This is a genomic window from Luteolibacter sp. SL250 (genome assembly GCF_026625605.1).
Lineage (GTDB): Bacteria > Verrucomicrobiota > Verrucomicrobiia > Verrucomicrobiales > Akkermansiaceae > Luteolibacter.
This window is the reverse complement of the sequence record NZ_CP113054.1, coordinates 452,543-509,267: the sequence shown is the minus strand read 5'-3', so window position 1 is coordinate 509,267 and position 56,725 is coordinate 452,543. Positions and strand designations below refer to the sequence as shown.

Genomic DNA, 56,725 nt, shown 5'->3' with positions numbered 1-56,725 from the left:
CCGCCCTCCTCTTCACAAAGATCTCCAGCACGCGCTCTTCCTTGAACGCCCGGAGAAAGACCTGCTCCCCCAGACGCATGTCCTTTTCCCACAGGTCCCTTTCGAGCGTGGGGCGCACCCGCGCAGCCGCAGCGGCGGCCCTGGGGTGGCTGGAGAGACGGACATCCGCCGGCACGAAGTCAGGGCGTTGGCGCGGCTTGTCCTCGCACTGCCCGAAGCAGGGGATGAGGAGTACGGGGAGAAGCCACGGAGTTTTCAAAATTCACCAGCGTTCCTGGATCCACTGGACGGGGTAGCTGCCTTCCGGGGAGCTGTCCTGGCCGGTCAGCTTCGTCCCCTTCGACATGACGACGATCATGTGGTCCGCCGCCCCCGCGACGGCGGTGATGGCAAAGCCTTTCTCCGTGTTCTCCGCGATCCATGCGGCGGGCCACGGGCCGGGCTCCGAGTAGGCCTGCTCCTGGATGCCGGAGTTCTTCGTGAGGACGAAGAACCAACCGTCATCCGGATGCTTCGGATCATCGTCGCCGCCGACGGATGTGATCCGGAACCCTTCATCCCAGCGTTCCTTGATCCACTGCTTGCGGCTGTCATTGAGCGGGGACGGGAGGGTGTAGCGTTGCTGGCCAAGCCCGGTCTCCGTACTCATCACGACGACCCACTCGTTCTTCCACCCGGCCACACCGGTGATGCGGTAACCTTCCTCCATGGCGGTGGAGATCTTCGTTTGGTCGAGGTCGAAACCGAACACGGACTGGATGCCCGGGACGCCGGTGCTCATGACGACGTTCCACGCCCCCTGTTCACCTGCGACGGAGGTGATGCGGAGGCCTTCCTTCCAGCCTTTGTCCACCTCCGCGTTGGGCCATGGCCCGACGCCAAGCTGCCGCTGGCTGTTGAACGGGGTGCCGCGGGACATGACCGCCCTCCAGTTCTTGCCGAAGCCCGCCACGGCGGTGATGCGGCGCGGGGCGCCCTTTTCCGGACTCTTGCCGGACTTGCCGCTGGCCAGGAACGGGACATTGAGCTGCGGGCCGTCCCGGCCTTCCACTTTCGCGCGGCGGGTTTCCTCCACCAGCATGGCGAGGTTGTCCTGGCTCCAGGAGGAAGCCATCTGGCGGGCGGCCGTCGGGTTCAGGATCCCGGAGGTGGACACGAGCGTGGCCAGCGCGTCCGACTTGGTGACGGAGGCTTCCAGCAGACGCCGGACGTCGGTCGCGGAGAGGTTCGGGAAATCCGCGCGGATCCCGGCGGCGGTGCCGGCCACCACCGGAGAAGCCATCGAGGTGCCGTCCATCGGGCACTCCAGACCGGCGAGCATGGTGGAAACCACCCGCTCACCCAGCGCGGCGATCTGCACGGAACGGACACCGTGGTTCGTGAATGCGGACGGGGTTCCCTTGTCATTGACCGAGGCGACGGTCATCACGTGCGGAAAGAAACGGGACAGATATTGCGGGGATGGCAGCAGCTCGTCGTTGTTCTCCTTCGAGTTGCCCGCCGCCATCACGATGAGGACATCCGGGTTTTCATGGAACGCCAGAGCGAACGCGGCGGCATGGGCGATGGTCAGCTCCAGCGGCAGGTTCGCGATGACCAGGGCATCCTGGGCGTTGGCGGGCTTGTCGATGGTATCCGGGTTCTGGCCATGCTCTTTGTAGGCGGCGGCGATGGCGTTCGCGATGTTCTCGTGGATCGTGCGCGGCCAACCCCAGCTCATGTTCACCACACCGGCACCACAGGCGCGGAGATAGTCGGAGGAGCGGCGTCCCTGCGCGATGGCCTGGCCACGGTAGCTGTCCAGCACCAGGGAGACGAACTCCGCATAGCTCGGTGTTTTTTCCGCAAGCTTCACGATGGCCCCGAAGTCATCGAACACCCGGTTGGTCGTCGGCGCTGACGAACCGATGGCCGCGCCGATGAGGCGGGCCTTCCGGTCGCTGTAGTTCGCCACGATGCCGGCCACGTGGGTGCCGTGGGAGGCGGAGTGGAGCATCGCCGCGTAGGCGAAGTCGTTGAGGTCGATGCTGACGTTGGCGAAGGTGTCGAAGCCGATCTGGCGGATGAGCGGGTTCTTGTAACTGCCGCGGAGAATGGCGGCGGTCTTCTGGTCACCGCCGGAGGAAGCCGCGTCGAAATCCCTCAGCAGCCCGCCCAGGTAGTTGCGCGTGTCTTCGGAGGAATCAATGGAGAGCTGGGGCGCGCGGAGCGGCTCGTCATGGCGCAGGTTCCAGCCATAGACATCATCGATGAAGCCATTCTTGTCGTCATCCACGCCGGGTTTCCCCTTCAATTCCGCCTCGTTGACGGCATAAAGCGGTTTGAGCTTCGGGTGGGAGGGATCGACCCACAGGTCGTTGACCAGCGTGAGGTTCGGGTGCTTCGCCTTGCCGCCGGGGCGGCCGTATTCCTGGCAGAAGGCATGGCAGCGCAGGATGAGTGCCAGCGGGGCGAAGGCCTCTCCCTTCATGTCCAGATAGTCGCGGGCGATCTTGCCCTGGTTGTCTTTCAGACGCGCGTCCGCCTTCCCCCAGAGGAGGCGGCGGACGGATTCGAAGTCACCCGACTGGGCGGCAAGCATCAGCGGGGTGCGCCCTTGGGCATCCCGGATATCCGGCCCTGCCTCCGACAGCGCGAGGACGATGCGGGGGGCATCCCCCTTCGCCGCAGCGTCCAGGAGTGAATCTTCAGCCTCTCCGGCGAACCCCGCCAAGGGCAGGAAAGCCAACGCGGAACCCAGTAAAAAATTCGGCAATCTCATCATCATCTTTTGGGGAAGAACGCATCCGACCTAACGAATATTAGAAACCATGGCAATCATTGCCGGTCTTCAGGTCGATTTCGTGGCATTCCCCCGGCCGGCGGCCTCAGAAAGTGGCCCGGATTTCCGTGCCGATCATCCGCGGAGCACCCGCACTGGAAGCGGGCTGACCGAAAAAGACATAACTGTGGGTGAAATATTCCTCATCCGTCAGGTTCCGGCCGAAGACATAGATGCCGAAGTTCCCTTTCTCGAAGCCGAGCCGGGCGTCGAGCAGGGAATAGGATCCCTGCGTGACGTTGTTTGCGTCATCAAATGAGGTCCTGCCGACCAGACGCCAGTTGATGGCCGCCACACCACCCCATGCCGCACGGTAACTGGCACCGGCGTTCAGGGTGCAGACCGGGATCTTTGCGACGCGCTTCCCGGAAAAGTCACCGATGAAGGACTCATAGTCATCATAACGGGCGTGCGTGTATCCGGCTCCGGCAAAGAGTTCGAGCCCCTCCGTGAGGCGGATACGGATCTCCGCTTCCAGCCCCCAGGCATGGGCATCCTCCGCATTGAAGATGGTCTGCCCGGCCGGGTGGAACTGGAAGGCCTGGTAGTCCCGGTAGTCCGTGTAATAGGCGGCGGCGTGGAGATCCACAGTGTCATCCCGGAAGGAGCTGTCGTGCCCCAGCTCATAGTGGACGGAATGCTGTGCGTCATACTCATTGGACGAGCCCGCCGCGATGGCGAGACCACCGGGCTGCATGGCCGTGCTGAAACGGAGGTAGGAACGCTGCGTCTCCGTCCATTTCCAGGCCACCGCGGCCATCGGCAGGGCGGCGGAATAGTCCTCCCGGTCATCCGTGGTGAATGCGACGGCACCGAGCCCCGCAGCGGCAGCCGACGGATTGAAGGACGACCTGGTGTGGTCCCGCGAAAACTGCAGCCGCAGGCCTCCGCTCAGCTCCAGATGGCTGCCGATGGAGCGGGTGATCTCTCCAAAGGCGGCCCACTCCTGATGGTCGTACTGCACTTCATTACGCCCCTCCCACGGACCCAGGCCACGGATGAAATGGTCGAGATCGGAGTTCCGGTTGGAGAAAAACAGGCCGGTGCGCCAGCGCAACAGCGCGGAGGGATCCGTGGATTCCGCGCGGATCTCCTGGGTCCATGCGGACACATCCTGGTCCCGGTCACGGAAAAGGGAACCCGGCTTGAAAATTTCGAACAACAGGGCGGCGTCCCGGTCTTCGGAATGCGAGTCACGGTGGGAAGTGATGGATTTGATCTGCCAGTCATCTTCCTTCCACACGGCGCGCAACGCCTGGAAAGCCCCCCAACCGGTCGCGGTCGCATCCGGGTCCGCGCTCACATGCCGGAAATCCGAAGTGGCGAAAGGCAGATACACGGCGGGGTCGTCGTCATGGTGCTGCAGTCCGGCGGTGAGGGTGAACTCCAGCCGGTCGGTGGCCTGCCAGATGAGTTTCGCCAGCATCGCGGCGCTTTCCGATTTTCCGTAGGGATCTCCGGTCAGGCGGTCTTCGAACCACCCTTCGCTCTCCGAATACAGGAAATCGACCCCGAAAAGCAGGCCCCGGCGCACTTCCCCACTGGCATGCGCGGTACCGCGGTGGAATGCGTGGCTGCCGTAGGTGTAGGAGGCCTCCCCCGCCAGCCCGGCCTCCGGACGGCGGGTTGTGACATCGAAAACGCCCGCAGGTCCCGGCGCGCCGAACAGGGTGCCGTGCGGCCCCTTGTGGATCGTGATGCCGTCCGCCGCGAACATGCCGAACTCCCGGCCGTAGGCGTCCTGGAACGGCACGTCATCGATGTAGTAGGCGGCGCTGGTCCTGCCTCCGCCCAGCTCATGGAAGGTGAGCTCCTGGCTGCCACGGATGCCGAAGCTGGGGGCACGGCTCACTTCGGACTGGCTCACCGACACGTTCGGTGTGAGCCGTGACATATCGGAAAGATCCGTCAGATCCAGGTCCTTGATGATCCGCTCCGGAATCACCTGGGCGGTCGAAGGGGAGATGGGGGCCGGAACCGCGGGCGCATCCCCGCGCGTCCCGGTGACCTCCAGGGTCGCCAGCTCCTGGGGTTTCCCCTCCTGTCCTTCCGCAGGAAGCACTCCCGGCAAGCAAAGCCCCGCCACCAATGGAACAATCTCCCATCTCCCCCACTTCGGTACTTTGCTCATCTAACACCGACCATACCGGCATCCCGCAACCGGTTTCTAGCCCAACTTGCGGAGCGGTTAAATTTTACCCCCTATTTTGGGGGGTAGCCGGATTCTCCGCCCCGTGGCATTTTTGAACCTCAAGAGGCCTGCTCACCGGCTCAACAGCTCATCGTCCCCGGATGTGGAGTCCGGGGGCTGACCGGCGGGCAGGCCTACATTTTCTCCAACTGCCGGGGAAATCAAGACCCCGGAAAGGTCCGGAGAAGAAGGTGCGTAGTCCCATGAGCACGTTCATCATGGAAAACACCACCCCTTCCTCCCCAAGCGCGGTTCCGGCCCTCATTGTCACCACGGTCGTGGCCCTGGGCATCACCGGCGCGGCCATCTGGCAGGCGGGCGGTGGCGGCACGGGACAGATCCCCCGGTTCGGCAAACAGAGCGCGGATTCCCCGCTGGTGATGCCGGAAAAAGGCGCGCCGGACCTGGCTTTCCGCCCGCTCTCCCCCTGGCAGACCCTGACGGTCCCGACGGCCGTGCGGCTGGACCCTCCCGCTGGTACCGAAAACGGAGCCTTCACCCACAACGCGCAGCCATTCTGGGCGAAAAATGAGAAGCGTGGCGCCAACCACACCGGCGACGACCTCCACGGCATCGGCGGCAACAACACCAACCTCGGGGATCCGGTTTTCGCCATCGGGGACGGCCTGGTGGTATTCGCCGGAGCCTCCACAGCCGGCTGGGGGAACGTCGTGATCATCGCCCACAAGGATGCGGAAGGAAAGCCACTGCAGTCGGTGTACGGACATCTGGACAAGGTCGAAGTGAAAACGGACGCCTTGGTCGCCCGCGGCACGAAGCTCGGCACCATCGGCACGGCGGACGGCCAATACCCCGCCCATCTCCACCTGGAACTGCGCGCGGGCGACGTGGTGGACGCCGGCAGCGGCTATGCCAAAAAGCAGGGCGACCTGCTGAATCCCGCGGAAACCATCGGCAAACGCCGGAAGGCATTGAACGAAGCCATCTCCGCATCCCCCCTGGCGAAAGCCTTGGTTCCCTAGGCGGGAACAACTTGCCTTCAATCCTGCTTGGACGTTCCGGCGGTCTGCCCCATCTTCGGGCCGCCCGATGTCCGATTCCTTCGTCCACCTCCACCTGCATACCGAATACTCCCTGCTCGACGGCATGATCCGCACCAAGGATCTGGTCAAGCGGGCGGCGGAGCTGGGCATGCCGGCGGTGGCGATGACGGACCACGGCAACCTCTATGGCGCGATCGAGTTCTACCAAGCGTGCAAGAAAGGCGGCGTGAAGCCGATCTTCGGCTGCGAGATCTACCTCGCCCCGCAGTCGCTGGAAGACAAGAAGGAGCTGGTGGGCCGCAAGCGTGCCACCCACATGACCCTGCTCGCGGAGACGGACGAAGGCTGGAACAACCTCAGCAAGCTGACCTCCGTCGGCCACCTCGAGGGACTTTATTACGGAAAGCCGCGGGTGGACCGGAACGTCCTGCGGAAATACTCGGCGGGCATCATCTGCCTGACCGGCTGCATTTCCGGGCCGGTGAACGAATGGCTGCGCGCCGGGGACATGGACAAGGCCCGCGAGACGATGGCGGAGCTGGTCGATATCTACGGAAAGAACAACGTCTATGTGGAGATCCACAACCATGGGCTGGAACAGCAGGAACTGGTCCGGCCCGGACTGTTGAAGCTGGCGGAGGAATTCGGACTCAAGCCGGTGGCCGCCAACGACGTCCATTTCCTCAACCGGGACGACCATGAGGCGCACGACGTGATGATCTGCATCGGCACCGGCAACCTCCTCATCGACGAGAACCGGATGCGCTACACGCCGGAGGTCTATTTCAAGACGGCGGAGCAGATGCGCGGGCTTTTCGCCGACATCCCCGGTGCGTGCGACGCGACGCTGGAGATCGCGGAACGGTGCAACGTCAGCATCAAGCTGGACTCCACCTCCTCCGAGAAATACCCGCAGTTCGGCACACCGGACGGCAGCCCGCGCGAAGAATATCTGATGAAGATCTGCCAGGACGGACTGGTGCGCCGTTACGGCGATGCCCGCGCCTCGGAGGCGGAAGTGCAGGAGCGGCTGAAGTACGAGGTGGACATCATCAACAAGCTGGGCTTCGCCTCCTACTTCCTCATCACCGCCGACTTCATCCAGTGGGCGCGGGACCACAACATCCCCGTCGGCCCCGGCCGGGGGTCCGCCGCCGGATCGCTCGCGTCCTATGCGATGGGCATCACCGACATCTGCCCGCTGCGTTTCGGGCTGCTGTTCGAGCGGTTCCTCAACCCGGAACGGGTCAGCCCGCCCGACGTTGACATCGACTTCTGCCAGTCACGCCGCCCGGAGGTCATCGAATACGTGCGGCAGAAGTACGGCGAACGCAGTGTTTCCCACATCATCACCTACGGCACCCTGGGCGCGAAGAGCGTGCTGCGGGACGTGGCCCGCGTCATGGGCGTGTCCTACGGCGAGGCGGACCGGATCGCCAAGATGATCGAGGCGAAGCCCGGGGTCTCCCTCAAGGGCGAGTATGACTCGAAGCCGGAGCTGAAGGAACTCATCGCCAGTTCCTCCACCTATCAGGAACTTTGGGACTACGCTCTGAAGCTGGAAGGTCTGACCCGGAACGTGGGCATCCACGCGGCGGGCGTCGTGATCGGAGACAGGCCGCTGGACGAGCACGTGCCGCTGACACGCGGCAATGAAGGCGAAGTCGTGACCCAGTATGACATGGGCGCGATCACCGAGGTGGGCCTGCTGAAGATGGACTTCCTGGGCCTGAAGAACCTTACCGTCATCCAGGATGCGGTGGAGCACATCAAAAAGCACACCCCGGACTTCGAGATCGAAAAAGTGCCGCTCGACAACCAGCCGACTTTCGACGTCCTGAACCGCGGCGAGACGATGGGCGTGTTCCAGCTTGAATCCGGCGGCATGGTCGAAACCTGCCGGAAGTACGACATCTCCAGTATCGATGACATCATCGACTTGATCGCCGTCTATCGTCCCGGCGCGATGCAGTTCATCGACCAGATGCTCGACGTCAAGAAGGGCCGGACGAAGCCGATGTACGAGCACCCGCTGCTGGAGAAGGTCTGCGGATCGACCAACGGCGTCATGATCTACCAGGAGCAGGTGCAGAACGCGGCGAAGCTGCTGGCGGGCTACACGCTCGGCGGCGCCGACCTTCTCCGCCGCGCGATGGGCAAGAAGGACCCGAAGAAGATGGCGGAGGAGCGCTCGAAGTTCGTGGAGGGCGCGGCGCGCACCAACGGCATCGAGGCGAAGCTGGCGAACCAGATCTTCGAGAAGATCGAGATGTTCGCGGGCTACGGCTTCAACAAGTCCCACTCCGCCTGCTACGGCCACATTTCCTACTGGACCGCCTACCTGAAGGCGAACCACCCGGTCGAGTTCCTGGCCGGCCTGCTTTCCAACGAAATCAACAACACCGACAAGATCGCCGTCTTCGTGGCCGAGTGCCACCGCATGAAGATCGAGATCCTGCCGCCGGACATCAACCAGTCGCAGCTCCGCTTCTCCCCGGAAAAGACGAAGGGCGGCACCGATGGCGTCCGCTACGGGCTGGCCGCGATCAAGAACTGCGGCGAGGGCGCGATGGCGCAGGCCATCGAGGAACGCGAGAAGAAGGGACCGTTCTCCTCGCTGGAGGACTTCGCCTCGCGGCTCGACTCGAAGGTCATCAACAAGCGGATTCTCGAGAACCTCATCAAGGCCGGGGCGCTCGACTGGACCGGCGAAACCCGCGCCGGGATGTTCAACCGCCTGGAGCAGGTGGTCGCCTCCGCCTCGTCCGCGCAGAAGGACCGCGCCTCCGGCCAGGTGTCCCTCTTCGACGCGATGGACATGGCTCCCTCCGCCCCGGCAGTGAAGTCACGCCGCAGCGAGAACGCCGTCGAGGAATGGCCGAAGGACGACCGTCTGGCCCATGAGAAGGAGTTGCTCGGCTTCTACGTGACCGGCCATCCGCTCGACAAGTTCCGCAAGGTGATCGACTCGGAGAAGTACCGCCGCATCGGCCTCATCGATGACCTCGACCTATCCAACGCCCGCGAGCGTTTCCCCTTCGCCGGCATGGTGCGGACGCTGGAGTCGAAGGTCACGAAGACGGGCAAGCCGTTCGGCGTTCTGAAGCTGGAGGACTTCACCGGCATCGCGGAGATCATGTTGTGGGGCGAAACCTTCGTCCCCGCCCGTGACGCCGGACTGGTGGACCCCGGAAAGATCATCCGTCTGAAGTGCGCGGTGCAGGTGGACGACCGCACCGGCGGCCGCCGCCTCACCGGCTACGAGCTTTCCGAACTGAAAGCCCGCCGCACCGCCGCCTCCAATGGCAAGGGCCCCATCGAGCTGATGCTGTGGACCACCCGCCATGGCGAACGGGATCTCATCGAGATCAAGGAAGCCCTCGCCGCCCACCCCGGCCCGACGCCGGTCCATCTCCATTTCCAGAACAGCGCCGGCAAGCGCGTGACCGTGGAGGTCGGTGAATCCTTCACCGTGAAACGCGGCCTGGACCTGGAGGAAAAGCTGGACCGCTGGCTGGAGGATTGAGCGTGGCTGGGCCCATCTTGGCCCGGACCGTTGCCGGGGCTTCCAGCCCTGTCTTCCGCCCGGCATCCCCATCCGACAGTATGAGGTCGGCTCGGCGGCTCATTTGGCGTCATCCAGAGCGAGGAGGAACACCCTCCTGTTGGCGGTCTCCGTCGGCTTCAGTTCCACGCCCAGAATCTGGCCCAAGTAGCCCGTGACCGCGAACTTTCCTTGTTCTCCGGGCAAGTTCATCCGGATCTGACACTCGGCTTCGTTCCAAAGTTCAGCTCGGAACGTGGAACGGTGGTCTTTCCCCAGTTTCACTTCTTCGCTGTCCTTCGCGATCACGTCCCCGATGTCCTGCCACGCTGATTCTCCCCCCGCGGCAACCGCTTCTTTCCTGATGTCCGCGAGGTGGCGAGTAGGATAGAGGAGTGCGGTCCGTGGAGCCCCCACCACTTCCGATTCTTCCGCGGGGAACGCAGGAATCTGGAGCCAATATGAAGGAAGCCTGCCTTCGCGGGGAAGCGTCACGATATGCGAACGAATCCTCATTTTCCCATCCCGCCGCAATCGCAATACGGGCGGAGAATACCGGGTTCCATCCGCGTTGACCGGTCTCCCCGTTGCATCAATGGTGGTCGCGGAGAACATCATGACCAGATGCTTGCCGGGATCGACCTTGTTGAAGGGAAGCACAAAGGTTTCTCCGGGTTCCAACCCGATCTCCCCTTTCGCGTGTGACGAACGGATCCGCGACCAGTCGAAATCTTCCGGAAATTCTTCGGTGAAGTTTCCGAAAATGAGATCCGGCTTCCCTGACTGATGGTTGTACAAGGCGTCGTAAGACACCTTGATCTTATCCCCGGCGAATGTCCCCGTTGATTCAACCGAAAGCCCTGCGAACGGAACCTTCCTGTTGTCCACTTCGCTTTCATCAGCCCCGCGCGCATCCGGAGAGGTCTTGATGATCTCCACCCGGCTGCGATGCCCGCTGCGGAACATGACGCTCGGAGCAGTTCTCAACTTGGTGGAATCGTCCTTCGAGAGCTTTCCCAGCAGAGCCATGACGTCGGCATCTTTCAGCACCTTGCCAGCCTCCGGAATCGCCTCATTGGACAGAATGAGTTTCGAGGTCAGCTTGATCCGCTTCCCATCGTCCACGCCTCCGCTTTCCTCCCCTATCCCGCCAGATGGAGGTAACTGCGGGGCTTTCACCTTGGCAGTGCCATGGTCAAAGCTGTCCACCTCCCGGCCGGTGGCATCGACCGGCACCACGGTGAAAATCCCGGTGAGATGCACGCCCTCCTGCATGCCTTTGAATGCGACAACCATGCTTTCACCCGCGGACAGCTCCTTGGTGTCCAGCGCGGTGGCGGAACGAATCGTGGACCAGTCAAAGTCTTTCGGTGGAACCCGCAGCCTTCCATGCGGGTATTCCGATGACCAGCTCCATTCCAACGGCAATCTGCCCGGCTGATGGTTCACCAGACAGTCCACCGACAAAGAAACCTTCGTGCCCTTGATCACCGGAGTCATCCTATGGGAAAGGCCCTCAAAGGGTATGGCCCTTTCGTCTTCCACCTCCGCATCAACGGGGCGGGTATTGATGATGAATCCCCCCTTCGTAATGCCATTCCTCGCCACAATGGAAGGAGGTGAAAACAGATCCGATCCCTTCGCTTGGGCGATGCGGCGCAGCATCAGTTGCTTTTCTCCATTGCTGAGAACCTTGCCTGACTCCGGAATCGCAAAGCCTGTCCGGAAGTACGAGGCGTTGATTCTGGTTTGGATGATGCGGATCGGGACGTCCTGATCCACGGCCTTTCCCGCGTCCACGCTTGGTTTGGCCGGCGTGTCCGGCACACGGAGTGGCTCTTTCTCCTCCACGCCGAAGCAGCAGGCCAGAAACGCACCGGCGGCGAGCAGTCCCATGATGCCGAATCGGGAAGCATTTGAACGGGGAGCCACCTTCGGCCCGCACAGCAGCGCGTGGATGCGCTTTCTGAGCCGCCGCTCCCCTCCGCCCGCCATCGGCAGGCCACCCGCGGCTATTCCGGTTTCGGTCAATTCGAGCAGGAAGGCACCATAGTTCCTTCCCTCCTCCGGGTGGTCGAGCGCCCTTGCGTCGCATACGCGCTCCCTCTCCTCCATCCATATCCGCCCCAATATATGGACCAGCGGGTTCCACCATAGAATGGCCTTCACCAGCGAAAGCAAGACGGCCACACGCGGGTCGGACGACCGCAGGTGTTCTTCCTCATGGCGCACCGCCCAACGCAGCTTTCCGCCTCCTTCCGCAACAAGGTCCGCCGGCAGCACGATGTGCGGTGTCAGGAAACCCGCCGCGCAAGGCCCCACCTCATCGCCGGCAATGAGGAACGCTTGGCGGGACCGGGTGGCGTGCGGCGAAAGGCCGTTCCATTCCCGCTCATCCGGATTCCGCAGCGACCGCAGACGGCGTGACAGAACCGCATGCCTCACCACCACCACAAACAGTCCGATGACTGCTCCCGAGATCCACAGGACCGCCAGAACCATCCTCAAATCCCTGGGAGCGGAACGCGCTGGTCCCTGAGCCGTCGTGATCTCCGCCGGACGCAGTTCCGGCACTCTCGCCGGCTTGTCGATCCGGACGACCCACCCGGAGAAATCGTCTTCCCGCATGGGAGCGGATACTTCCGTTGGTGTCACTGGCGCACCCCTTTGCGGCAGCAAGCCTTTCGCGGTGATCCATGGAAGCAGGGCGATGAAAAACAAACCCGCCGCAGCGGCAAAGGCCTTCCTACCCGGATCCCGCAGGACCAGACACAGGCACCACACGAACGCCGACAGCAGCGCGGTGTGCAGCAGGAAGTTCAGCCAATACGCCGGAAGTCCCGAAAGCACGTTCATGGCTTTCCTCCCTTTCCGTGTTCATCCAGCAGCTTCCGCAGTTCGGCGATCTCCGCTTTGGAAATCCCTCCTTCCTCCACCAGGCAGCGCATCATCGACAAGGCGGAGCCACCGAACATCCGGCCCTTCAGATCCTTCAGCAGTCCGACACGGCCTTTCTTCTCCTTCACCACCGCGGAGTATTCCAGCGACTTCTCCCCTTCCGCCCGGCGGATCCATCCCTTCGCCTCCAGCCGGGAAAGCTGGGTCTGGAGCGTGTTTCGGGTGATCGGCTCCGGGCGGGAGGCATTCACCAGTTCCAGCAGACGGGCGACCGTGGCCGGTTGGTGCTTCCAGACCAGATCCATCAACGCCTGTTCCGCCGCGGACAACGCGGGAAGGGGATTTCCACTCATGGAAGATCGAATGACGACATCTGTCGTTAATGTCAACCGAAAAACGACGACATCTGTCGTCACCAGAATCTCCGATGTCCCCATGACTCGACATTTCCACCGCGCCTGCAATCCTGCCGCCATGCAACCGCCACCCACTCCTGCTGCGGCACCGCTCCCTCCGAAATCCGGACTGGCCACGGCGAGCATGGTCTGCGGCATCCTCAGCCCGATCACCTGCGGCACCACCTTTCTTCCTGCGGTCATCCTCGGCCACATCGCCCTGTCACAGATCGGCAAGACAGGCGGTGCGCTGGAAGGCAGAGGGCAGGCGAAGGCCGGCCTCTGGCTGGGCTACGGCAGCTTCGTGCTGATCTTTGTAGGCGCGTTCCTGGCAGGGCTTCTCACCCCCCTGTTCATCCGCTCGCAACAGAAGGCGCACGAAGTGGCGTATCTCAACAACGTCCGTCAGATCGGCACGGCGCTGGTCGCCTTCCACCAGGCACAGGGCACGGACACCGCCCCCTATCCGTCTGACATCCGGCAGCTCGACCCGATGGGCTACACGACCAACGTGAGCGAGCTGCTCACCGTCCGGAAACAGCATGCGGGCGACTGGCTCTACTTCTGGTCGGCGGATTCCGAAGATCCCTCCGCCGCGCTGCTCATCTCCCCACCGCTGAAAAGCCATGCGGGGGATATGGATGCCAGCTCGGTCCTGCTCACCACCTCCGGCGCGGTCCGCATCGTGGAACCCTATGTGGTGGACGCCGCGCTGAAGGCATCTCCGGAGCCGCCGGTGAAAGTTCCCGCGCCGGTCCGCTGATCCCTTCCCGCCTCATCCTCCGAGTTCCAGCCGGATCCCCTTCATCGCGCTCCGGCGGATTTCCTTCGGCGTCAAACCGGACCTCCCCTTCACCTCCCCGGCGTATCCGCGGAAAAACGCGCTCCCTTCACCCGCGGAAAAGCGGTGGCCATCCCTCATGGTCCGGCGCAGGGTTCTTGACAGGCAAACCACCGCCTGCGGCCATGAAAATTTCCGCGGCCAGGGTTTTGCCGCCTCCCGGTCGATCAGGACCAGCTCCCCGCCCTCCGTTTCGATCAGATCCTTCAGCCGCACGTGCTGGAAAAACCCCGCAATGTGCAACCGGCCCGTGAGACGCCCCAGGCGGAAAAGCAGGTCGCGGCGGCATGCCGCATCCCCATCCGTGTGAACTTTCTCCACCGGTGTTCCAACGATCTCCCGGGTGAGCAGGAACCCCTTTGCCGGGAGACCTCTCCGGCGCCACTCGCCCCATGCCACCGGCTCCATCACGGCAAATCCAGCTTCCTTCAGGCGTGTGGCCAGCATGATCTCCCGGATCGGGGAGGAAACCGGCTTCTTTCCGTAACAGAGCATCCTCAACAGGGAGCCGGGAGACTCCTCCCACCTCCGTTTGAGATAGTATCCTTTTCCCCCCAGGGTCACCCTCCAGACATCATGGGTTTCATCCAGGGAGAGGGCGATCCTGACCATTTCCAAAGCCTCCACGGAGGCCCCCGGAGGATCGCCCAGCCAGACGCCCCCGTGATCGATCCCATGAGCGCGGAACAGCTCCGCCACCTCCGGCACCATGTTGAAAACTTCTCGCATACCTCCTCTACGCCAAGCGGCCCACAAGCTCCGCGAAACGGCTGCGGAAGGCAACCGAGTTTTCCTCAAACCACAGGCGCGCCCGGTCTCCCATGGTCCTCTTCTCGTCCGGCGGGGCATCCACCAGATATTGGATCGCACCCTCCAACGCCTCCCGTGCGGCATGGAAATTCCACCCCAGGTGGCGCGGCTCACTCCGATCCACACGAACCGTCATGCCCCGCCCGGGAGCGACCAGCTCGTTCATCGGCGGTGCATCGGTGACCACGGCCACCGCCCGGCATGACATGGCCTCCACGATGTAGTGCCCCCACCCTTCCGACAACGATGGGCAGAGATGCACCCCGTGGCTGTTCTGCAACTCCCGCAGATGCTCATCCGGCAGATACTGGTCGAACAGCCTCACGTTCCGTGGCACGGAGGACGGCGCGTTGTCCGGATGCTGGACCAACGTGAGCTCCGGCCACTCCGGATGATCCCGCCACAACTCCAGGATCAGCTCCGTGTTCTTCAGCGTGCTGCGTCCCGCCAGATGGAAGAACCTGCCATAGTCCCGCTCCACATGCGGCAGCATGCGGTCTTCCGATGTGAAGCCCATGTAGTGGACGGAAGAATGGTGCTTTGAAAAAACCTCCGCCGCGTGCCGTGACTTGCAGAGTACATGGTCGATCATGCCCAGGGTTCCCAACAAGCGCCTGGGAAACCGCTCCTGGTTCGGGATCAGGAAATGACACCGGGCCTTCCACTTCCACCATGGAGCCACCCGTTCCAGATGGATCGCGACATCTCCCCGGCAACGGGGGGAAAGCCATGCCCCCACGCCCCTCAACGGCGGCACCACCGCCTCCATACCCGTTCCGGTGAGCGCATCCGCCACGAGCGAGGCATCCCGGTCCAGGCCCACTCCATTGCTGCGTCCCAGAATCAATGCCTTTTTCATCCGGCGGCCAGTGTCCCGCATTTCCCCGCTCTTGCAAGACCCCTTGTCGCTTCACAGGATGCAGGGCCACACGATGAACGTCATCTTCATCCAGCAGTCCGCAGGCCGGGGCGGCTCCAAGAACAGCCTCGCCGAAAGCCTCGCCGCCATCTCGGCGGAGGGCTCCATCCGCCCGCGCGTCATCTGCTCGGAAACCGGTCCGTTCACGGAGCGTTGCGCCCGCATCGGCGTTCCCCTGACGATTGCCCCACTCCCCGCGTGGCGGAAGCTCTTCGAACGGATCCGCTTCCCGTCCGCCATGCGTTCCATTTCGCGCGACCTCGCGCCATGGCGTCCGGACTGGATCATCAGCAACGAAATGTGGTGGGCGCCCCATGCATCCGCCATCGCCCGGCACCTGGGCTGCCGCTCCGCCGTCATCCTCAGGGATGGCATCGCGACCGTCCGCAAATCCCTCCAGTACCGCCTGCAGGAACATGATCTGATCCTCCCGGTTTCCTCCACCATCGCCTCCGCGCTCACCTCCCATCCGGAGTTCACCTCCAAGGTCCAGGTCCTCTTCAATTCCGTGAGCGTCCCTGCGGTGGATGCCGGGGACACCCGGAAACTGGACCAGCTCCTCCTACCCTATCCGGAGGTCCGCCGCTGGCTGCTCGTTGTCGGAAAGCTCAGCCCGCGGAAGAACCAGGCGGCCGCGGTGCAGGTGCTCCGCTCCCTCATCGATGCCGGGGAGACGGATGCCGGGCTGCTCCTTGCGGGTGACATTGATCCCGCCTACCTACCTGTCATGGAACAGGCCATCACCGGAGCGCGCCTCGGAGACCGGGTCGCGATGATCGGAAATTTCGATGGTGTCGCCTCCCTCCTCGAACGCGCCGGCACCTTGTTGCTGCCCAGCTTCCGTGAAGGCCTCCCACGCTCGCTGGTCGAGGCCGTAACCGCCGGCAAACCTGCCTTCTCCTACCCCTGCGAAGGGGTGGACGATATCTACGGCCCCCACCGCGACACCTTCGTCAGCGCGGACCCGACCCCGGCCGCCCTTGTCTCAACGATCCAGCGGGCATGGAGCCAGCCGGAGGCGTCCGCCAAGGCATTCGCGGAGGTCAGGGAGAGCGTCCTTTCCCGCTTCTCGCCCCAGGCTCATCTCGCACGGCTTTCCAGCCTGCTCAACGAACCATCCCAAAAACCGTCCCGCTGATCCCCGCGATCCGGAACCCTTCGTTCACGAGCGCCTGGACACAGCCGCCGGATTTTTCCTCCCCGATCAGATGGGGGTGGATCTCCACGATCACGGTGCGGACGGACGGCGGAAGGCCCGGCGCGTGTTCCGTCCAGACCTGCTCCCCGCCCTCCACATCGACGATGATGGCGGTGGGCTCCGGCAGACCGGCCTGTTCCGCGACTTCCCGGAGGGTGAGCCAGGGAACGACATCGCCCTCCGCGCCGGCGGCACGCCCGGACAGGGAATTCTCCACCGCGGTGAAACGCTGGCCACGGATTTCCTCCGGCACGGGACCGTCCCAAATGGGACAACCCAGTGCCTGAACCAAGGTCGCCTCCACCCCGTTGAGGGACAACTGCCGCTCGAAATGAGGGTGCAACCGGCGGTTGGGCTCCATCGCAGCGACCTTCCCGCCAGGCGCCACCTTCTTCGCAAGCAAAGACGTCACGATGCCCAGTGATGCCCCCAGTTCGATCACCCGGTCTCCCGGCCGGATCAACCGGCCGAGCAACTTCCGTTCCGCCCGCTCGTAACCGCCGCGCATCAGGTGGCGGCGCATGCGTGGCGAAAGGGCAGAGCCGCGGATCGGCACCTTCACCCCATCAAGGAACGCGATTTCCGGCCAGATCCCGATTCTCGTTGGCAGGTCACGCAAGCTCATCGCGGAGATCCAATCCGAGCCCCGTGCGAACGGGAAGCCGTTTCTCCGCGCCAGGGCATTTATATGGATCCATAACCGCCGCGGACCATCCTGCCGCCTCACCCATCCATCTTCCGGCATATATCCCGATGAGAGGGCATCCATCGCCAACCCAATGGGGTGGTTTCACTTGCGTCCTGGAAACCTCCCGATCTAACATATTCCCATGGCAGCCCCCGAGAGCAAGTTTGGTGACACATATGACGGCTACCGCGAGTGGCTTCTGTCCCTGAAGCACTACCCGGAGAAGTCCCTCAACTCACGGCTGCGTTGCCTCGTGGATGCGATTCCCGCAGGCAGCAAGGTGCTGGATGTGGCTTGCGGCACCGGACGGGTGCTCAAGGCGGCGATTGCGAAGGGCTGCCAGGGGCGCGGCATCGAGATTTCCGCTCCAGCCGTGGAAACGGCCTGCCAGAAGGGGCTTGATGTCATCGAAGGGGATGTGGATTCGTGGCCAGACAACCAACAGGTGGCCGACCTTCTGTTCGACGAATACGATGTGGTGGTGTTCTCGAAATGCCTCATGTATCTGGGTACGAAGAACGAGATCCTCGACCGGCTGAAAACCAAGTCGGTCCTCATCTTCCAGAGCAACCCCAACTCCATCCGCAACCGCTTCAACGGAGAGACGGCCAACCTCATCAAGTGGAACAAGCAGCTCCCCTACCGCCTGAAAGACGGGAAGGAGATCGAGCAGAAAAGCGCCGCATCCCTTGCGACCTGGGCGGCGTCCTACGGCTTCCGCCAGAGCAAGATCGTCTACGGCGGGTTCTGGGCGCGGTCCCTGATCATGCAGGTCAGCCGGTGAGCTGACGCCACCGGCAAAGCCGGCCCGGATCAGAATCCTTTGGCGGCGAGAACGCCACGCAGTTCCTCATACGGCACCTTGCGGCCACCCTTCAGGCGGTAATAGAGCGGCCCCACCAGGCGGAAAAACCGGATCGCGAACTTCTCGCGCGCGGTCAGATCCTTCGTCCAGTCGGACTCCTGGCGGAAGACCTTGGTCGTCTGGCGGGAGGATGTGACGACCACCACCGCCCGTCCGAGCGTGGTCGGACCGGAGTGGACGGGATCGGCCGGAAGGCCCACCTCACTGCAGATTTTGTCAGTGATGGCCGGAGTGTCCCCGGTGAGAGCCTCGTACGACACCACCAGACCTCCGTCGAGGGCATGCCTCAGCCCGAAGTTCACGACCTCCTGGGCATCCCTGCACTCGTGGACCAGACGGCGGAAACTCATCCGCTTGCCCTTCCGGCGCCGGTCCATGATGATGCTGCGCGAAATGAATTCCGGCTGCCTGACCAGATAGACGACCCTGCCTTCCGGGAAGCATTTCCTGAAAAGCGAGGTCACATGCCCCGGATCTCCACCCACTTCCTTCGAACCCCAGCAGACCGCCTGCCCCGGCCCCTCCTTGAGGGCTCCGACAAAGGCGCACACCTCCCCTTCGATGAGCTCCCTCACGCCGGCCGTGCCGTCACGCATGAGCCCCTCCAGTCCGGAAGCGTAGGCCCGGAGATCCAGGATCTCCTCCAACTCCGCCCGGCTCAACCCGGCCACACCGGTGTCCGGCTTGACCTCCACCGTCCGGTCATCCGCCGCGACTTTGAACAGGTCAGGGAAACAGGAGCGCCCCTTCTCCACATACCACCGTGCGGCTGACTTTCCATCCGGCCAACCCGGGCGGGACATGTATTTCAGCTTGAGCTCGTCCGGCAACATCACCATCGCCCGACCGCCGTCCAGAAGGCTCTGCAGCAGCGTGGTACCGGCCTTCCGCGGACCATAGACCAGCACGGGGCGCGACAGGAATTCATTGGTACAACCGCCGTTGGGAAGGGAATCGGACTTCGGAGTCATTGTTGAACCCCGCTTTCTACCGGTCACCCCAACCACCGGCAATTCCAAATATTTTAGTTCCCTCCGATTGCCCCCGGCTGTTTAATCCGCAGCCCGTCTGCCATGGCCGGGCTGAGGCGAACGCAGGCCAGCCCCGGCTCCGTCCCACCCGCATCCACGGACGGAACCAGAGCATTTCCCGCCCACCTCATCCCCATCCTGACCGCCCGAGAATGTCTCTGATCCGCCGCAAACATGTCGTTTTCTTCCCGGTGGAAGTCAAAGTGCGTGAATTTGACTTCCGGCTCATCCTCGCGGTCTTCTGTGCCAGACCGGATTGGCAGATCATTCTCGGGGATCATGAGCAACTGTTCCCGATCACCCTCAGGCTGAAGAACGCCATCCTCGTCCTGAAGAACGTCATCGGCGGCAAACGGCCGTGGAAGTACCGGAAATACAAGGACCTGGGCCACCGGATCGTCCAACTGGACGAAGAAGCCGGCATTTTCGAAGGCGACAAGGACTTCTGGAAAGAGGAGCTGCACCGCCGGCTGGACATCGCGAAGATGGATGCGGACGACTATGTGTGCACTTGGGGGACATTCCAGGCGGACTACTACAAATCCCTCAATCCCGCCTGTGCGGACCACATCATCGCAACCGGCCACCCGCGGATGGAACTGGGGTCGCCCCGTTTCAGCGAACTCTACCGGGCGGAAGCGGACCGGCTCCACGCCCGTTTCGGGGATTTCATCCTCATCAACACCAATCTGGTTGCGAACAACGCGCGCGGCATCGACGTGCTGCTGGTGTCCCACAAAGTGGATCCGGCGAACACCGCCTTCCGCACCCGCATCATCGAACAGGAGGGCTTTGAAATCCGGCGGGCGGGCCATTTCATCGACCTGATCAACCACCTGAGCAACGAGTTCCCGGACCGGCAGATCGTTGTCCGCCCCCATCCTTCCGAAGACATCCGGAGGCACGAGGCGCTGCTTCGTTTCATCCCGCGCGTGACAGTGACCCGCGAAGGCTCCCTCTATGCCTGGCTGATGGCCTCCTCCATACTGGTCCACGGCGGCTGCACCACGGCGATCGAAGCCCAGGTGGTCGGCAAACCCATCATCAATTTCCACCCGGAGGTGGACGAGCGGTTCGACGTCTGCCTCCCGAACCTGCTAGGGGTGACCTGCCGGACCCTCCCGGAAGTTTCGTCCACCATCCGGGAGATCCAGGCCTCCGGTGTGGTGCCGGAGCTGGACGAAACCCGTGCCGCCCAGTTGGAGGAAATCCTCTGCAACCTGAACAAAAACCACAGCGGATTCGACCTGATCACCGGCATCATCACCAAATGCCAGGACGAGAGCCAGCCCACCACCCCGGTCGGCCTTCCCCCCACTCTATTTCTGCAGAGCCTGCGGGACACGCTGGGCCGCTTCACCCGCTCGTCCCGGCTGCTCCTTTCCATCTTCCACCGGCGTGATACCGGCGAGCACAAGTTCCCCCCGCTGGACCGCAGGGAAATCCTCCGCAAAGTGGAAATCATCAGCCGGATTACCGGCAAACAGGTCAAAGTCCACTTCCATTCCGCCAAGATCTTCTCCATCACAACGGATTGATTTGAGCATTTGGCTTCCCTTCGGTCCTTTTCCGCCCAAACCTTCCCACCGCACGCAATCTCCATGTTGAACGGCAAATGCATCCTAATCACCGGCGGCACAGGCTCGCTCGGCAAGCGTCTCGTCTCCCGCCTGTTGTCGGACTACCCCGGCATCAAACGTCTCGCGGTTTTCTCCCGGGACGAACTCAAGCAGTTCGAAATGGCGCAGGAGTTTCCGCCGACCAAGTTCCCGCAGATCCGCTACTTCATCGGCGACATCCGTGACGCGGACCGTGTCGCCCGGTCCCTGGAGGGCATAGATGTCGTCATCCACGCCGCGGCCCTCAAGCAGGTGCCGACGGCGGAATACAACCCGTTCGAGTGCATCAAGACGAACGTCCTCGGCGCCCAGAACCTGATCGAGGCGTGCATCAACGCCGGGGTGAAGAACGTGGTGGCGCTCTCCACCGACAAGGCCGCCGCTCCGGTGAACCTCTACGGAGCCACCAAACTGTGCTCCGACAAGCTTTTCGTCGCCGCGAACAACATCCGCGGCCACCACGACATCCGCTTTTCCGTGGTCCGCTACGGGAATGTGATGGGATCCCGTGGTTCCGTGATCCCGTTCTTCATGGAACAGCGGAGGAAGGGTGTGATCCCGATCACCGATCCTGCGATGACCCGCTTCAACATCTCCCTGGATGGCGGCGTGGATCTGGTGCTGCACGCGCTGGAACATTCCATGGGCGGGGAGATCTACATTCCGAAGATCCCTTCCTACCGCATCACCGATGTGGCGGAAGCCATCGCACCCGGCGTCCCGCAGACGGTCGTCGGGATCCGGCCCGGCGAGAAGCTGCACGAGGAGATGATCACCGCCAGCGACGCGCCCAACACCCTGGAGACGGAAAAAAACTACGTCATCGTGCCGATGCTCTACCAAGAGACGCGTGACGACCTCATGGCCCGCTACGCGGCACATCATGGCGGCGAGGCCGTCCCTTCCGACTTCAGCTACAATTCCGGAGAGAACACCGAGTGGCTTTCCGTGGATGAAATGCGCGCCCTGATCCGCAAACATGTCTGCGCCGACTTCCAGCCCTGATTTCCTGCCCTACGGAAGGCAGGCCATCGACGAGGAGGACATCGCCGCGGTCAGCCGGGCGCTGCGTTCGGATTTCCTGACCTCCGGACCGGAAATCACGGCGTTCGAGAGCGAGTTCGCGGCGATGACCGGCGCGAAGCACGCGATCGCCGTGAACAACGCGACCGCCGCGCTCCACCTCTGCCTGCTGGCCGCGGAGATCCAGCCGGGCGACCGGGTGATCACCTCCCCGAACACATTCCTTTCCTCCGCGAACTGTGCCGCATTCATCGGCGCGGTCCCGGATTTCGCCGACATTGATCCGGTGACCCGGAACCTGGATGCAGGAGCCCTGGAAGCCGCCTGGACCGATGACGTCAAAGCCGTCATCCCGGTGGCGTATGCCGGGCAACCGGCGGACATGCCGCGGATCGCGGCGCTCGCACGGGCCCGTGGCGCGGTGGTCATCGAGGATGCGAGCCACGCGACCGGCGGCGGCTTCGTCCACGAAGGAAAGGAATGGAAGACCGGCGGCCACCCGTGGGCGGACATGACCGTGTTCTCCTTCCATCCGGTGAAGACCATGACCACCGGTGAAGGAGGCATGATCACCACCGGCGATGACCGGCTTGCCGCCGCCATCCGTCTGCTGCGCTCCCATGGAGTGGAGCGTGATGCATCACTTTTCCAGGGACTGGGCGTCTCCGGCGGCCCGCTGGCCGAGACAGGTCCGTGGACCTACGAGATGCACGCCCTGGGCTACAACTACCGGATCACCGACATCCAGTGCGCGCTGGGCCGCAGCCAGCTCGCGAAGCTGCCGCGTTTCACGGAGGAGCGCCGCCGCATCACCGCCCGTTACAATGAGGCTTTCTCCGACCTGCCATGGCTGGCTACTCCCGGCGTGCGGCAGGAAGAGGACCGGGAGCATCTTTCCTGGCACCTTTATACGGTCGAGATCGACTTCCCGGTCATCGGACTGTCACGGACGGAGGCCATGGCCCGCCTGCGGGAACAGGGCATCGGCACCCAGGTGCTCTACATCCCGGTCCATCTGCAGCCATGGTACCGCCAGACCTACGGTTACGGCCCGGGCAAATGTCCGATCGCGGAGGCATTCTACGTCCGTGCGTTGAGCCTGCCGATGCATCCATCCCTGGGTGATGACGATGTTTCCCGCGTCATCACGGCCGTCCGCAACCTGTCCCCCGGACAGCCATGAACATCGCGATCATTCCGGCACGTGGCGGCAGCAAGCGCATCCCGCGGAAGAACATCAAAGCGTTTCTCGGCCGGCCGATGATCGGCTGGTCCATCGACGCCGCCCTCCGGGCAGGGATTTTCGACCGTATCGTGGTTTCGACCGATGATCCCGGGATCCGGGAAACCGCCCTCGCGGCTGGAGCGGAAGTGCCATTCATACGGCCACCGGAACTCTCCGGCGACCACACCCCCACCGTGCCGGTGATCCGCCACGCGATCCAGTGGCTGGAGGCGGAAGGAACGACGGTCGGAAAGGTCTGCTGCATCTATGCCACCGCCCCGTTGCTGGATCCGCGCTTCCTCGTGGAAGGCCTCGCGAAACTCGACCAGGATCCGGAGCTGGAGTTCGCCCTCTCCCTCACCTCCTTCGGCTTTCCGATCCAGCGCGCGCTGAAGCTTGATGCCGCCGGAAGGACAAGCATGTTCCAACCGGAACATGAGCTGACCCGGTCCCAGGACCTGGAACACGCCTACCACGACGCCGGACAGTTCTACTGGGGAACCCGGAATGCCTGGCTGGAGAACGACCGCATTTTCTCCGCCCGCTGCCAGGGAGTCCTGCTCCCCCTCCACCTCGTCCAGGACATCGACACGCCCGAAGACTGGACCCGTGCCGAATGGATGGCAAAGGCGCTGCTGCATGAAAGGAACCCCTGAAACCGCCGTCCTGATCCGTGCGGATGCCGGGGGCCGCCTCGGCATCGGCCACGTCACCCGCATGATCGCGCTGGCGCAGGGGATCATCGACCTGGGCGGCAGGCCCACCATCGTGTGCGCCGCCTGTCCCGAGGCACTGGAGCAACGCATCGCGGCGGAGGGCATCGGCTTCCGCCGGGTGGTAGGCGAACCTGGCGGCAGGGAGGACCTGGCCGCCACGCTGGAATTGGCCCGCACCCTCCACGCCTCCTGGGTGGTGGCGGACGGCTACCATTTTCTGGAGGACTACCAACAGGCGGTCCGGGATGCCGGGCACAAGCTGATGTGCGTGGATGACTACGGACATTGCCCGGTATGGCATGCGGATGCGGTCCTCAACCACAACCTGTACGCTCCGGACCGCACGTTCATCTCCTCCGTCAGCGGCGCGGACACCCTGGCGGGCCCCCGGTTCGCCCTGCTGCGCCGGGAATTCCTCAACCCACCCGCGAGGCCCGCGCCCGCATCCCCGCTGCGGAAAATCCTCCTCACGCTCGGCGGAGTGGACCAGGACAATGCCACCGGGAGGGTCCTGGACCTGCTGGAGGCAGCGACCACGCCCGCCCTGGAGATCCGCGTGCTCATCGGAGCGGGCAACCCCCACCGGGAAGACCTCCGGAAGCGGGAAAGCAGACACCGTCTCGACATCGCCGGGCCGAGCGATGACATGCCCGCCGAACTGGCATGGGCGGACGGCGTGATCTCCGCCGGGGGCGGCACCTGCTTCGAGTGGCTGCGTTACCAACTTCCCGCCGCGGTCGTCACCATCGCCACGAACCAGGAACCGGTGGCGGAGGCGCTCGGCCGCCGTGGCCTCGCCATCTGCCTGGGCTGGCCGGATGACTGGTCCACGTCCGGAACCGCGGTCACCTCCCTGGAGCGCTTCATCGCCCATGCGGATGCCGGAATGGAAAAACCCGTGACCGTGGATGGCCAGGGTGCGAGGCGAGCGGCGGCGGTCGTGCTGGACCAGCCGTTTTTCCTCCGGCGGGCGATGCCGGAAGACGCGATGCTCTATTTCAACTGGGCGAACGATCCGGAAACACGCGCAAGCTCCCTTTCTTCCGCGGAGATCCCGCTGGAAAGCCATCTCCGCTGGTTCGCCTCCCGGGTGGGGTCCGAGAACACGCTGCTTTTCGTCTGCGAGGATCCCTTGCGCGGCCCGATCGGCCAAGTGAGGTTCGAAAAGATGGAGGATGGCCGCCACCTGCTGTCCTACTCCCTGGACCGCGGGTTCCGTGGCCAGCGCCTGTCGCTGCCAATGCTCTCCGCCGCGTTGACTGAACTGGCTGGAGCCACGATGGGTGTTCTCGCCAAGGCGAGAACCGGCAACCCGGCTTCCCTGAAAACGCTCCGCCAAGCCGGTTTCCGCGATCTGTCCTCCTCCACGCCGGAGGTGGCCGAGTTGCTGCTGCCCGCGGATCTCCTTTCCCAGCGAACCTTCTGAATCCAACCGCCATGTCCTCCAAGCGCCTCGATTTCCGGAACCTGCCGCAGACCTACATCATCGCCGAGATCTCCGCCAACCACAACGGCTCGATCCAGTCGGCGCTCGATCTGATCCGCATCGCCAAGGAATGCGGGGCGGATGCGGTGAAGCTCCAGACCTACACCGCGGACACCCTCACCCTGGACTGCGACAACGAGCACTTCCGCATCGGCGGCGGCACGCTGTGGGATGGGAAGACCCTCCACCAGCTCTACCAGGAAGCCCACACCCCCTGGGAATGGCACAAAACCCTCTTCGACGCGGCGGCGGCGCTGGAGATCGACTGTTTTTCGACACCGTTTGACTCCACCGCGGTGGATTTCCTCGAACAGTTCAACCCGCCCTGCCAGAAAGTGGCGTCATTCGAGCTGGTGGACCACGGCCTGCTCGCCTGCGTGGCGCGCACCGGCCGGCCGGTGATCCTTTCCACCGGCATGGCCACGTTTGAGGAAATCCGGGAAGCGGTCCAGGTGCTGCGGGACAACGGCTGCCAGGATCTGGCACTGCTGAAGTGCACCAGCGCCTACCCGGCCCCGGCGGAGGAGGCTAACCTCGCGCGCCTCCCGCACATGGCGGAAACCTTCGGCTGCACGGTGGGCTTGTCCGACCATACCATGGGCATCGTCACGCCGGTGGTGGCCGTATCCCTGGGTGCGAAGATAATCGAAAAGCACATCTGCCACTCCCGCTCCGAGCCAGGTCCCGACAGCGCCTTCTCGCTGGAACCGGCCGAATTCTCGGCGATGGTGGAAGCCGTCCGCATCGCGGAAAAGGCTGTCGGGACGCCGACCTACGAGCGCACCGCGAAGGAGGCCGCCGGACTTGCCTTCCGCCGCTCGCTCTTCATTTCCAAGCCGGTCAGCGCGGGTGAGATCTTCACCGATGGGAACATCCGCTCCGTACGCCCCGGGAATGGCCTGCCGCCCAAGCACCTGCCGCAGATCCTGGGGAGAAGAGCCGCCTCGGACCTTCCGGCCGGCACGCCGTTGGAATGGGCGCATGTCTCGGAATCCTGACCCGTCCCTCACTTCCCGCCTGCGGGCTTCGTCAGGAAAAATACTTTCCTCTCCCCTGATATCCCCTAGTCTGCGCCGCGGGGTGAAGGCCCCCTCGGAAGAACTGAATGAGCTCGATCTGCATCATTGACTATGGCAAGGGCAACCTGAGATCCGTTTTCAATGCGGTGGAGTCTCTGGGCGCCACGGCGGCCATCATCAGCCGCCCGGCGGACCTCGTCCGCTTCAGCCATGCCATCCTGCCCGGTGTCGGCGCCTTCGGCGAGGCGATGGCGGCACTCCGCAAGGACGGCTGGACCGACGCCCTGGACCAGCACGCGATGGCCGGAAAAAAGCCGTTCCTGGGCATCTGCCTGGGGATGCAGTTGATCGCGGAAAAGGGCACCGAGCACGGGGACCACGAAGGTCTCGGCTGGATCAAGGGCACGGTCACCCGCCTGGAGGGCAGCAAGGAGGCAAGGGTCCCCCACATCGGCTGGAATGACGTGGAGCTGTCGGGAAACCCAATGCTCTATGCAGGCCTGCAGTCCGGCAGCGACTTCTATTTCGTCCACAGTTACGCGCTGCAACCCGCCGATGAGAGCTGCGTCACCGGTTGGTGCCACCACGGCGGGAAGTTCGTCGCCTCCATCGAGGCCGGCAACATCCACGCAACCCAGTTCCACCCGGAAAAGAGCCAGAAAGCAGGGCTGCACATCCTCGAAAATTTCATCCGATGCTGAAGAACAGGCTCATCCCGGTGCTGCTCCTCAAGAACGGGGTTCTGGTCCGCAGCGAAGAATTCTCCATCCACCAGGTGATCGGCAACCCGATCCATGAGGTGGAACGCTTCAACGACTGGAATGTCGATGAGCTGATCTACATCGATATTTCCCGCGAGGACGGCTATGACCTCCGCCGCAACGATTCGAAGATCAGCTCGCTCGATGATCCCCTGCAGATCCTCGAAAGTGTCAGCAAGACCTGCTTCATGCCGCTGACCTGGGGAGGGCGCATCCGCAGCGTCGCGGAGATGCGCGAGCGGTTCAGCCGGGGGGCGGACAAGATCACGCTGAACACCGGTGCGATCGACAATCCGGAATTGATCGAAGAGGGAGCCAGGACATTCGGCAGCCAGGCGATCGTGCTGAGTGTCGATGTGCGCCGCCGTGGCAAGGACGACTACGAGGTGATCTCCAACTGCGGGCGCACGCCAACCGGCATGAGCGTCCAGGAATGGGTGAAGCGCGGGGAGCAGCTCGGAGCCGGGGAGATTTTCCTGCAGTCCCTCGACGAGGACGGGATGGCGGAGGGCTATGACACCCGGCTGATCAGCCTGGTGGCATCGAGCGTGGAGATCCCCCTCATCGCGTGCAGCGGTGTCGGCCGCTTTGAAGACTACGCTGCGGGCATCCAGGCCGGAGCCTCGGCCGTGGCCGCCGCGAACCTGTGGCATTTCAAGGAGCTGGCGGACCGCGCCGGCAAAAGGGCGATGGAGAAGAAGGGCATCCTCGTCCGCAAGTAACCGAAACATCCAAGAACGACATGCAATACTGTTCCAAGTGCACCTATCCCGCCCTGACGGCGACCCCAGTGACATTCGACGATGAAGGGGTGTGCTCCGGCTGCCGCGTCGCCGGGCAGAAGGACCGCATCGACTGGACACGGCGGTGGAGCATGCTGGAGGAACTGGTCGATGAATACCGCTCCGACAGCAACTACGACATGATCATCCCGGTGAGCGGCGGGAAGGACAGCTACTTCCAGACCCACATCGCCACCAAGGAACTCGGCCTCAAGGTCCTGCTGGTGACCTACCACGGGAACAACTACCTGCCGGAGGGTGAATACAACCTCTTCCGGATGAAGGAGGTCTTCAACTGCGACCACATCATCATCTATCCGGAAGTGGACGCACTGGTCAAAATGAACCGCCTCGGTTTCCACGTGCAGGGGGACATGAACTGGCAGAACCACTGCGGCATCTTCTCCGCCCCCATCCAGGTGGCGGTCCGCTACAAGGTTCCTCTGATGATGTGGGGCGAACACGGCTTCATGGATCTGGGTGGCATGTACTCCTACCGGGATTTCCCGGAGTTCACCGCGAAGTTCCGCTTGGAGCACGCCCTCCGTGGCTATGACTGGCATGACTTCACCGACGCGGGCCTGGAGAAGCTGGGCCGCCCGGAATTGAAGGAAGGCCTGCGGCCCAAGGACCTCCTGTGGGCGATGTACCCGACCGATGACGAGATCGACCAGGTCGGCGTCCGTGGCATCTACCTGAACAATTTCGTGAACTGGGACGGCCATGCCTCCGCACATGACATGACGGAGAAATACGGCTGGCGGCCCGCGCAGGAACCGTTCGAACGGACCTACCGGACGTTCTCCAACCTCGACGACATGCATGAGAACGGTGCCCACGATTACCTCAAGTTCGTCAAACTCGGATACGGCCGTGCAACGGACCACTCGATGAAGGACATCCGCGCCGGGCGCATGACACGCGAGGAAGGCATCGGGATGGTGCGCAAGTACGACGCCGTGAAGCCCATGCGCGATCTCGGCCGGTGGCTCGAGTACGTGGGCATGTCCGAGGAGGCGTTCGACAGCACCTGCGACACGTTCCGTGATCCGCGCGTCTGGCGCATCGAGGACGGTGAGTGGGTGAAACAGAATATATGGGGCGGCGAGTCCAGCTACGGCAAAGTGGCCAATCCCGCGGTTCTGGAGAAATTCCGCGGTCTGGGGAAACTCAAATAGCCGCCCCCCAGAACCCCATGAAACGGCTTGTCCGATCCTCGATCTCGCGCCTGAAAGCCCTGCTTTCCGGAAGCAGGATCGGCCCCCGGTGCAGGATCCACCCGTCCGCGGTACTCGAACGCCGCGGCGGCTCGATCACCATCGGTACGAAATGCGAGATCCACCGCGGCACGCAACTGCTCGCCTATGGCGGCTCCATCGAGATCGGGGATGATTGCTCCATCAACCCCGGCTGCATCCTATATGGTCACGGCGGGCTGAAGATCGGTTCCCATGTGCGCATCGCCGCGCAGACCATCATCGTTCCTGCGAACCACATTTTTTCCGATCCCGGACGGCTGATCCGCGACCAGGGAGAGGATCGGGTGGGGGTGAGCATCGGTGACGACGTGTGGCTGGGCGCCCGTGTCACGGTGCTGGATGGCGTGAACATCGCGACCGGCTGTGTGATCGGCGCGGGTTCGGTGGTCACGGCTTCCACCGAGCCTTACGGGATCTATGTGGGTGTTCCCGCCAGGCTCATCAAACACCGGGGCCGGTCTGGGCAGGGCGGCACGCCGGGCTGACAGAGATCCGGCTCAAGGCATGGGTGTGCCGGCCTCATAGGCGGCGACCCGTCCGGCGATCCGCCGGTTCAGGCGGGCGATCCTCTTTTCCTTGCTGCGGCGGTTGATGCCCACGAACCAGCTTTTGAACGGAAGGATGGTGGAGGATCCCAGGCCATCGATCATCACGAAACGGTCGCTCCCGTCACGCATGCGGGCGTAGACGATGTTGCGCTCATGGAGATCCGCGAGCACCACGTTGCTCTCGAGAATCGCCCGATTGAAATCCTCCAGCGCCGCGGCGGCCCTTGCGTCGAAACCGCCGTTCGCGATCAACCTGGCGGCCGTGGGAGCCAGAGCCCCATCCGGGCCGCGTCCCGCCTCCACCACCAGACCCAGGCCCATGTCGGTATCCACCAACCCGAAGATCTTCTGGACCGAGGATTCATACCCGCCCCCCTGGGCACGGACGGCCAGGTATTCACGGATCTCCCGCACGAACAGGATGTAGGGGCCGTGCCGCCGGTTCCGCCGCCACCAGGTTCCCTTTTCGCCATAGCGTCCCGCGACCGCCTCGGGGCGCATGACTTTCACAAGCACCGCAGGGTCGTCCGGATGCTCATAAACCAGCCTGAGGCCTCCCTTTGTGATGGGAGCGCGGTCTTTCAGCATCAGCATCCGGTGGTCCAAGGGCATCAAGGCACCGGAATCTCCAGCCGCCGGGACAGGCTGGCAAGCCGTTAAATCGGAACAAGCCGGCATTTCTGGTCCCTTGACCGTGGCACGCACCCGGCCCATCATCCGGGTCCCGCGAACGCATGAAGCTGCCCTTCCAGAAAGTCCTCGTCACCGGCGGAGCCGGATTCATCGGTTCCCACGTCTGTGAGGCGCTGCTCTCCCGCGGGATCGAGGTGGTGGTCATCGACGATTTCAATGATTTCTACGATCCCGCGATCAAGGAGGCCAACATCGCCGCCATCCGCGACAGGATCACACTCGTCCGGGGTGACATCCGAGACGCCGGGCTGATCGAAGGGTTGTTCTCCGCCCATCGCTTCGACGCCATCATCCATCTCGCGGCGCGTGCCGGCGTCCGCCCCTCCATCTCCGACCCGAAGCTCTACTTCACCACCAACATCGACGGCACCTTCAACCTGCTGGATGCCTGCCGCCACCATGGGGTGAAGCGGTTCATCTTCGCTTCCTCCTCCTCCGTCTACGGCATCAACGAAAAGGTCCCGTTCGCGGAGACGGACCCTGTCGAGCGCACCATCTCCCCCTACGCGGCGACCAAGATCTCCGGCGAGCACATCTGCTCGAACTACTCCCACCTTTTCGGCATCCACTGCGCCTGCCTGCGGTTCTTCACCGTGTATGGCCCGCGGCAGCGCCCGGACCTGGCGATCTCCAAGTTCACCCGCTGCATCCGCGAAGGCCAGCCCATCGACCAGTACGGGGATGGCAGCACGGCACGGGACTACACCTACATCGAGGACATCGTGGAAGGCGTCCTCGCCGCCGCCGCCTACACGGAGGTGTCCGCGTTCGAGATCTTCAACCTGGGCGGCTCCGCCACCACCACTCTCTCGGAACTCATTTCACTGGTGGAGGACGCCGTCGGAAACAAGGCCATCATCCGCCAGCTCCCCGACCAGCAGGGTGATGTGCCAAGAACCTACGCGGATGTGTCCAAGGCACAGCGCCTGCTCGGCTACGAACCGAAGACCCCCATCCGCGAAGGCATCCGCAAGTATGCCGCGTGGCAGGAGGCTTCACGGGATTGAAATGAAGGTTGCCGTCATCCGCTCGGAATGTTCGTACCGCAAGGGCGGCGCGGAGCGTTATGCCGCGAACCTCTGCCGCTCGCTCGCGGAAATGGGACATGAGGTGTGGGTCCTCGCGGAGAAGTTCGATCCGGACATCCACCCCGCCCTGGTCCACGTGCCCGTCGAGGTGGACCGGTCCACCTCCTGGAGCCGCAACCGGTCCTTCAACACGAACAGCCAGAAGGCGCTCGCGGGTCTGGAAGTGGATGCCGTCCTGGCCCTCTCACGATCATTTCCGTCGGACGCCTTCCGGGTTTCGGACCCGCTCCACCGCTACTGGATGAAGATCCGCTACCCGGGGAAACTCCACCGGTTCCTCCAGACGCTGAATCCCCGCCACCGCGCCATCCTGGAGCTGGAGAATGCCATCCTCAATCCGGCGAACACCCGGATGATCATCACCAACTCGCGCCTGTCGAAGACGATCATCCGCGAGTACTACGACTACCCGGAAGACCGCATCCACGTGGTCTACAACGGGGTGGACCTGGAGAAATTCCAGCCGGACGCGGGACGGTCTCCTTCATCCGGACCGGTCCGCCTCCTGTTCGTCGGCCAGGACTTCCAGCGCAAAGGGCTGGCACCGCTCATCGAGGCGCTCGCCATCCTGAAGCAGCGCTCCCGCTCATGCACCCTCCGGGTCATCGGCCGCGACAACCCGGCACCGTACCGGAGGCTCGCAGCCCGGCTGGGGGTTGCGGATTTGGTCACCTTCGAAGGTCCGACCAAGGAGATCCACAAAGCCTACCAGGAAGCGGACCTCTTCGTTTTCCCGACCTTCTACGATCCCTTCGCCAACGTTTGCCTGGAGGCGCTGGCGTGCGGTCTTCCCGCCCTCACGACCACGACGAACGGTTCCTCCGAAGTCATCACCGACGGGATCGACGGCTATGTGATCTCCGGAGAACCGCTTCCGCGTGCGGATTCCATCGCCGCGAAAGTCGCCGCCTACCATGGGTTGAACTCCCAGCACCGGGAAGCGATGCGGGCAGCGGCCAGGGACACCGCACTGGGCTACACCACCCAGGCGAATGCCCGGAAAATCGCCGACCTCCTTTCCGGAAAGGAGGCTCCGCATGGGTGAGGCAACCCGCAGTGACCTGGCCGCCTTTCTCAAGGATCTCCCTCCCGCCAGATCCATTCCGCTGCGGGGAGCCTCGGCCGCAGTGAATTCCTCGGTCTTTCCGGATGAGGTGCCCCTGTGGCTGCCGGAAACCTCCGCCCGCATCCCCGCCGGACTGACGATCCTGAAATTCGGCAGCCGCGCCATCGTCGGATCCTATGCCGGTGGCGGAGAACCTGCGGTGCTCAAATACTACGAGCCTGCCGGCATCGCGAAGCACCTGACCTACGGCATGCTCGGGTCCCGCTGTCACCGCAGTTGGGTCGCGGGACTCGCGCTCGGCTTTCTGGGCATCCCCACGCCCGCCCCATTGATGGTCGCCGAGTGGAAATCGCTCGGCGGGCTCTGGCTCTCGCGGTCATTCCTCGCCACCCGCCAGGCCACGGGATCCCCGTTGGCAAAGTTCGCCGGCGGATTGGCTGAAGGCGATCCCCTGCTCCAACGGGTTGCCACCTCGCTGCGCGAAGCCTTCTCCACCCTGGCCAGGCACCGCGCGGTCCATGGCGACCTGAAGGACAACAACATCATCGTCGGGGCAGACGGGAACATCTCATTCATCGATCTGGATGCCACGGCCTTCCTTCTTCCGGAGAAGGAATGGAGACCGCTATGGGACAGGGACCGCCGCAGATTCCTGAAAAACTGGAACAACACGCCCCATCTGGCGGCGGCGTTCCGCAACGTGTTTGATGACGCATGACACCTCCGGTGGAAATTCTGGAACTCAAGGGGGAGACCCCACTCGCCCAAGGCAGGATGCGGATCGTCTTCCGCCATCCGCGGGATCCCGGCCTGCTGGTCAAGGTCATCCGTCCGGACATCCTCGACAAACGCTGGGGTTCCGGAGCGCCGTGGTACAAGAAGCGCCGCCGGTTCGGGCAGTACATTTCATACATCCGTGAGACGGAGGAATACATCGCCGGATGCGCCGGTGGAAGTGACGCGCCGCCCTTCGCCCAGAAGATCGTCGGCTACGTGGATACGGACTACGGCCTGGGCATGATCGTCAGGGCGGTGCTCGACCGGAATGGTGATCCGGCGCCAACCCTGGGGCAGATCCTTCTGCGGGGCGGGTATGACGCCAAGGTGAAGGCGGATTTGGCGACCTTCGTCGATTCCGTTGTCAACAGCGACCTCATCGTGGCGGACTTCAACCTCCACAACATCGTCCATGGCCACGACGAACAACACGGCGACCACTTCGTCCTGATCGACGGACTGGGCCTCTCGACGATCCTCCCCTTCAAGACCCTGAGCCGGGCGTTCAACCGGCTCAGCAAGAAAGGCCGCGTGAAGCGGATGTACGCCCGCATCGAAAGGAACCTGCGGATGATCGCCGCCGGCGGGGCATCATAACGGGGGCCTGCGGGCCAGGGTGACCGCATAGCCGATGGAGCCGATGAAGATGAGGTAGCAGGCAAGCAGCTCAAGATAGCTCTTGCAGATCACGGGGATGTTCGGGTCGAAGGCATCCCCGAGCGATGCCTGCCAGAACCGCTTGTTGCCCACCACACGGTTGAAGACGTAGAGGATGAGCAGCGCGGAGCCGATGAGGCCGGAAGCCGCATGATATCCCAGCGTGCTGAAAAAAAGCACCATCGCCTTGCGGTGCTTCATGGCGGTGACCAGCGCCACAAGCAGGATCACGCCGATGATCCAGGCCTCCGGAAACGGCCAGCCAAGGATGCCCGAGATGAAATCTTCCAGCTCTCCGACCACGGCGGCGAGCAGGCCGAAGGCCAGCACGCGGCACACCGGCCGGAACGGCCCGGCATGGGCGAGCGCGCCCAGCATGACCGCTGCGGCCGCCGCCAGCAGGGAGGCCTGCAGGAACTCCACCGTCCCGCGCTCGATGGGCGCCCCGCTGCGGCCCGGGAGCCAGGCTGGCAGCAGGATCGCCACTGACCCGGCGCAGACCATCATCGCGCGGACCAGCGTCTTCTTCCAGGAAGGTTTCCCGGGGTTGATCAGTTTCGCACCTGCCACTGGCCCGGTGCTAAGGCCTGCCGGGCGTGAATGCAAGGGAAGACGAATTTCCCCCCACCCTCCCGTTACAACCTTGCGGGTCCACGCCGGGGAGGCTTTTGTGGAAGGGCTGACATGAGGGCCCACCTCCATCTGCTGACGGCGGTTCCCGTTGCCATCGTGGCAACGCAGGCCTGCCATGCCCAGGAGGAAGGCTTCCCCGCGCTGGCGGACCGCTCGATGGCGGAGATGAATGCGGACAAGTGGCCGGAGGCGCTGGCGACCCTCGACCAGATCATTTCCCGCTTCGGGCAGGCGGATGCCCTCAGGACCATCGGCCCGCAGTTCGGTGTCATCTGGTTCCGCAAGGGACTCTGCGAACTGAAGCTCCGCAAATGGACGGAGGCCGCCACATCCTTCGAAACCTGCTACCGGGATTTCCCCAACCCGCCCGGCCAGTCGAACGGAAACTCGAACGTCTTCCAGAAACGCGCGCTGCTCAAGTGGGGCGAGGCCGCGATGGGGGCCGGACAGTGGGAGACTGCGGTCAACCAGTTCCGCAAGTTCCTGGAGGAACGGGACAAGGTGACGGACACCTATCCGGCGGGCGCGCTCTACGTCAACATGGCCATCTGCAGCTACAAGCTGGGCCGCATCCCCGCCGGGAACCTGAGCCTGGAGATCGCCATCAGCAACAGGGAGCAGTTCCCGACACCGGATGCCGGGATCGTCGCCGGGTTCGAAGCGCTCACCGCCGCGGCCATCACCACGAAGAACGAGCAGGCACTTCTGGATTTCATCGGCAAGAACCGGGGAGGCATCACCTTCGAGCCTTATGAGATGGGCACGTTCTCCAGCATCTACATGAAGCTGGGCGCGGATGTGTTCGCCGCGGACATGCCTGCGGCGGCGCTGGCGGTCTACCAGCTCGTGCCGTCGAGCGAGTCGGTGGTGGATGACCTGCGGGCGCGCATCGCATCGCTGGGGCCGCTGGCGGAAATGAGCGAGGGCAACGAACTCATCACCCGGAAGTCGCTTGAGGCACGGCTCGCCGCGACGGAGGCGGACTACCGGGGCCCCGGCGCCGTCGAGATCGTCAAACTGGCGGCTGCGGCCATGATCCATGAAAAGGCCGGCAACCTTCGGGGGGCGCACGCCTCCTATGAACAACTGGTATCCTTCTTCCCCGATGCCGCGCGGAGGGAGGACTATCTCTTCAACGTGATCCGCCTGGGCATCGCACTGGGAGAACCGATGGAGGCGACGGCGGAGAACACGTCCCGGTTCATCCAGGAATTCCCGGCGTCCACCAGCACGCCGATCGCCCGCCAACTGACGCTTTCCTCGCTTTTCCAATCCGCCAAGTACCAGGACGCCCTGAAACTGGCGTCCGCGACCGTCGGCACCGTGAAGGAAGGCTCCCCGGAGCATGACCAGTGCCTCCACATCATCGGCGGCTCGCTCTATTACCTGGGCCAGTATGGGAAGGCGAAAACACCGCTGGAGGAACATGCCGCGAAGTATCCCGGCAGCCCGAACGCCCAGGCGGCGGAGTACTTCCGCGCGGCGAATCTGGCGAAACTAAGGGAATGGGATGAAGCGACGCCGCTGCTGGACGCGTTCCTCCGCAAGTACCCGGACCCCCGTTCCAATTCCTTCATGCCCTTCGCCCTCCACGACCGGGCGACCTGTCATTTCGCCAACGGGGAGTTCGATGCCGCCCTGGCCGACATCGTGGCAGGCAGGGCATTCCCCGAAAGCACCGTCACCGAGGCGACGCTGGCGCTGGAGGGCAACATCCAGCGTTCACGGGGCCAGCCGGATGAGGCGAAGAAGGCCTACCTGAAGGCGCTGGAAGCCGCCGAAAAGCGGGGCAACCGCGCCATGGCGGGTGAGGTGCTTTTCGAATTGGTCTCCTTGCTCGGGGAACGCTCGCCGAAGGAAGCCGCCTCCTACGCCGACCGCTACTGGAAGGACTTCGCGGAGACATCCGCCTTCCGCCCGCAGATGGCGGCGGCCCAGTTGAAGCCGCTCTCCGCCATCAACCGCCAGAACGAGGCGCTCGAACGGTTGGCCGGCATCGTCGGCGACCTGGCGAAGACCGACCGCGCGTACGCACTGGAGAACACCATCAAGGAATACTCCCAGGCCTATCTGACCCGCCATACACCGGAGCAGCTCGAAAAGCACTTCGCGGAGTTCCCGGGCATCCCGCCGGAAGACCAGGCGACCCGCGCCCTGCTGCGGATGGCCGTCATCAGCGCCTATGAGCGGCTGGGCAGCGAGTCGAAGGACCTGGCGGTGCAGCAGGCGTGCAACGGCCGGATCATGAAGCTGTTCCAGGAGTTGAAATCCTCCCTCTCCCCCAAACAGCTACCCACCCCCATCCTGCTCCAACTGGCCGACCACCTGCGGGAAAACACCTCCGCCCCGCGCGAGGCCCTGCCGTTCTATGAGGAGGCCATTTCCCGCAATGAGGCGACCTACCGCTTCCCCTCCCTGTTCGGGCGCGGGGACACCTGGTCCCGTTCCTCCTCTCCTGAGGAAAAGCAGAAGGCCATCGACGATTTCAAGACCATCCACCAGCAGTCGAAGAACCGGGCGGAACGTGAATACGCGCTGTTCCGGATGGTGGAGACCATGGTGGCGAAAGGCGACCACGCCGCGGCGGTGGAGAACGCCCACCTTTACAATGACGGGAAGCTCCACTTCACGAAGTTCGCGCCGGAGGTGAACCTGTGCCTCGCCCGCTCCCTCCAGGAAACGGGGAAGCCGGACGAAGCCATTTCCGCCTATTCCAAGGTGTGGTCCACGCCGGATGCGGCGGTGCGGTTGACTGCGCTCGCCATCAAGTCATGGATGGAGCTGCTGTGGGCGCGCAACCAGCCCGGCGACCGCAACATCGCGCTGGAAAGCGGGACCCGCTACCTGGACGCGACCCGCCCGAACCTCGCGGGCATGTCCGCGGATGAATCCGCCCTCTGGAAGGAAATCGACCAGCTCGTCCGCACCTATGGATCCTCACCTGATGTGAAATGAAGCGCGGCATCCTCCATTTCCTCCTCCTGTCCGCATGGGCGGCGGTCGTCCACGCCGCCCCCGGCGAAGCGGCGTTCGAAGCCCTGCTGACCCGTCCGGACGGGTCGAGCCAGCGCGCCTACATCGTCACGGCCACGAAGGTGTCCATCCGCTACCGGGAGGCGCGCGACAGCAATGAGGTGAAGGATCTCAAGGTTTCCGACCTGGCCAGCGTCCATGTCATCGAGCCGCCGGGCTACACGGCGGCGATCGACCTTTTCCAGGACCGCCGCTACCGGGAGGCGAAGCTGGCGTTCGCCGCGCTCACCAAGGCTCTGGAACCCGTATCCAACCTGCCGGACAACCCCGGCACCCTCTCCGCATTCCATGAACTGGAGTGCCTGCGGAAGCTGGGCGATCTGGACGGCCTCTCCGAGCAGTTGAAGAAGTTCAACAAGGACCCGCTGGTGCGGGAGAACCATCTCCGCCAGATCGAGATGTACGTGTTCTGGGACGCGGTGCGGACGAAGAACTGGAACCGTCTGGATGCGCTGGCCAAGGACCGGGCGAAACAACGCCTCCCCGGCTACCAGCGCGCACAGGTTTCCTACTGCCACGCGCTGGCCCTGGAGGCGCTGGGCCGCCCGGGCGACGCGCTGGACGCCTACAACACCTCGCTGGTGGCGGACGTGGGGGCTTCCGAGGAGATCGCCCGCAAGTCCGCGCTGGCGATCCTGCGGATCCACCTGGCGGATCCCGCGGTGAAGGAAGCCATCAAGCAGCCGCCCGCCACCACGGAGCCGACGCCCGGCCAGACCCGCCTGGCGGAAGCCCGTGCCGTGGCGAAGCTGTTCGAGCTTTCCCTGGGGGCCGGGGACCCGCTGCCGGAGGAGTTCAGGATGTTCCTCCAATAACCCGCGCCGGATCGTTTTCCCCAGGACTCCTACATTAGGGAGGGCAGTTCCCTGATACCTGCATTTTTCAACCGCAGATGAACGGGATGTACGCAGATGAACAGAAAATCTCTGGTTTCATCTTACTCCCCGGACTTTTGGAGCCGAAGTTGTCGGTTGGGGGCCGGGTTTCAGATCCATCCTGATGTTCATCTGCGTACATCCCGTTCATCTGCGGTTGGATTTCTTTCCCTAGTGTAGGGACCCTGTCGTTTTCCCGGCATATCCCTCTTTGACAAGCCGGGGTCCCCCCGCCACGCTGCCGCCGAAACTTACCTCTCCTCCGAAACCATGGCCTACGATCTCATTGTCATCGGTGGCGGCCCGGCCGGCTACGTCGCCGCCATCCGCGCCGCCCAACTTGGAAAAAAAGTCGCCTGTGTCGAGGCGGACCGCGCCGGTGGCACCTGCCTCAACTGGGGCTGCATCCCGACCAAGGCCCTGCTCAAGAACGCCGAGCTGTACCACACCCTGGCCCACCGCGCGAAGGAGTTCGGCTTCTCGTTCGACAATCTCCAGTATGACTGGTCCTCCGTGATCGGCCGCTCCCGCAAGGTTTCCGAGCGTCTGGCCGGTGGCATCGAGTTCCTGTTCAAGAAGAACAAGGTGGACTACATCCGCGGCTACGGCTCCATCGTCGCCCCGGGCAAGGTCGAGGTCGTCGCCGCCGACGGCTCCAAGAGCACCGCAGACACCAAGGACATCCTCATCGCCACCGGCGCGAAGTCCCGCCCGCTGCCACCGCTGCCCTTCAACGGCACCACGGTCATCGGCTCGAAGGAAGCGATGGTCCTCGGCAACCAGCCGAAGAGCATGATCATCATCGGTGCCGGCGCGATCGGCGTCGAGTTCGCCTACATCTACAACGCCTTCGGCACCAAGGTGACCCTCGTCGAAATGGCCCCGCGCCTGGTCCCCGTCGAGGATGACGAGATCGGCGACGCACTGGAGAAGTCCTTCATCAAGCAGGGCATCCGCTGCCTGGCGAACCACAAGATCACCAAGACCGAGGACAAGGGCACCCATGTCGAGGTCACCGTCGAAGGCGCGAAGGAAAACGGCGTGCTCTCCGCGGACGTCGTGCTCGTCGCCATCGGCGTGCAGCCGGTCCTCCCCGGAGGCCAGCAGCCGGAACTGACCGACCGTGGCTTCGTCAAGGTCGGCGACCGCTACGAGACGTCCCTTCAGAACGTCTACGCCATCGGTGACATCACCGGCCCGCCGCTCCTCGCCCACACCGCTTCCTTCGAGGCGATCCAATGCGTGGAAGGCCTCTATGTGGACGGCCACACCCCACGCAAGGTGACGAATTTCCCCGGCTGCACCTACTGCCACCCGCAGATCGCCTCCGTCGGCAAGACCGAGCGCGCGCTGAAGGAAGAAGGCATCGAGTACAAGGTCGGCAAGATCCCGTTCGTCGCCATCGGCAAGGCCATTGCCGCCGGTGAGCCGGACGGCTTCGCCAAGTTGCTCTACGGCAAGAAGCACGGCGAGCTGCTGGGCGCCCACCTCATCGGTGACAATGCCACCGAACTCATCGCCGAGATGGGCCTGGCGCTCGACCAGGAACTCACCGCCGAGGAGATCCACTCGACCATCCACGCCCACCCGACCATGTCGGAGGTGATCCACGAAGCGACGCTGGCCGCCGAAGGCCACGCGATCCACTTCTGAGATCCCACGGAAACACTACTCACAAAAGCCCCCGCCGGTCCGCCGTCGGGGGCTTTTTTCATGCGGAGGAAGCCGCTCAGCTCCTGCGGCGGCGGGCGAGCAGTCCCAATCCGCCGAGGAGGACGAGCGAGGAGGAGCCGGGCTCCGGAATGGTGACGACGGAAACCAGGTCCGTGCCGAACTTGATCGCGTCGAAGTTGGTGACACCGGAGGTGGTGCCGATGCCGCCGATCTGGACGTGCTGGTTGTTGGCGAAAGTCTGTCCCGCCACGGTGGTGGTGCTGGCGGTGAGTTTTGAGGTCACATTTCCGGCTCCATCAAGGAAGTCCAGCGTGTAGCCGTTGAGCGCGAACTGGTCGTACTGGGCGGCGGTGAGCACATATTGGGTGGCGCTGCCTGTCGCGCCGGTGACACCCACATTCGTGAACACGTTGACCGCCATGTAGACGGTGCCGATGGCGGGGACGGTGGTGGAACCCGTTGCGGTGGCCGCTCCTGTGTAGGAGACACCCAGACCAACACTGGTGACGGCACTGTTGTCCTCCACCTGGGAACGGAAGCGGCTGGAGCCGCCACCATCTCCGGAGCCGGTGGCGATGCGCACCTCGGTGAAGCTGCTGTTGCCGGAGGTAATGGTGCCGGCATTATCCACCCGGAAAAGATAGCTGGAGTAGAGCGTGCCGATGACGGAGGAAGTCAGGCTGAGCTGTGCCGCAAGGGTGGTGCCACCGGAAGCCGCGCGGAAGATCATCCGGTTGCCGCTGGTGCTGTTGTACGTACTGAAGGCGAGGCCACCGGCGGCGAAGGAATAGCCGCTGCCACCCCCCGGGTTGTTCACCAGATAGTTGCCCTTGAAGCCTTGGGCATTGGTGGCAACGCCGGTATCGACGGCGGCGGAACCGCTGTTCGAAAAGTTGAAGGGCGCGTAGTTATCATACGTCTCGTTCACCAGCAGGGCGGCGGAGGCAGTCGCACCGACCCCAAGGGAAAGAAGCGTGGTCAGCAGCAACCCGGAGGGACGGAGCGGCAGGATCATGGGGGCTGTCATAGCGCAGTGGCAGAGCCAATTCCATCACATTCTGTGGTGAAAATGCGGGATGCATTCCGCACCCTCCGCAAGCGGGAGGACTACGTCCGGCAGGGATTTCCTCAGCGACGGCGGCGCACGGCCAGTCCGGCACCCAGGAGCACCAGCAACGCACTGGAAGGCTCCGGGATCAGGAGATGCGGAACCACCTCACCGGAGGCGAGCATCTTCGCACTGTAGGTTCCGGCTGTCAGGCCCGCCGCGGATGGATTGACGAAGAAGATGGAATCCACCTGGGGCTGCTCCAGCCCACCGGTCCCGTCCCCGAACATCAGGCGCTCCTCACCCCCACCCTCGACCAGACCGGTCCAGCCCAATACGGTCAGTGAACCGGTCCACGCTTTGTCCCGGGAATCCGCGAAGACGATGGTGGAGCCGACATTGCCGCTGAAGTCCACCGTGGCCGCTCCCGCGACGGCGAGCTTGCCGAGCGTGTCGCTGAAGTCACCCACTTGGAGCGTTCCGGCACCGAGGGTCACCTCGGCATTGTTGTTGATGATGTCGCTCGCCCCAAAACGGAAGGTTCCACCGTTCACCTGGAGGGATGTGGAGGAGTTGAGCGTCCCCTTCGCCTCCAGAACGCCACCATTGACGATGGTGGAACCGGTGTAGGTGTTGTCGGCGGTGAGCACCGCGTTGCCACCGCCGCTCTTGCTGAAGCTTCCCTCCCCGCTGATCACGCCATCCTGGGTGACGGTCTGGCTGCCATCGATGTTGAGGGTGCCGCCGCCGGCCAGGAGAGTCGTGGCGCGGTTCATCGTGAATGTTCCGTTGGAGCGGAGCGAGCCGCCGTTGAAGGTGAGGCCGCCGGTTCCAAGGCGGTCGTTGTCGTACACCAACACCGTGCCTCCGTTGAAGACGGTGCCGCCGGAGTAGGTTTTCCCTCCCACCAGGTAGAGGGTGCCGCTGCCGGATTTGGTGAGGGTCCCACCGCTGATGCCGCCGTCATACCGCACGGTGTTGGAGCCGGTGACCTCGATGCCGCCGCCTGACGCACCGAGCACCGTGGACTGGGTGAAATACGGACCGGCGCCGGTATCGAATGACAATCTCAGCCGTCCGCCGTCGATGGTCAGCGTGCCGCTTCCCAGACGGTTGGTTCCGTTGACGTCGAGTACACCCTCACTGATCGTGGTCCCCCCGGTGTAATCGCTGGCAGCCCTGAGAGCCAGCGCACCGGTGCCGGTCTTTGAAAGGCTCCCCCCTCCCGTGATCGCCCCCTGCTGGGTGACGGTCTTGTCGGTTTCGATATTGAAGGTGCCGCCGCCGGCGTTCAGCGTCGTGGCACGGTTCATGGTGAAGGTGCCGCTGGAACGGAGGGTGCCGCCATTGAAGGAAAGTCCTCCGGAGCCGAGGCGATCATCTGCGAAGATATAGACGTCCCCGCCGTTGAAGGCGGTGCCGCCCGTGTGCGTCTTCGCGTTCACCAGCCACAGGGTGCCGCTGCCGGTCTTGGTCAGCATGCCATCGCCATCAATGGTGCCATCATGCCGGAACTGGGTGCCTCCGGTGACCTCGATGGTCCCGCCCGCAGCGCCGATGGTCATCGGCCGGACGCCGGCACCGGTGGTGATGTTGCCCGTAACCTGCAGCGTACCTCCATCAATGGTCACGAGGGAGTTGGAGGCCCCGAGCCGGTTGTCGGCATTCACGCTGACCGTTCCACCCCGGATCGTGAGACCACCAGTGTAAGTGGTGGCTAGGGACCCTGAAAGATCCAGGAGGCCGTTCCCCGTCTTGACCAATGAAAGCTTCGCGCGGTCCGGCCCAACGACCGTATCCTCGATGATCTGGCTGAGGCGGATGGTGCCCGTGCCACCCAGCGTGAGGATCCTGTCACCGCCGGTGGCGGAGGAAGGAGCGACGCTGTTCCTGACCACCAGCTCGCCGGAGGATTGGTTCGACCAGGTCTGGTCCGCGCCGATCCGCATGCGCACGCCTCCGGCGTTGGCTCCCGATCCGATGATGGCTCCTCCCGTTCCGGTTTCCAGCGTAATGCCCCCGGCCCCCATTTCCAGGTTGGTGGCGGCAGCCGGCCCAAGGATGGAGGTGATGCCAGCGGACCTGAACCGCAGCGAGGCGACCGGCCCGTCCGACCCAAGGGTAACGGTCTGGTCACCGGAGAAGCCGTCGATGTTGAACACCGCATCCGCCCCGGCTGGAACCGCTCCGGCCGTACTGCCGTCAACAGCACCGGACCAGTTGCCCGCGTTCGTCCATTCGCCCGCTCCACCTCTCCAATAGTACGTCTGCGCGGCAACGGGCGCGATCCCGGCAAGTGACGCCGCAGCGGCGAGGAAGAACAGTGGATTTCGGGAAAATTTCATGGCTTGGAGGAGAAGGGGGTTTGGAAACGCCCGCTACCGCTACCAGATCCCAACCCCACCTGCCAAGGGCATAGAGTGCAAGGAGTTGCCCGGTGGGATGGTCCCGTCTCTCCCGGATGGTGCGGCTCCCCGCAGTCTTCTCCTTGCGGAATGCGCTGATTGCGGCACCATGTTCCGTCGCCTTCCCCTCTTGGGAAGCCCCATCCCTCATCTGCATCCGACCATGAAATCCTTCCCCTGCCTCCTCCTCGCCGCCGCAGCCGCCCTCCTCAGTTCCTGTACCGCCCCGGTTTCCAAAGGCCCCAAGAGTTCCTTCACCTTCGACCCTCCGGTGAAGAAGGCGACGAATCCATCCGCCGTCCGGGTGAAGATCAGCACCAGCGCGCAGAAACTCTATGTGGTGGAGGGCAGCGAGGTCCTGCTCGCCACGCCGGTCTGTGTGGGCACCGCATCCGCACCGACACCGAAGGGCACTTTCCCCATCCAGGCCAAGGTCGCCAACCGCCGCCGCGTCAGCAGCCCGGGAGCGGGCTACCCGATGACCTACTGGATCCAGTTCTACAGCCCGTCCTACGGTGCGCACTGGGGCTTCGTGAAACCCTACCCGTCCACCCACGGCTGCGTCCGCATGCCGCTGAACTCCGCGCGGAAGGTATTCAACCTCGTCCGTGTGGGCACCCCGATCAATGTCGCCACCAGCCAGCCGGAAGACGCCACCATCGGCAAAACCCTGCCGGTGCTGGATGACAGCAAGTTGGATAACCCGCCGAATTCCTACATGCTCAGCCCGCAGGTCTTCAAGGACGCGGAGAAGGGCAAGATGTGGAAATTCTGAGCCACGCCGCACACTTCCTAAACGAAAACCTCCACCGGATACCGGCGGAGGTTTTTTCTTTTCCGGCAGGCCGTATGGAACGCTGCGGCGGGATCACTCCCGTTTCCTACTTATGCCGAACTGGTATTTGAAAATGCCCGTGGCAATCCCGGTGGCAACCGCATCCTGGAATTTTTCATTCGCGGCGAGCCTCGCCTCGTATTCATCCGCAAGGTTGGCGGCCGTCAGCGTGATGGCGGGGTGCCGGAGGCCCGCGAGGCCGGAATCCCGGCTGGATGAGAGGCCGTTGTCCTGGGTATTTTCCCTCAGATTAAACAGGACGATTCCGTGAATGCTGATCCCAAGGGCAGCACCGAGCCGCGGGTTGTCCCCGCCTCCATCTGCGGCTTCCTCGGCGGGTGGCGTCAGCACCGAGGTCCGCATCCCCTTCGGTCCGTCCTTTTCATCCAGGAAAGTGATGCTGACGAAAACCGCAGGCTCCTGGACTTCGTTGGCTGCACCGACACGCTCCTCCACCGCAATGGCCTTTTCCTCTCCACGGGTCATGATGACCTTGATCCCGCGCTCCTCCAGCTTGGTCTTCGTCTTCCCGGCGATCTCCCAGGCATGGAGCGCCGCATCTCCCCCACCCGTGGGATCCAGGATCACGGTACGCGGCACCCCGGGACCTCCAATCTGGTCGGGCCGCAAGATGGGGTCGATGAGACGGCTGAGATCTTCCCGCGAAAGGAACACCTCGCCCCCATCCTCCATGATCTCCCTGTTGAGGATGATCTTCACCTTGTTGAACTCGCACTCTTTCGATCCGACGTTGAAGCTCACCTTGATCTTGCGTTCGACCTCGAAGCGGATCTCCGCACCGTTTCTCTCCATTCCGCCGAAGCCGTAGAATTCCCCGAATTTTCCGAGCGGGATGTAGTCCGTTTCGCCGACCCGTTTCACCTCCCACTCCCATTCCTTCCCGAGGTCCCGGGCATCCAGGGTCACGGCGGACAACAACAGCGCCCCCATCCATCCAAAAGCAAGTGATGCGGTTTTCATGGCATTCACGGGAATACCCCATCCGCTGCGGGAATCGATCAAAATCGTGGATGCGGCGGCGAACCATTTCCCTGTCGCAACCCGGTGGGCTGGTGTATCGCTCAACGGCAATCCCATGGATAACCGCCTCCTTCCCACCAGCATCTTTTTCCTGCTCATGGCTTCCCTCCACGCTGAATCCGTCATCTACCCCACGACCCGCAAGGAACCCGTCACCGATACCTATCATGGAGTGAAAGTGGAGGACGCCTACCGCTGGCTGGAGGACGACAACGCGCCGGAGACCAAGGAATGGGTGACCGCCCAGAACGCGGTCACGGGCAAGTACCTGTCCGCCATCCCGCAGCGGGACGCCATCCGGGAGCGGTTGAAAAATCTGTGGAACTACGAGCGGATGGGGCTGCCGCAGGAACAGGGAGGACAGTGGTTCTACAACATGAACAGCGGCCTGCAAGAGCAGGCGGTGCTCTACACCGCCCCGTCGCTGGAGGGGGAGCGGCGCGTGCTGCTGGACCCGAACGCCTTTTCCAAGGATGGCACGGTTTCCCTGTCCCGATATGAACCGAGCGAGGACGGCAAGCTCCTGGCCTACGCGACATCCGGAGGCGGCAGTGACTGGAATGAGATCCGCGTGCGCGATGTCTCCACCGGCAAGGACCATGAGGACCACCTGAAATGGGTGAAGTTCAGCGGCATTTCCTGGGCGAAGGATGGCAGCGGGTTTTTCTACAGCCGCTACCCCACCCCACCGGAGGGTGCGGCCCTCACGCAGGTGAACGAGAACCAGAAGCTCTACTTCCACGCGCTGGGTACTCCGCAGGAAAAGGACGTGCTGGTCTATGAGCGGCCGGACCAGCCGCGCTGGGGCATGGGCGGCTGGGTCACGGAAGACGGCGCCTACCTGTTGATCCATCTGTCCCAGGGGACGGACCCGAAAAACCGGGTAGCCTACCGTCCTGCGGGTGATCCGCAGGCGCCGGTCACCGTGCTCCTGCCGGACGGGGATGCGGAGTATGGCTTCATCGGCAACATCGGCCCCGTGTTCTACTTCCACACGGATCTGGACGCACCACGGAAACGGGTGATCGCGATCGACACCCGCACCCCGGAGAGATCCGCCTGGAAGGAGATCATCCCGCAGTCCGGGGACCTGCTGGACACCGTGAGCATGTCCGGCGGCAAGCTGCTCTGCGTCTACATGAAGGATGCCAGCGACCGGCTGTACCGCTTCGAAACGGACGGGTCCGGGAAAACGGAGATCAAACTGCCCGGCATCGGCTCCATCGGCGGGCTGGGCGGCAAGCAGGAGGACAAGGAGGTTTTCTATGCCTTCACCAGCTTCACGGAACCGGCGTCGGTGTACCGCCTCAACATCGCCACGGGAGAGAGCACATTGTGGAGGAAGCCGGAGGTGGACTTCGACGGAAGTGCCTATGAGACGAAGCAGGTGTTCTTCACCAGCAAGGACGGCACCCGGGTGCCGATGTTCATCGTCCACAAAAAGGGGATCAAGCTGGATGGTTCCCACCGGACGCTGCTCTATGGCTACGGCGGGTTCCAGATCAACATGCAGCCCGGCTTCTCCATCTCCCGCGCGGTCTGGCTGGAGCGCGGCGGCATCTCCGTGACGGTGAACCTGCGCGGTGGCGGTGAATACGGCCGCGAGTGGCATGAAGCGGGCAGGAAGGGGAACAAGCAGAACGTGTTCGACGACTTCATCGCCGCGGCGGAGAAGCTGGTGGCGGATGGATACACGAAGCCGTCCAACCTCGCGATCCAGGGCGGCAGCAACGGCGGCCTGCTGGTGGGCGCGTGCATGACGCAGCGGCCGGAGTTGTTCGGCGCGGCGCTCCCCGCGGTCGGGGTGATGGACATGCTCCGCTTCCAGAAGTTCACCATCGGCTGGGCATGGGAGAAGGAGTACGGCAGCTCTGACAATGCGGAGGACTTCCCCCTGCTCCACCGCTATTCACCGTACCACGCGCTGAAGCCCGGCACCCGCTATCCCGCCACGATGGTGACCACGGCGGACCACGATGACCGGGTGGTGCCGGCCCACAGCTTCAAGTTCGCCGCCCGCCTGCAGGAATGCCAGCCGAAGGATGGTCCGCCGGTGCTCATCCGCATCGACACCAGCGCCGGTCACGGAGCAGGCACCGCCCTTTCAAAGACGATCGACCGCACCGCGGACGAATGGGCGTTCCTGGAGCACGTGCTGGGGAAATAACCCTCCCGTCATTCCTTCTCCCGGACGGGAACGATGAGCGTGGGGACGAGCGCCTTCCTCACCATTCCCTCCGCGACGCTCCCCAGCAGCAGCGACGCCACCACACCATGGCCGTGCGAACCGAGCACGACCAGATCTGCACCCGTCTGCTCCACGTAGTCGATGGTCGCGTGGAGCGGACTTCCGTCGACAAGCTGGGTGTTCACTCCGGGCAGATCGCCCAGCTCCTGGCGGAGGTCCTGGAGCTTCTTCTCCGCCCGGGTGCGCACCTGCGTGTCATAGAGCGGCATCGCGGGAAATTCCTCCGGGGTGAAGCCGTAGGCGGTGAAGGGCACCTGCGGCTCGATGATGTGGATGAGATGGAGCTGTGCGCCGAACGCCTTCGCCAGCTTCCCGGCGGTGGCGAGAACGCCCGGTGTTGCATTCGAGAAGTCCACGGCGGCGACGATCGTTTTCATGGCATCCCGACGGTAACCCGGTTGCCTGGGTAACGCAACCTGCCATGAAGCGGCAAGGTAGCGGAAGTCGTGAGACTTCCGGCTGGGGGGAAGCACCCTGAAAACCTACGCCCCTTTGCTCGTGGAATGTCCGCCGGAGACTGGAGCGGTATTGGCGGAGGGGTCAACGCCCCGCCGAAGCTCTCACGAGCTTCGCTACCCAGCCAGGGTGTCCGCCACCGCGCGGATCGTCTCGTCGAGGGCGAACGCCCCTGCGGTCAGCGCGACCCGTTCCCCGCCATCCACCCGCAGGAGGGCGGCCTCCGCGGCGGATGCGACCACCTCCGCGGTCCTGCCTTTCCTCGACACGGTTTCCGCAAGCGCCTCACACGAGGCTTCCCCGTGCTGTCCGACAATCACCACGCGGTCGCTCTGCGCCATGAGCTTTTCCAGCGCCCTCTCCCGCGCAGCCATCGCGGGGGAAAGGGTATCGAGGAACGTCACTTTCGCGTCATTATAGCGGTGCCGGAGCTGTTGGACGAGCCACGAAACCTTCCGCGGGGAAAGGGTGGTCTGGCACACCACGCCGAAGGAAGGCGAGAAGACGAGCCGGGCGGTGTCCGTGGTGTCCTCCAGGATGCGGGTGCCGGGATGGCCGGCCGCCAAACCCTTGCTCTCCGGGTCCGCATGCCTGCCGATGACCAGCGGCTGCGCGCCGTCCATCCGCAGCAGCCCCAGGGCCACCTGGGCGCGCTTCACCTGCGGGGAAGTGAGATCCACCAACCGCACCCCCGCCTTCTCCCACTCCCTCCGCCGGAGCGGAGACATGCCACAGAAGGGAACCACGATTTTCCGGAAGTGGAAGAAATCCGCTTCCTCCACATCCTCGGTGATCCCGGCATTCTCCAACCGGCGGCTGATGCCGGGGTCCGGCATGAAACGCCCGGCAACCCCGAGCCGCTCGGTCTTCGCCAGCTCCTCCAACTGCCACAGCGCGCTCCTGGCCTCGACATCCATGCCGAAGACCGGCGCCAGCCTGACCAAAGGTTCCGTCATCGTTTTCATTTTTTCTTTGTCCTACAAAGTAATTGGGTAAAAAAATGGGGCGCGGCGGTTTCGGATGCTCCGGGGTTGGACGCGCGTGCCATGATCTAACTTTGCATCACAAAGTTAGATGAGCGCAAGCGGAAAACTCACTTGCCCAGATCCAGAATCTGCTCCAGCACGCCGAGGTAGGCGACAAAGGCCTTCTTTCCCGCATCCGAAAGGGCGTAGAGCGTCTGGGGACGGCCGTCTCCGGTCAGCTTCTCACCGGAGATGAACTCGGCTTTCTCCAGGGTGCGGAGGTGGGTGATGAGGTTCCCGTCGGACATGTCCAACTGCCCCTTCAAATCCTGGAATGCCCATGGCTCCGCCCTCGAAGCCAGCAGCGTCATGATCGAGAGACGGCCTTTTTCGTGGATGGTGCGGTCGAGCTGGGAAAAATCGATCATGCTACGGATTCCTCACGGCCTTTCGTCGTGACGATCACAGCCCCATAAATCAGATGAAAGCCCCCGAACGCAATCGCCATGAGGCGGGAGCCATTGTTGATATACGAAAGGCGGGAGATGCTTTCCACGACCTGGGCCACGCCTGCCAGGCTGGTCACCCCGAAGATCACGAACGCCCAGCCCAACCACACCATCGACCGTGGGGCGAACTCGCGGATGGCGAGCAGCGCCAGGCCGTAGTGGAGGCTCCACAGGCACGCCGCCGCCGGCTCGTTCTTCGCCCTGACAAAAAGCAAACCAAGGAAGCCCCCCGCGACGATGGAGGGCAGCGCCCCGCGGATGGCCAGCTTGAGGCCGGTGTTCCAGAACGGTTTCGCGTGGGAGGAGCTGGCACGGAAGATCTGCCAAGCGTTGAACAGCAGGACCATCGCCGCTCCGAACAACCACCATCCCGCCCATGCCCAGCCCTGTTTGCCCTCCGACAGCCATGCCGCCGCCAGAGCCGCAGCTCCGCCGATGAGGGCCGTCTCCCCGGAGAGGGCGCGGAAGATCGTCGCCCGCTCCATCATCGTCCGGATCACCCGCAGTTGTTCGGCGGCTTCTTCACGCGTCGTCATGACAAGGCTTTGCCACACAAAGCCGCAAGATGGCAAGTTAGTTTGAACGCCGGAATGAAAGGCACGGCACCATTTCTTCAATTCCACGTTCGATGTTGGACGTTCGATGTTCGATGTTCCATCTTCCCCCCATGATCCGTTTCCTCCACACCCGCATCCGCGTCCGCGACCTCGACACCTCGATCGATTTCTACAAAAAACTGGGCTACGAACTGGGTGAGTTCAAGGACTCCCCGCAAGGGAACAAGCTGGCCTTCCTCAACCTGCCCGGCAACGACGTGTTCCTCGAGCTGACCTATTCCCCCGACTATACGGCGACCTGCCCGGAGGACCTGATGCACACCGCGCTGGGCGTGGAGGACATCGTGGAGTACTGCGATGGGGTCGAGAAATCCGGCATCGCGATCTGGCCGGATGGCTGGCGGGAGAAGTTCACCTCCGGTGGCCGGAAGATGGCCTTCGTGACGGATCCGGACGGCTACGAGGTGGAGATCCTGGAGCGCGGCGCGAAGGTGGTCTGAGCGCGATTTTCCGCCCCGCTCACTTCAGGGGAGCGGTGTATTGCCCGCCCTGGCCGGACTGCCACGCCTGCTTCGCGCTGTTGAAGAGGTTCGTCAGTTCCGCCTGGGTGGTGAGGCGGTATTCGATGGTCTTCGCGTGGGTGGTGTCCGGATACTTCTTGATGACCATGTTGTCCGTCTCCACCCCGGTGCGCTGGCCTGCGGCATCAAGGATGCCCTTGCCCCGTTCCATCACGGCTCCGGCGGTGCCGCCCACGCTGTTGTTCGCCCCGATGGGCGAGAGGAAATAGAACCTGGCGAGGGCCTGCCCGGTGGTATCGATGGTGACTTCATCCACCAGCAACGTCCCATCCAGCACATAGCTGTGGCGGCTGACAGAGGTGATGCGCTCGGTGGAGACGGCATACTCCCCACCGGCAAGCCGGACCTGCCAGAAGCCTTTGACCGACGACATCTCCCCGACCGGCGCGGAGGGCTTCGGCGGTTCAGGCTCATCCTTCGGCTGGAATGGCGGGGTGATCTGGGCCTCCACGGAAGCAAAGGCCGCGAGAACCGCGGTCAGGATGAGGACATGGGTTTTCATCTGTGGCAGATATGGCATGCCACCGTGGCGTTGGCCAGCCTGCGGACGGTGCTTTGGAAAAGTTAAACATTGTCACGTTTCCGGAAATTTCCCACGGTTCCACCCATGGTCCGCTACCGGTCGAACGTCGCCGCGCTGATCGTGAGGGCGGATGGTTCCTTGCTGATCTGCGAGCGCTGGACCATCCCTGGTGCGTGGCAGTTCCCTCAGGGCGGCGTGGACTCCGGCGAGTCCCTGGAGGGCGCGCTGTTCCGCGAAGTGAAGGAGGAGATCGGGATCGGGCCGAAGCATCTGCGGATCGTGAAAAAACGCAGCGGCTACCGCTATCTCTACCCGGAGCAGGTGCGGCAGAAGAAGCTCCAGAAGCACGGCAACCAGGGGCAGGAGCAGACCTACTACCTGTGTGAACTTCTGAACACCGCTCCACCGGTGAATGTGAACCAGCGTCCGCGTGAGTTCAGGGCCTACCGGTGGATCCATCCGACGGAGTTCGACCTGGAATGGCTGCCGGAGTTCAAGCGGGACGTGTACCGGCAGGTGATGCTGGATTTCTTCGACGTGGAGCTGTGACAGGCTTTGGTGCCGTGTCCGTCAGCAATCGCCACCCCCACCACCGCCGGAATCCCCATCCCAGGTTCCGCCGGACCCTCCCGTGCTGGAATATCCCTGGGCATCCGGGGTCCAACCGTCGTGCTTCCCGGGCTCCCGGGCCTCCCCGGTCAAGCGTCGCAGGATGAACACCACGAATCCGAAGAACAGGATGAAGCCGGTTGATAGGATCAATATCCATTCCATGACGTTGCAGAATTTGGCATGACGGATGATCCCGCCATCCACAGTCATGCTATCGGGATCACGCGTGATCCGCAGTTGGAAAAGGATGCGCACATTCCACATCCGGCTCCGGGGAAAGAGTGCGTGCAACCCGGGCCGTATCCCTCCACCCTTTCCGCCTTCCAACGATGAATTTCCTGAAAGCCATTTTCCTCGCCCTGTTCCTTTCCGCCACCGCTTCCGCGGCCCAGCCGAACATCGTCATCTTCCTGGTGGATGACATGGGGGTGATGGATACGTCGGTACCATTCCTGACGGATGCTTCGGGAAAACCACAGAAGTATCCGCTCAACGAATACTTCCGGACCCCGAACATGGAGCGCCTGGCAGCACGCGGCATCCGCTTCAACCAGTTCAACGCGATGAGCCTCTGCTCACCGAGCCGCATCTCGCTCATCACCGGGAAGAACGCGGCCCGCCACCGGACGACGAACTGGATCAACCAGTCCTCCGACAACGGCGGCCCGAACAGCCCGCCGGAATGGAACTGGAAGGGCCTGCGGAAGGACGATGTGACGCTGCCCGGTCTGCTGCGGACGGCCGGCTACCGCACCATCCAGGTGGGCAAGGCGCACTTCGGCCCCGGGGACTCCGCAGGCGCGGACCCGCTCAACCTGGGCTTCGACGTGAACATCGCCGGAGGCCCCATCGGCCATCCGGCGAGCTACAAGGGAACGCTGGACTTCGGCGCGAAGACGAAACAGGTGGCGAACGCCGTGAAGGGGCTGGAGAAATACCACGGCCAGGACATCTTCCTCACGGAGGCTCTCACGCTGGAAGCCAACGCGCAGGTGGAGCAGGCGGTGAAGGACAAGAAGCCGTTCTTCCTCCACCTGGGACACTACGCGGTCCACACGCCGTTCGAGTCCGACGACCGGTTCGCCGACCACTATAAGGATAGTGGAAAGCCGCCGAAGGCCCAGGCGTTCGCCACGCTGGTCGAGGGCATGGACAAGTCCCTGGGCGACCTGATGGACCATCTGGAGAAGCTGGGTGTGGCGGAGGACACGCTGATCCTGTTCCTGGGTGACAACGGATCCGACTCCCCGCTGGGTGATGCCCACAATGTGGGCAGCGCGGCCCCGCTGCGCGGCAAGAAAGGCTCCCACTACGAGGGCGGCATGCGCAGCCCGTTCATCGCGGCATGGGCGAAGCCGTCCACCGGCAACGCGAACCAGAAGAAGCTGCCCGTGAAACAAGGGGCGGTGCAGACGCAGTTCGCGGCGATCCAGGACATCTTCCCCACCCTCACCGGACTTGCCGGGGCAACCGCTCCGGACGCCTACGAGATGGACGGGCGGAAGCTCGATACCCTGCTGACAGGCGCGGCGGACGGGAGCCATCCGGATGCGTTCCTCATGCACTACCCGCACGCGCCGCACCGCAGCAACCACTTCACCACCTACCGTGAAGGGGACTGGAAGGTGGCCTATCATTATTTCCCCGACGCGGAGAACGGAAACACCCGCTACCAGCTTTTCAACCTGAAGAAAGACCCCTTCGAGCAGGAGGATCTGTCGTCATCCGATCCCACCAACCTCAGCCGGATGATGAAGGCCTTGGTCGCCGAACTGGAGGAGGAAAAGGCCCTCTATCCGGTGGATGACGCGGGTGCGCCGGTGAAGCCGGTGGTGCCGTAGAGTGTTCCCATTCTTCCGTAGCGTGACGGCTGCGCCGTTCCGGCTGGGTGGACCGTTGCGATCACCCAAGTTCCAATCCATCATGGATATCATCCCTTCCATGCGGCACCGCAGGGAAGGAGGAGAATCTTCCCAACCGTAATGGCGCAGCCAATACGCTACACTGCGCTCACTTCCGCTTATGCGAGAACAACCAGCGGATCGCCTCCGGATTGTTGTAGGTCATCGTCCAGGAGTCGTGCTTCACGCCGGGGTAGATGGTCAGCTTCGGCCTGCCGCCCGCTTTCTCCAGCGCCTCGATGAGGTCGGTGGTCGCGGTGACGGGCACGGTGGGGTCCGCATCGCCATGGAAGGTCCAGACCGGCACGTCCTTGTAGCGGGAAACGATCGACGGATCCCCGCCGCCGCAGATGGGAAGGGCGGCGGCGATTCTCTCCGGCGCACGGCCCAGCAGGTCCCAGGTACCGAAACCACCCATGGAGATGCCGGTGACATAGAAGCGCTTCGGATCGACGGGGTGGGTCTTTGAGAATTCCTCCACCAGCGCGAGCACGGCCTCCAGCCGCGGGTTCGGCTCCTTGGCCGCGACCAGCCGACGCTTCTCCGCATCGAGATCCGCCCACCACAGCTCGGCGGGACATTGGGGTGCGATAAGGAAGCAAGGCTCGTTGATCTTCTCCGCACCGGCGAGGATGGAACTGATGCCGTGCTTCAGGTGCTTCTTGTTGTCGTCACCGCGCTCACCCGCGCCATGGAGGAAAAGGACGAGCGGATAGACTTTCCCCTCCTCCACCTTTTCCGGAGAAGCGAGGCGGTATGGGATATGGATGCCGTTCGGCGCATCCCACTCCTTGGCGATGGTTTCGACGGCGAATCCGGTGGATGTGAGGGACATGGCGAGCAGGCTGTGGAGCAGGCGCATTCCCGGATGGTGGACCTTCCGTTGGTAGAAGGAAGGGGAAAGTGAAGATGCCCAGGGCACCTCATCTTGCGGCGCAGCCGCCCTAAAATCGGTAGGGCGTGGCGGCCCGCCGCGCCGTGGCTGTAAGGCAGACCTGTCGATGGGTTCATTCCACTCTCCACGTCCACAGTTCTGTCGGCTTTACAGCCACGGCGCGCCCGGCGGTCGCGACCCTACCGCTTTTTCAGGAAGTATTTCCCAATCAATCCCGCCCGAGCTGAGAAAGGAAGTAGCCCAGTTCCGCCTGCGGGTCCGCGACCTGGCGGTCATCGGGAACATCCTTTGCCGTCAGCGCGGTGATCATGGTCGTCCATCCTTCCGTCCCGGTGGTGTGCCGGTCCGTCCGGATGAGAGCTCCGGAGGGCTTCACCTTCGGCACGATGGGCACGATGTCCCCGGCAGTGGGCGACGCACAGCGGGACGCCGGGGAACTCACGAGGTATTCGCGGCAGGCCAGCGGTCTCTGCGGATGGATGCTGCAACTGTCCTCCTCCAGGAACGGGCAGGAGATCCCGAGGAAGAAATACCGCAGCCCGAGGTTCTGGCGCTTCACGCGGTCCTGCTCGGACGGCAGCCCGCCGAGGTCGGCGGCCATGCCGGCGGATTCCAGCTTCTCCGCCGCCTGCGCGATGCGGGCCTCCACCCGGCCGCGATGTCCGCCCTCCAGTCCCGGGATGACGATCTTCCTCAGATAGTCCGCCTCCGACCGGCTGATGGGAACGAGCTGCTTGCAACACGCGCCGCAGCCCGGACCGCAGGATGGGATCTTTCCCTCCGCTTCGGATTCCTTGCCGGAAGCTTCCAGCAACACCTCCCCGATGCCGAGGTAGGCGGGCACCATTTCGGAGGCCGGTGCTCCGGGTTCCGGGAGATCCCCACGGATCTCCATATCATCCTGTCCCAACCGAAGTCTGAAACTGAATGCCGCCATGACAGGTTACCTCAAAGGTGTTTGTCGAACCAATCCGCCGCCGCCTTCACGGTCTCATCCAGCCACGGCTGGCTCATCCAGAACGGATGCGGCGCGCTTTTCAGCGTGATGAGATCGGTGGCGACGCCCGCTGCGCGGAGCTTTTCCTGCATCGCCGCCCGGCCGATCTTCAGGCTGTCCTTCTCGCCCTCGATGAAAAACGTCGGCGGGCTGGCCTTGGACACATACTCGATGGGCGAGGCCTGGGCGTAGAGCGGGCGGTTTTCCGAAATGGGTCCGAAGAAAAGCACGTGTCCTTCGCTGTTCTTGTCCTTGTTCGCCTCCAGCAGGTCCATGGTCGCGGCCATCACCACACAGGCCTTGAGCTTGGTCGGCTGGTCCGGATTTCCGCCGCTGCCTTCCAGCTCCTTGACGTCCCCCGTCATCCCCATCAGCGCGCTGAGGTGGCCGCCGGCGGATCCACCCATCACGCCGATGCGGTCCGGATCGAGACGGTACTTCGCCGCGTTGGCCCGCATGAAGCGGAGGGCCGCCTTGCAGTCATGGATGGCGGCGGGATACTTCGCATCGGTTGAGAGGCGGTAGGCCACCTGGGTCACGACGTAGCCGCGCTCCGCCAGCCTCTCGGCCAGCGGCTTGTCGGGCTCGATCTGGCGTTTCTGCCAGCCGCCGCCGTGGATGAGCAAGATGGCCGGGTAGGTGTCTTCCTTCTTCGGGACATACACATTCACCAGCACGGAGAAGTCACCCGGGTGGGAACATTCCACATTCTCATGCAGGGTGATGCTCTCGGGCAGTGCGGGTTTCACGAGAACCCACTTCGGCTTGTCCTGGGCGGACAGCGGCAGCGCGGCGGCGAGGAGCAGGAGGAAGAGTCGTTTCATGGACGGCGGATCAGTTCGCGGGAACCATGCGGACGATGCTGTCAGGTCCGTTGAGCAGCACGTAGATGAAACCGTCCGGACCCTCCGCCACATCCCGCACGCGGCCGATGCCTTTGAGGACGATCTCCTGTGAGACGACCTTTTTGCCCTCCAGCCTCAGGCGGCGAACTTCCTGCGCGGCGAGGCCAC

The 56,725-nt window shown here is 63.6% G+C and carries 50 protein-coding genes (2 of these 50 cut by a window edge); 27 read left to right on the top strand and 23 right to left on the bottom strand.

The window, feature by feature from the left end; translation table 11 throughout:
• From OVA24_RS02285 to OVA24_RS02275, 3 genes are all read right to left on the bottom strand, one after another.
• Positions 1-259, bottom strand: the beginning of a protein-coding gene (locus OVA24_RS02285; protein WP_267673122.1) for a L,D-transpeptidase family protein. The gene continues 518 nt to the left of window position 1, outside the view; only the first 259 of its 777 coding nucleotides appear in the window; the start codon lies at positions 257-259; the stop codon falls past the left edge of the window.
• Between the two features lie 3 nt (positions 260-262).
• Entirely contained in the window at positions 263-2,728 is a 2,466-nt protein-coding gene (locus tag OVA24_RS02280; protein WP_267673119.1) for a DUF7477 domain-containing protein, read from the bottom strand.
• Positions 2,729-2,867: 139 nt separating this feature from the next.
• Complete coding sequence (locus OVA24_RS02275) at positions 2,868-4,952, bottom strand: TonB-dependent receptor (protein ID WP_267673117.1); 2,085 nt, start codon at positions 4,950-4,952, stop codon at positions 2,868-2,870.
• 263 nt (positions 4,953-5,215) lie between these two features.
• On the opposite strand from OVA24_RS02275, the gene OVA24_RS02270 reads away from it, so the two are divergent.
• Both OVA24_RS02270 and dnaE read left to right on the top strand, forming a co-directional pair.
• The gene (locus tag OVA24_RS02270) at positions 5,216-5,995 is read left to right on the top strand and encodes a murein hydrolase activator EnvC family protein (protein ID WP_267673114.1); all 780 of its coding nucleotides are present in this window, start codon (positions 5,216-5,218) and stop codon (positions 5,993-5,995) included.
• 67 nt (positions 5,996-6,062) lie between these two features.
• Positions 6,063-9,542: a DNA polymerase III subunit alpha gene (gene dnaE, locus OVA24_RS02265; RefSeq protein WP_267673111.1), complete on the top strand. Its 3,480-nt coding sequence runs from the start codon at positions 6,063-6,065 to the stop codon at positions 9,540-9,542.
• 99 nt (positions 9,543-9,641) lie between these two features.
• Here dnaE and OVA24_RS02260 read toward each other — a convergent pair whose 3' ends face one another.
• Both OVA24_RS02260 and OVA24_RS02255 read right to left on the bottom strand, forming a co-directional pair.
• A complete protein-coding gene (locus OVA24_RS02260) occupies positions 9,642-12,416 on the bottom strand; it encodes a M56 family metallopeptidase (protein ID WP_267673109.1) in 2,775 nt (924 codons plus the stop codon).
• Positions 12,413-12,811, bottom strand: coding sequence for a BlaI/MecI/CopY family transcriptional regulator (locus OVA24_RS02255; RefSeq protein ID WP_267673107.1), 399 nt, complete (start codon positions 12,809-12,811; stop codon positions 12,413-12,415). Before OVA24_RS02255 ends, OVA24_RS02260 begins: the two co-directional genes overlap by 4 nt.
• Positions 12,812-12,932: 121 nt before the next feature.
• Here OVA24_RS02255 and OVA24_RS02250 point away from each other — a divergent pair, with 121 nt between their 5' ends.
• A complete protein-coding gene (locus OVA24_RS02250; protein WP_267673105.1) occupies positions 12,933-13,616 on the top strand; it encodes a DUF4190 domain-containing protein in 684 nt (227 codons plus the stop codon).
• 12 nt (positions 13,617-13,628) lie between these two features.
• On the opposite strand, the gene OVA24_RS02245 is transcribed toward OVA24_RS02250, so the two are convergent.
• Positions 13,629-14,423 carry a lipopolysaccharide kinase InaA family protein gene (locus OVA24_RS02245; protein ID WP_267673103.1) on the bottom strand — a complete coding sequence of 265 codons (795 nt, stop codon included), beginning with the start codon at positions 14,421-14,423 and terminating at the stop codon, positions 13,629-13,631.
• Between the two features lie 7 nt (positions 14,424-14,430).
• Complete coding sequence (locus OVA24_RS02240) at positions 14,431-15,363, bottom strand: glycosyltransferase (protein WP_267673100.1); 933 nt, start codon at positions 15,361-15,363, stop codon at positions 14,431-14,433.
• Positions 15,364-15,421: 58 nt separating this feature from the next.
• Between OVA24_RS02240 and OVA24_RS02235 the strand changes: the two genes are divergently transcribed.
• Complete coding sequence (locus OVA24_RS02235) at positions 15,422-16,561, top strand: glycosyltransferase family 4 protein (RefSeq protein WP_267673096.1); 1,140 nt, start codon at positions 15,422-15,424, stop codon at positions 16,559-16,561.
• Here OVA24_RS02235 and OVA24_RS02230 read toward each other — a convergent pair.
• Positions 16,530-17,246, bottom strand: a complete 717-nt coding sequence (locus OVA24_RS02230) for an FkbM family methyltransferase (RefSeq protein ID WP_267673094.1) — start codon at positions 17,244-17,246, stop codon at positions 16,530-16,532. The two genes, OVA24_RS02235 and OVA24_RS02230, sit on opposite strands and share 32 nt — an antisense overlap.
• Positions 17,247-17,451: 205 nt before the next feature.
• On the opposite strand from OVA24_RS02230, the gene OVA24_RS02225 reads away from it, so the two are divergent.
• Positions 17,452-18,093 (top strand): class I SAM-dependent methyltransferase, encoded by a 642-nt coding sequence (locus OVA24_RS02225; protein ID WP_267673092.1) that lies wholly within the window; start codon positions 17,452-17,454, stop codon positions 18,091-18,093.
• A 29-nt stretch (positions 18,094-18,122) separates the two neighbouring features.
• On the opposite strand, the gene OVA24_RS02220 is transcribed toward OVA24_RS02225, so the two are convergent.
• Positions 18,123-19,145, bottom strand: a complete 1,023-nt coding sequence (locus OVA24_RS02220; protein WP_267673090.1) for a sulfotransferase — start codon at positions 19,143-19,145, stop codon at positions 18,123-18,125.
• Positions 19,146-19,357: 212 nt separating this feature from the next.
• On the opposite strand from OVA24_RS02220, the gene OVA24_RS02215 reads away from it, so the two are divergent.
• From OVA24_RS02215 to OVA24_RS02170, 10 genes are all read left to right on the top strand, one after another.
• A complete protein-coding gene (locus OVA24_RS02215) occupies positions 19,358-20,743 on the top strand; it encodes a surface carbohydrate biosynthesis protein (RefSeq protein ID WP_267673089.1) in 1,386 nt (461 codons plus the stop codon).
• 63 nt (positions 20,744-20,806) lie between these two features.
• The gene (pseB, locus tag OVA24_RS02210) at positions 20,807-21,829 is read left to right on the top strand and encodes a UDP-N-acetylglucosamine 4,6-dehydratase (inverting) (RefSeq protein WP_267673087.1); all 1,023 of its coding nucleotides are present in this window, start codon (positions 20,807-20,809) and stop codon (positions 21,827-21,829) included.
• Complete coding sequence (gene pseC, locus OVA24_RS02205; RefSeq protein WP_267673084.1) at positions 21,804-23,030, top strand: UDP-4-amino-4,6-dideoxy-N-acetyl-beta-L-altrosamine transaminase; 1,227 nt, start codon at positions 21,804-21,806, stop codon at positions 23,028-23,030. Before pseB ends, pseC begins: the two co-directional genes overlap by 26 nt.
• Positions 23,027-23,728, top strand: coding sequence for a pseudaminic acid cytidylyltransferase (pseF, locus tag OVA24_RS02200; protein WP_267673082.1), 702 nt, complete (start codon positions 23,027-23,029; stop codon positions 23,726-23,728). Before pseC ends, pseF begins: the two co-directional genes overlap by 4 nt.
• A complete protein-coding gene (gene pseG, locus OVA24_RS02195; RefSeq protein WP_267673080.1) occupies positions 23,712-25,214 on the top strand; it encodes a UDP-2,4-diacetamido-2,4,6-trideoxy-beta-L-altropyranose hydrolase in 1,503 nt (500 codons plus the stop codon). Before pseF ends, pseG begins: the two co-directional genes overlap by 17 nt.
• A gap of 11 nt (positions 25,215-25,225) precedes the next feature.
• Entirely contained in the window at positions 25,226-26,272 is a 1,047-nt protein-coding gene (gene pseI, locus OVA24_RS02190) for a pseudaminic acid synthase (RefSeq protein WP_267673076.1), read from the top strand.
• A 107-nt stretch (positions 26,273-26,379) separates the two neighbouring features.
• Entirely contained in the window at positions 26,380-26,994 is a 615-nt protein-coding gene (hisH, locus tag OVA24_RS02185; protein WP_267673074.1) for an imidazole glycerol phosphate synthase subunit HisH, read from the top strand.
• Positions 26,988-27,776, top strand: coding sequence for an imidazole glycerol phosphate synthase subunit HisF (locus OVA24_RS02180; protein ID WP_267673072.1), 789 nt, complete (start codon positions 26,988-26,990; stop codon positions 27,774-27,776). Before hisH ends, OVA24_RS02180 begins: the two co-directional genes overlap by 7 nt.
• 20 nt (positions 27,777-27,796) lie before the next feature.
• A complete protein-coding gene (locus tag OVA24_RS02175) occupies positions 27,797-29,014 on the top strand; it encodes an N-acetyl sugar amidotransferase (RefSeq protein ID WP_267673070.1) in 1,218 nt (405 codons plus the stop codon).
• A 17-nt stretch (positions 29,015-29,031) separates the two neighbouring features.
• Positions 29,032-29,580, top strand: a complete 549-nt coding sequence (locus OVA24_RS02170) for an acyltransferase (protein WP_267673068.1) — start codon at positions 29,032-29,034, stop codon at positions 29,578-29,580.
• 12 nt (positions 29,581-29,592) lie between these two features.
• Here OVA24_RS02170 and OVA24_RS02165 read toward each other — a convergent pair whose 3' ends face one another.
• Entirely contained in the window at positions 29,593-30,231 is a 639-nt protein-coding gene (locus OVA24_RS02165; protein WP_267673066.1) for a YrbL family protein, read from the bottom strand.
• Positions 30,232-30,377: 146 nt separating this feature from the next.
• On the opposite strand from OVA24_RS02165, the gene OVA24_RS02160 reads away from it, so the two are divergent.
• Genes OVA24_RS02160 through OVA24_RS02145 form a run of 4 tightly spaced genes read left to right on the top strand, consistent with a single transcriptional unit; the run spans position 30,378 to position 33,864 of the window.
• A complete protein-coding gene (locus OVA24_RS02160; RefSeq protein ID WP_267673064.1) occupies positions 30,378-31,343 on the top strand; it encodes an SDR family NAD(P)-dependent oxidoreductase in 966 nt (321 codons plus the stop codon).
• 1 nt (position 31,344) lies between these two features.
• Positions 31,345-32,469 carry a glycosyltransferase family 4 protein gene (locus OVA24_RS02155; protein WP_267673062.1) on the top strand — a complete coding sequence of 375 codons (1,125 nt, stop codon included), beginning with the start codon at positions 31,345-31,347 and terminating at the stop codon, positions 32,467-32,469.
• A complete protein-coding gene (locus OVA24_RS02150) occupies positions 32,462-33,208 on the top strand; it encodes a BUD32 family EKC/KEOPS complex subunit (RefSeq protein ID WP_267673059.1) in 747 nt (248 codons plus the stop codon). Before OVA24_RS02155 ends, OVA24_RS02150 begins: the two co-directional genes overlap by 8 nt.
• Positions 33,205-33,864 carry a YrbL family protein gene (locus OVA24_RS02145; protein ID WP_267673057.1) on the top strand — a complete coding sequence of 220 codons (660 nt, stop codon included), beginning with the start codon at positions 33,205-33,207 and terminating at the stop codon, positions 33,862-33,864. Before OVA24_RS02150 ends, OVA24_RS02145 begins: the two co-directional genes overlap by 4 nt.
• Here OVA24_RS02145 and OVA24_RS02140 read toward each other — a convergent pair.
• Positions 33,859-34,494: a hypothetical protein gene (locus OVA24_RS02140; RefSeq protein WP_267673055.1), complete on the bottom strand. Its 636-nt coding sequence runs from the start codon at positions 34,492-34,494 to the stop codon at positions 33,859-33,861. The two genes, OVA24_RS02145 and OVA24_RS02140, sit on opposite strands and share 6 nt — an antisense overlap.
• A 114-nt stretch (positions 34,495-34,608) precedes the next feature.
• On the opposite strand from OVA24_RS02140, the gene OVA24_RS02135 reads away from it, so the two are divergent.
• From OVA24_RS02135 to lpdA, 3 genes are all read left to right on the top strand, one after another.
• Positions 34,609-37,512, top strand: coding sequence for a tetratricopeptide repeat protein (locus tag OVA24_RS02135; protein ID WP_267673054.1), 2,904 nt, complete (start codon positions 34,609-34,611; stop codon positions 37,510-37,512).
• On the top strand, positions 37,509-38,405 hold the full coding sequence (locus OVA24_RS02130) for a Mul1B family putative transporter subunit (RefSeq protein ID WP_267673052.1): 897 nt from the start codon (positions 37,509-37,511) through the stop codon (positions 38,403-38,405). The genes OVA24_RS02135 and OVA24_RS02130 overlap by 4 nt, the downstream gene beginning before the upstream one ends.
• Before the next feature lie 330 nt (positions 38,406-38,735).
• Positions 38,736-40,118 (top strand): dihydrolipoyl dehydrogenase, encoded by a 1,383-nt coding sequence (gene lpdA / locus OVA24_RS02125; RefSeq protein ID WP_267673051.1) that lies wholly within the window; start codon positions 38,736-38,738, stop codon positions 40,116-40,118.
• Between the two features lie 76 nt (positions 40,119-40,194).
• Here lpdA and OVA24_RS02120 read toward each other — a convergent pair whose 3' ends face one another.
• Positions 40,195-41,154, bottom strand: a complete 960-nt coding sequence (locus OVA24_RS02120) for a PEP-CTERM sorting domain-containing protein (protein ID WP_267673049.1) — start codon at positions 41,152-41,154, stop codon at positions 40,195-40,197.
• A 113-nt stretch (positions 41,155-41,267) separates the two neighbouring features.
• Positions 41,268-43,532: an autotransporter-associated beta strand repeat-containing protein gene (locus OVA24_RS02115; RefSeq protein WP_267673047.1), complete on the bottom strand. Its 2,265-nt coding sequence runs from the start codon at positions 43,530-43,532 to the stop codon at positions 41,268-41,270.
• Between the two features lie 223 nt (positions 43,533-43,755).
• Between OVA24_RS02115 and OVA24_RS02110 the strand changes: the two genes are divergently transcribed.
• Positions 43,756-44,367 carry a L,D-transpeptidase gene (locus OVA24_RS02110; RefSeq protein ID WP_267673043.1) on the top strand — a complete coding sequence of 204 codons (612 nt, stop codon included), beginning with the start codon at positions 43,756-43,758 and terminating at the stop codon, positions 44,365-44,367.
• A 93-nt stretch (positions 44,368-44,460) separates the two neighbouring features.
• Here the strand turns inward: OVA24_RS02110 and OVA24_RS02105 are convergent, their stop codons facing one another.
• Positions 44,461-45,408: an N-acetylmuramoyl-L-alanine amidase family protein gene (locus OVA24_RS02105; protein WP_267673040.1), complete on the bottom strand. Its 948-nt coding sequence runs from the start codon at positions 45,406-45,408 to the stop codon at positions 44,461-44,463.
• Positions 45,409-45,523: 115 nt separating this feature from the next.
• Here OVA24_RS02105 and OVA24_RS02100 point away from each other — a divergent pair, with 115 nt between their 5' ends.
• Positions 45,524-47,635, top strand: a complete 2,112-nt coding sequence (locus OVA24_RS02100) for a prolyl oligopeptidase family serine peptidase (protein ID WP_267673038.1) — start codon at positions 45,524-45,526, stop codon at positions 47,633-47,635.
• An 8-nt stretch (positions 47,636-47,643) separates the two neighbouring features.
• Here the strand turns inward: OVA24_RS02100 and OVA24_RS02095 are convergent, their stop codons facing one another.
• From OVA24_RS02095 to OVA24_RS02080, 4 genes are all read right to left on the bottom strand, one after another.
• Positions 47,644-48,093: a universal stress protein gene (locus tag OVA24_RS02095; RefSeq protein WP_267673037.1), complete on the bottom strand. Its 450-nt coding sequence runs from the start codon at positions 48,091-48,093 to the stop codon at positions 47,644-47,646.
• Positions 48,094-48,288: 195 nt separating this feature from the next.
• On the bottom strand, positions 48,289-49,128 hold the full coding sequence (locus OVA24_RS02090) for a hypothetical protein (protein WP_267673035.1): 840 nt from the start codon (positions 49,126-49,128) through the stop codon (positions 48,289-48,291).
• 137 nt (positions 49,129-49,265) lie between these two features.
• Positions 49,266-49,565 (bottom strand): transcriptional regulator, encoded by a 300-nt coding sequence (locus OVA24_RS02085; RefSeq protein ID WP_267673033.1) that lies wholly within the window; start codon positions 49,563-49,565, stop codon positions 49,266-49,268.
• Positions 49,562-50,182: a hypothetical protein gene (locus OVA24_RS02080; protein WP_267673031.1), complete on the bottom strand. Its 621-nt coding sequence runs from the start codon at positions 50,180-50,182 to the stop codon at positions 49,562-49,564. Before OVA24_RS02080 ends, OVA24_RS02085 begins: the two co-directional genes overlap by 4 nt.
• Before the next feature lie 131 nt (positions 50,183-50,313).
• Here OVA24_RS02080 and OVA24_RS02075 point away from each other — a divergent pair, with 131 nt between their 5' ends.
• Entirely contained in the window at positions 50,314-50,703 is a 390-nt protein-coding gene (locus OVA24_RS02075; protein WP_267673029.1) for a VOC family protein, read from the top strand.
• Positions 50,704-50,722: 19 nt separating this feature from the next.
• Here OVA24_RS02075 and OVA24_RS02070 read toward each other — a convergent pair whose 3' ends face one another.
• Positions 50,723-51,286, bottom strand: a complete 564-nt coding sequence (locus OVA24_RS02070) for a hypothetical protein (RefSeq protein ID WP_267673027.1) — start codon at positions 51,284-51,286, stop codon at positions 50,723-50,725.
• A 105-nt stretch (positions 51,287-51,391) separates the two neighbouring features.
• Between OVA24_RS02070 and OVA24_RS02065 the strand changes: the two genes are divergently transcribed.
• Together OVA24_RS02065 and OVA24_RS02060 are read left to right on the top strand one after the other, a co-directional pair.
• Entirely contained in the window at positions 51,392-51,856 is a 465-nt protein-coding gene (locus tag OVA24_RS02065; RefSeq protein WP_267673025.1) for an NUDIX domain-containing protein, read from the top strand.
• Between the two features lie 392 nt (positions 51,857-52,248).
• A complete protein-coding gene (locus OVA24_RS02060; protein ID WP_267673023.1) occupies positions 52,249-53,760 on the top strand; it encodes a sulfatase-like hydrolase/transferase in 1,512 nt (503 codons plus the stop codon).
• Between the two features lie 169 nt (positions 53,761-53,929).
• On the opposite strand, the gene OVA24_RS02055 is transcribed toward OVA24_RS02060, so the two are convergent.
• The 4 genes from OVA24_RS02055 to OVA24_RS02040 all read right to left on the bottom strand — a co-directional run.
• Positions 53,930-54,682: a carboxylesterase family protein gene (locus OVA24_RS02055; RefSeq protein ID WP_267673021.1), complete on the bottom strand. Its 753-nt coding sequence runs from the start codon at positions 54,680-54,682 to the stop codon at positions 53,930-53,932.
• 241 nt (positions 54,683-54,923) lie between these two features.
• Positions 54,924-55,652 carry a YkgJ family cysteine cluster protein gene (locus OVA24_RS02050; RefSeq protein ID WP_267673019.1) on the bottom strand — a complete coding sequence of 243 codons (729 nt, stop codon included), beginning with the start codon at positions 55,650-55,652 and terminating at the stop codon, positions 54,924-54,926.
• Positions 55,653-55,663: 11 nt separating this feature from the next.
• Positions 55,664-56,536: an alpha/beta hydrolase gene (locus OVA24_RS02045; RefSeq protein WP_267673017.1), complete on the bottom strand. Its 873-nt coding sequence runs from the start codon at positions 56,534-56,536 to the stop codon at positions 55,664-55,666.
• A 10-nt stretch (positions 56,537-56,546) separates the two neighbouring features.
• On the bottom strand, positions 56,547-56,725 hold the end of the coding sequence (locus tag OVA24_RS02040; RefSeq protein ID WP_267673015.1) for a PQQ-dependent sugar dehydrogenase. It continues 1,234 nt past the right edge of the window; only the last 179 of its 1,413 coding nucleotides appear in the window; its start codon lies beyond the right edge, outside the window; it ends in the stop codon at positions 56,547-56,549.

Bases quoted from the DNA above. Each gene is read 5' to 3' on its own strand.
- OVA24_RS02070 (WP_267673027.1), bottom strand. From the start codon at position 51,286: ATGAAAACCCATGTCCTCATCCTGACCGCGGTTCTCGCGGCCTTTGCT.
- OVA24_RS02090 (WP_267673035.1), bottom strand. From the start codon at position 49,128: ATGACGGAACCTTTGGTCAGGCTGGCGCCGGTCTTCGGCATGGATGTC.
- OVA24_RS02075 (WP_267673029.1), top strand. From the start codon at position 50,314: ATGATCCGTTTCCTCCACACCCGCATCCGCGTCCGCGACCTCGACACC.
- OVA24_RS02045 (WP_267673017.1), bottom strand. From the start codon at position 56,536: ATGAAACGACTCTTCCTCCTGCTCCTCGCCGCCGCGCTGCCGCTGTCC.
- pseI (WP_267673076.1), top strand. From the start codon at position 25,226: ATGTCCTCCAAGCGCCTCGATTTCCGGAACCTGCCGCAGACCTACATC.
- lpdA (WP_267673051.1), top strand. From the start codon at position 38,736: ATGGCCTACGATCTCATTGTCATCGGTGGCGGCCCGGCCGGCTACGTC.
- OVA24_RS02260 (WP_267673109.1), bottom strand. From the start codon at position 12,416: ATGAACGTGCTTTCGGGACTTCCGGCGTATTGGCTGAACTTCCTGCTG.
- pseF (WP_267673082.1), top strand. From the start codon at position 23,027: ATGAACATCGCGATCATTCCGGCACGTGGCGGCAGCAAGCGCATCCCG.
- OVA24_RS02055 (WP_267673021.1), bottom strand. From the start codon at position 54,682: ATGCGCCTGCTCCACAGCCTGCTCGCCATGTCCCTCACATCCACCGGA.
- OVA24_RS02100 (WP_267673038.1), top strand. From the start codon at position 45,524: ATGGATAACCGCCTCCTTCCCACCAGCATCTTTTTCCTGCTCATGGCT.
- OVA24_RS02235 (WP_267673096.1), top strand. From the start codon at position 15,422: ATGCAGGGCCACACGATGAACGTCATCTTCATCCAGCAGTCCGCAGGC.
- OVA24_RS02155 (WP_267673062.1), top strand. From the start codon at position 31,345: ATGAAGGTTGCCGTCATCCGCTCGGAATGTTCGTACCGCAAGGGCGGC.
- OVA24_RS02225 (WP_267673092.1), top strand. From the start codon at position 17,452: ATGGCAGCCCCCGAGAGCAAGTTTGGTGACACATATGACGGCTACCGC.
- OVA24_RS02255 (WP_267673107.1), bottom strand. From the start codon at position 12,811: ATGAGTGGAAATCCCCTTCCCGCGTTGTCCGCGGCGGAACAGGCGTTG.
- OVA24_RS02220 (WP_267673090.1), bottom strand. From the start codon at position 19,145: ATGACTCCGAAGTCCGATTCCCTTCCCAACGGCGGTTGTACCAATGAA.
- OVA24_RS02130 (WP_267673052.1), top strand. From the start codon at position 37,509: ATGAAGCGCGGCATCCTCCATTTCCTCCTCCTGTCCGCATGGGCGGCG.
- pseG (WP_267673080.1), top strand. From the start codon at position 23,712: ATGAAAGGAACCCCTGAAACCGCCGTCCTGATCCGTGCGGATGCCGGG.
- OVA24_RS02105 (WP_267673040.1), bottom strand. From the start codon at position 45,408: ATGAAAACCGCATCACTTGCTTTTGGATGGATGGGGGCGCTGTTGTTG.
- OVA24_RS02080 (WP_267673031.1), bottom strand. From the start codon at position 50,182: ATGACGACGCGTGAAGAAGCCGCCGAACAACTGCGGGTGATCCGGACG.
- OVA24_RS02170 (WP_267673068.1), top strand. From the start codon at position 29,032: ATGAAACGGCTTGTCCGATCCTCGATCTCGCGCCTGAAAGCCCTGCTT.
- OVA24_RS02215 (WP_267673089.1), top strand. From the start codon at position 19,358: ATGTCTCTGATCCGCCGCAAACATGTCGTTTTCTTCCCGGTGGAAGTC.
- hisH (WP_267673074.1), top strand. From the start codon at position 26,380: ATGAGCTCGATCTGCATCATTGACTATGGCAAGGGCAACCTGAGATCC.
- OVA24_RS02050 (WP_267673019.1), bottom strand. From the start codon at position 55,652: ATGGCGGCATTCAGTTTCAGACTTCGGTTGGGACAGGATGATATGGAG.
- OVA24_RS02095 (WP_267673037.1), bottom strand. From the start codon at position 48,093: ATGAAAACGATCGTCGCCGCCGTGGACTTCTCGAATGCAACACCGGGC.
- OVA24_RS02120 (WP_267673049.1), bottom strand. From the start codon at position 41,154: ATGATCCTGCCGCTCCGTCCCTCCGGGTTGCTGCTGACCACGCTTCTT.
- OVA24_RS02175 (WP_267673070.1), top strand. From the start codon at position 27,797: ATGCAATACTGTTCCAAGTGCACCTATCCCGCCCTGACGGCGACCCCA.
- OVA24_RS02165 (WP_267673066.1), bottom strand. From the start codon at position 30,231: ATGCTGAAAGACCGCGCTCCCATCACAAAGGGAGGCCTCAGGCTGGTT.
- OVA24_RS02275 (WP_267673117.1), bottom strand. From the start codon at position 4,952: ATGAGCAAAGTACCGAAGTGGGGGAGATGGGAGATTGTTCCATTGGTG.
- OVA24_RS02180 (WP_267673072.1), top strand. From the start codon at position 26,988: ATGCTGAAGAACAGGCTCATCCCGGTGCTGCTCCTCAAGAACGGGGTT.
- OVA24_RS02115 (WP_267673047.1), bottom strand. From the start codon at position 43,532: ATGAAATTTTCCCGAAATCCACTGTTCTTCCTCGCCGCTGCGGCGTCA.
- OVA24_RS02270 (WP_267673114.1), top strand. From the start codon at position 5,216: ATGAGCACGTTCATCATGGAAAACACCACCCCTTCCTCCCCAAGCGCG.
- OVA24_RS02150 (WP_267673059.1), top strand. From the start codon at position 32,462: ATGGGTGAGGCAACCCGCAGTGACCTGGCCGCCTTTCTCAAGGATCTC.
- pseC (WP_267673084.1), top strand. From the start codon at position 21,804: ATGTCTGCGCCGACTTCCAGCCCTGATTTCCTGCCCTACGGAAGGCAG.
- OVA24_RS02245 (WP_267673103.1), bottom strand. From the start codon at position 14,423: ATGCGAGAAGTTTTCAACATGGTGCCGGAGGTGGCGGAGCTGTTCCGC.
- OVA24_RS02065 (WP_267673025.1), top strand. From the start codon at position 51,392: ATGGTCCGCTACCGGTCGAACGTCGCCGCGCTGATCGTGAGGGCGGAT.
- OVA24_RS02110 (WP_267673043.1), top strand. From the start codon at position 43,756: ATGAAATCCTTCCCCTGCCTCCTCCTCGCCGCCGCAGCCGCCCTCCTC.
- OVA24_RS02250 (WP_267673105.1), top strand. From the start codon at position 12,933: ATGCAACCGCCACCCACTCCTGCTGCGGCACCGCTCCCTCCGAAATCC.
- dnaE (WP_267673111.1), top strand. From the start codon at position 6,063: ATGTCCGATTCCTTCGTCCACCTCCACCTGCATACCGAATACTCCCTG.
- OVA24_RS02135 (WP_267673054.1), top strand. From the start codon at position 34,609: ATGAGGGCCCACCTCCATCTGCTGACGGCGGTTCCCGTTGCCATCGTG.
- OVA24_RS02145 (WP_267673057.1), top strand. From the start codon at position 33,205: ATGACACCTCCGGTGGAAATTCTGGAACTCAAGGGGGAGACCCCACTC.
- OVA24_RS02240 (WP_267673100.1), bottom strand. From the start codon at position 15,363: ATGAAAAAGGCATTGATTCTGGGACGCAGCAATGGAGTGGGCCTGGAC.
- OVA24_RS02230 (WP_267673094.1), bottom strand. From the start codon at position 17,246: ATGAGCTTGCGTGACCTGCCAACGAGAATCGGGATCTGGCCGGAAATC.
- OVA24_RS02060 (WP_267673023.1), top strand. From the start codon at position 52,249: ATGAATTTCCTGAAAGCCATTTTCCTCGCCCTGTTCCTTTCCGCCACC.
- OVA24_RS02085 (WP_267673033.1), bottom strand. From the start codon at position 49,565: ATGATCGATTTTTCCCAGCTCGACCGCACCATCCACGAAAAAGGCCGT.
- pseB (WP_267673087.1), top strand. From the start codon at position 20,807: ATGTTGAACGGCAAATGCATCCTAATCACCGGCGGCACAGGCTCGCTC.
- OVA24_RS02160 (WP_267673064.1), top strand. From the start codon at position 30,378: ATGAAGCTGCCCTTCCAGAAAGTCCTCGTCACCGGCGGAGCCGGATTC.